51 protein-coding genes, 3 rRNA genes, 1 pseudogene and 1 riboswitch (2 of these 56 only partly in view) are annotated in these 56,800 nt (G+C 69.5%); of the genes and pseudogenes, 21 read left to right on the plus strand and 34 right to left on the minus strand.

Annotated features, from left to right (window positions below):
* Positions 1–1,184, plus strand: the 3' portion of a protein-coding gene (locus tag OG766_RS04815) for a Gfo/Idh/MocA family protein (RefSeq protein ID WP_266376024.1). Its footprint begins 79 nt before the window's first position; 1,184 of the gene's 1,263 nt are visible here — the last part of the coding sequence; its start codon lies beyond the left edge, outside the window; the stop codon is at positions 1,182–1,184.
* Positions 1,185–1,243: 59 nt separating this feature from the next.
* On the opposite strand, the gene OG766_RS04820 is transcribed toward OG766_RS04815, so the two are convergent.
* The gene (locus OG766_RS04820; protein ID WP_266376022.1) at positions 1,244–2,062 is read right to left on the minus strand and encodes a GntR family transcriptional regulator; all 819 of its coding nucleotides are present in this window, start codon (positions 2,060–2,062) and stop codon (positions 1,244–1,246) included.
* Positions 2,063–2,334: 272 nt separating this feature from the next.
* On the opposite strand from OG766_RS04820, the gene OG766_RS36705 reads away from it, so the two are divergent.
* From OG766_RS36705 to OG766_RS04835, 4 genes are all read left to right on the plus strand, one after another.
* Positions 2,335–2,547 carry an isocitrate lyase/phosphoenolpyruvate mutase family protein gene (locus OG766_RS36705; RefSeq protein WP_443045443.1) on the plus strand — a complete coding sequence of 71 codons (213 nt, stop codon included), beginning with the start codon at positions 2,335–2,337 and terminating at the stop codon, positions 2,545–2,547.
* A complete protein-coding gene (locus OG766_RS36710) occupies positions 2,523–2,762 on the plus strand; it encodes an isocitrate lyase/phosphoenolpyruvate mutase family protein (protein ID WP_443045444.1) in 240 nt (79 codons plus the stop codon). Before OG766_RS36705 ends, OG766_RS36710 begins: the two co-directional genes overlap by 25 nt.
* A 243-nt stretch (positions 2,763–3,005) precedes the next feature.
* Positions 3,006–3,632 (plus strand): DUF6230 family protein, encoded by a 627-nt coding sequence (locus OG766_RS04830; RefSeq protein WP_266376020.1) that lies wholly within the window; start codon positions 3,006–3,008, stop codon positions 3,630–3,632.
* 139 nt (positions 3,633–3,771) lie between these two features.
* Positions 3,772–4,188, plus strand: coding sequence for a DUF6114 domain-containing protein (locus tag OG766_RS04835; protein WP_266378256.1), 417 nt, complete (start codon positions 3,772–3,774; stop codon positions 4,186–4,188).
* A 35-nt stretch (positions 4,189–4,223) separates the two neighbouring features.
* On the opposite strand, the gene OG766_RS04840 is transcribed toward OG766_RS04835, so the two are convergent.
* Together OG766_RS04840 and OG766_RS04845 are read right to left on the minus strand one after the other, a co-directional pair.
* Entirely contained in the window at positions 4,224–4,553 is a 330-nt protein-coding gene (locus OG766_RS04840; protein WP_266376018.1) for a hypothetical protein, read from the minus strand.
* A 2-nt stretch (positions 4,554–4,555) separates the two neighbouring features.
* Entirely contained in the window at positions 4,556–5,215 is a 660-nt protein-coding gene (locus OG766_RS04845) for a DJ-1/PfpI family protein (protein ID WP_266376017.1), read from the minus strand.
* 382 nt (positions 5,216–5,597) lie between these two features.
* On the opposite strand from OG766_RS04845, the gene OG766_RS04850 reads away from it, so the two are divergent.
* Positions 5,598–6,104 (plus strand): Rieske (2Fe-2S) protein, encoded by a 507-nt coding sequence (locus OG766_RS04850; RefSeq protein ID WP_266376015.1) that lies wholly within the window; start codon positions 5,598–5,600, stop codon positions 6,102–6,104.
* A gap of 107 nt (positions 6,105–6,211) precedes the next feature.
* Here OG766_RS04850 and OG766_RS04855 read toward each other — a convergent pair whose 3' ends face one another.
* The gene (locus OG766_RS04855; RefSeq protein WP_266376013.1) at positions 6,212–6,862 is read right to left on the minus strand and encodes a cysteine hydrolase; all 651 of its coding nucleotides are present in this window, start codon (positions 6,860–6,862) and stop codon (positions 6,212–6,214) included.
* 127 nt (positions 6,863–6,989) lie between these two features.
* Between OG766_RS04855 and OG766_RS04860 the strand changes: the two genes are divergently transcribed.
* Entirely contained in the window at positions 6,990–7,457 is a 468-nt protein-coding gene (locus OG766_RS04860) for a pyridoxamine 5'-phosphate oxidase family protein (RefSeq protein ID WP_266376011.1), read from the plus strand.
* 90 nt (positions 7,458–7,547) lie between these two features.
* Here OG766_RS04860 and OG766_RS04865 read toward each other — a convergent pair whose 3' ends face one another.
* Positions 7,548–8,447, minus strand: a complete 900-nt coding sequence (locus OG766_RS04865; protein WP_266376009.1) for a LysR family transcriptional regulator — start codon at positions 8,445–8,447, stop codon at positions 7,548–7,550.
* 74 nt (positions 8,448–8,521) lie between these two features.
* Between OG766_RS04865 and OG766_RS04870 the strand changes: the two genes are divergently transcribed.
* Complete coding sequence (locus tag OG766_RS04870) at positions 8,522–9,538, plus strand: DMT family transporter (RefSeq protein ID WP_266376007.1); 1,017 nt, start codon at positions 8,522–8,524, stop codon at positions 9,536–9,538.
* Here OG766_RS04870 and OG766_RS04875 read toward each other — a convergent pair.
* Entirely contained in the window at positions 9,529–10,860 is a 1,332-nt protein-coding gene (locus OG766_RS04875) for an aminotransferase class I/II-fold pyridoxal phosphate-dependent enzyme (protein WP_266376005.1), read from the minus strand. The two genes, OG766_RS04870 and OG766_RS04875, sit on opposite strands and share 10 nt — an antisense overlap.
* Positions 10,861–10,896: 36 nt before the next feature.
* On the opposite strand from OG766_RS04875, the gene OG766_RS04880 reads away from it, so the two are divergent.
* Positions 10,897–11,568, plus strand: coding sequence for a pyridoxamine 5'-phosphate oxidase family protein (locus tag OG766_RS04880; protein WP_266376003.1), 672 nt, complete (start codon positions 10,897–10,899; stop codon positions 11,566–11,568).
* Positions 11,569–11,743: 175 nt separating this feature from the next.
* On the opposite strand, the gene OG766_RS04885 is transcribed toward OG766_RS04880, so the two are convergent.
* The 3 genes from OG766_RS04885 to OG766_RS04895 all read right to left on the minus strand — a co-directional run bounded on the left by OG766_RS04885 (position 11,744) and on the right by OG766_RS04895 (position 14,508).
* Positions 11,744–12,712: a DMT family transporter gene (locus OG766_RS04885; protein WP_266376002.1), complete on the minus strand. Its 969-nt coding sequence runs from the start codon at positions 12,710–12,712 to the stop codon at positions 11,744–11,746.
* A 232-nt stretch (positions 12,713–12,944) separates the two neighbouring features.
* Positions 12,945–13,937 (minus strand): EamA family transporter, encoded by a 993-nt coding sequence (locus OG766_RS04890; protein ID WP_266376001.1) that lies wholly within the window; start codon positions 13,935–13,937, stop codon positions 12,945–12,947.
* A 40-nt stretch (positions 13,938–13,977) separates the two neighbouring features.
* On the minus strand, positions 13,978–14,508 hold the full coding sequence (locus OG766_RS04895; RefSeq protein WP_266376000.1) for a Clp protease N-terminal domain-containing protein: 531 nt from the start codon (positions 14,506–14,508) through the stop codon (positions 13,978–13,980).
* A 219-nt stretch (positions 14,509–14,727) separates the two neighbouring features.
* Here OG766_RS04895 and OG766_RS04900 point away from each other — a divergent pair, with 219 nt between their 5' ends.
* On the plus strand, positions 14,728–15,156 hold the full coding sequence (locus tag OG766_RS04900; RefSeq protein ID WP_266375998.1) for a type II toxin-antitoxin system Rv0910 family toxin: 429 nt from the start codon (positions 14,728–14,730) through the stop codon (positions 15,154–15,156).
* A gap of 127 nt (positions 15,157–15,283) precedes the next feature.
* Here OG766_RS04900 and OG766_RS04905 read toward each other — a convergent pair whose 3' ends face one another.
* Entirely contained in the window at positions 15,284–15,910 is a 627-nt protein-coding gene (locus OG766_RS04905) for a PadR family transcriptional regulator (RefSeq protein WP_266375996.1), read from the minus strand.
* Between the two features lie 139 nt (positions 15,911–16,049).
* Here OG766_RS04905 and OG766_RS04910 point away from each other — a divergent pair, with 139 nt between their 5' ends.
* The gene (locus tag OG766_RS04910; protein ID WP_266375994.1) at positions 16,050–16,871 is read left to right on the plus strand and encodes a PhzF family phenazine biosynthesis protein; all 822 of its coding nucleotides are present in this window, start codon (positions 16,050–16,052) and stop codon (positions 16,869–16,871) included.
* Between the two features lie 132 nt (positions 16,872–17,003).
* Here the strand turns inward: OG766_RS04910 and OG766_RS04915 are convergent, their stop codons facing one another.
* Positions 17,004–17,807, minus strand: coding sequence for a CPBP family intramembrane glutamic endopeptidase (locus tag OG766_RS04915; protein WP_266375992.1), 804 nt, complete (start codon positions 17,805–17,807; stop codon positions 17,004–17,006).
* 84 nt (positions 17,808–17,891) lie between these two features.
* Positions 17,892–19,394, minus strand: a complete 1,503-nt coding sequence (locus tag OG766_RS04920) for a glutamate-cysteine ligase family protein (protein ID WP_328724636.1) — start codon at positions 19,392–19,394, stop codon at positions 17,892–17,894.
* Between the two features lie 479 nt (positions 19,395–19,873).
* Here OG766_RS04920 and OG766_RS04925 point away from each other — a divergent pair, with 479 nt between their 5' ends.
* Positions 19,874–20,464 carry a hypothetical protein gene (locus OG766_RS04925; protein WP_266375988.1) on the plus strand — a complete coding sequence of 197 codons (591 nt, stop codon included), beginning with the start codon at positions 19,874–19,876 and terminating at the stop codon, positions 20,462–20,464.
* A 291-nt stretch (positions 20,465–20,755) separates the two neighbouring features.
* Positions 20,756–20,953, plus strand: coding sequence for a DUF5999 family protein (locus OG766_RS04930; protein ID WP_323137256.1), 198 nt, complete (start codon positions 20,756–20,758; stop codon positions 20,951–20,953).
* A gap of 79 nt (positions 20,954–21,032) precedes the next feature.
* Here OG766_RS04930 and gcvP read toward each other — a convergent pair whose 3' ends face one another.
* The gene (gene gcvP / locus OG766_RS04935; RefSeq protein WP_266375984.1) at positions 21,033–23,915 is read right to left on the minus strand and encodes an aminomethyl-transferring glycine dehydrogenase; all 2,883 of its coding nucleotides are present in this window, start codon (positions 23,913–23,915) and stop codon (positions 21,033–21,035) included.
* A 178-nt stretch (positions 23,916–24,093) separates the two neighbouring features.
* Positions 24,094–24,189: riboswitch (glycine riboswitch) on the minus strand.
* A 62-nt stretch (positions 24,190–24,251) separates the two neighbouring features.
* On the opposite strand from gcvP, the pseudogene OG766_RS36715 reads away from it, so the two are divergent.
* Positions 24,252–24,449 (plus strand): annotated as a pseudogene (locus OG766_RS36715) (PRC-barrel domain-containing protein); the annotation flags it as partial.
* Positions 24,450–24,595: 146 nt separating this feature from the next.
* On the opposite strand, the gene OG766_RS04945 reads toward OG766_RS36715, so the two are convergent.
* The 13 genes from OG766_RS04945 to OG766_RS05005 form a co-directional block, all read right to left on the minus strand.
* Positions 24,596–26,104, minus strand: a complete 1,509-nt coding sequence (locus OG766_RS04945) for a DNA polymerase IV (protein WP_328724637.1) — start codon at positions 26,102–26,104, stop codon at positions 24,596–24,598.
* An 87-nt stretch (positions 26,105–26,191) separates the two neighbouring features.
* A complete protein-coding gene (locus OG766_RS04950; protein WP_266375980.1) occupies positions 26,192–26,740 on the minus strand; it encodes a MerR family transcriptional regulator in 549 nt (182 codons plus the stop codon).
* Positions 26,741–26,970: 230 nt separating this feature from the next.
* Positions 26,971–27,444, minus strand: coding sequence for a bifunctional nuclease family protein (locus tag OG766_RS04955; protein ID WP_026281837.1), 474 nt, complete (start codon positions 27,442–27,444; stop codon positions 26,971–26,973).
* A 75-nt stretch (positions 27,445–27,519) separates the two neighbouring features.
* Positions 27,520–28,257: a transcriptional regulator FtsR gene (ftsR, locus tag OG766_RS04960; RefSeq protein ID WP_266375978.1), complete on the minus strand. Its 738-nt coding sequence runs from the start codon at positions 28,255–28,257 to the stop codon at positions 27,520–27,522.
* A gap of 15 nt (positions 28,258–28,272) precedes the next feature.
* Positions 28,273–29,205 carry an FHA domain-containing protein gene (locus OG766_RS04965; RefSeq protein ID WP_266378253.1) on the minus strand — a complete coding sequence of 311 codons (933 nt, stop codon included), beginning with the start codon at positions 29,203–29,205 and terminating at the stop codon, positions 28,273–28,275.
* Between the two features lie 81 nt (positions 29,206–29,286).
* A complete protein-coding gene (locus OG766_RS04970) occupies positions 29,287–30,228 on the minus strand; it encodes a DUF881 domain-containing protein (protein ID WP_328724638.1) in 942 nt (313 codons plus the stop codon).
* 5 nt (positions 30,229–30,233) lie between these two features.
* On the minus strand, positions 30,234–30,566 hold the full coding sequence (locus OG766_RS04975; protein WP_242332811.1) for a small basic family protein: 333 nt from the start codon (positions 30,564–30,566) through the stop codon (positions 30,234–30,236).
* Positions 30,563–31,492 carry a DUF881 domain-containing protein gene (locus tag OG766_RS04980; protein ID WP_266375974.1) on the minus strand — a complete coding sequence of 310 codons (930 nt, stop codon included), beginning with the start codon at positions 31,490–31,492 and terminating at the stop codon, positions 30,563–30,565. The genes OG766_RS04975 and OG766_RS04980 overlap by 4 nt, the downstream gene beginning before the upstream one ends.
* Before the next feature lie 109 nt (positions 31,493–31,601).
* Complete coding sequence (locus OG766_RS04985) at positions 31,602–34,097, minus strand: mannose-1-phosphate guanyltransferase (RefSeq protein WP_266375972.1); 2,496 nt, start codon at positions 34,095–34,097, stop codon at positions 31,602–31,604.
* A 114-nt stretch (positions 34,098–34,211) separates the two neighbouring features.
* Positions 34,212–34,820 carry a CDP-alcohol phosphatidyltransferase family protein gene (locus tag OG766_RS04990; protein WP_266375970.1) on the minus strand — a complete coding sequence of 203 codons (609 nt, stop codon included), beginning with the start codon at positions 34,818–34,820 and terminating at the stop codon, positions 34,212–34,214.
* 150 nt (positions 34,821–34,970) lie between these two features.
* A 5S ribosomal RNA gene (rrf, locus tag OG766_RS04995) occupies positions 34,971–35,087 on the minus strand.
* 86 nt (positions 35,088–35,173) lie between these two features.
* Positions 35,174–38,298: ribosomal RNA gene (locus OG766_RS05000) — 23S ribosomal RNA — on the minus strand.
* 309 nt (positions 38,299–38,607) lie between these two features.
* Positions 38,608–40,133, minus strand: a 16S ribosomal RNA gene (locus OG766_RS05005).
* Together the 16S, 23S and 5S rRNA genes form the textbook arrangement of a ribosomal RNA operon.
* Before the next feature lie 683 nt (positions 40,134–40,816).
* On the opposite strand from OG766_RS05005, the gene OG766_RS05010 reads away from it, so the two are divergent.
* Positions 40,817–41,266 (plus strand): PTS sugar transporter subunit IIA, encoded by a 450-nt coding sequence (locus tag OG766_RS05010; RefSeq protein WP_266375969.1) that lies wholly within the window; start codon positions 40,817–40,819, stop codon positions 41,264–41,266.
* Between the two features lie 97 nt (positions 41,267–41,363).
* On the plus strand, positions 41,364–43,034 hold the full coding sequence (gene ptsP / locus OG766_RS05015) for a phosphoenolpyruvate--protein phosphotransferase (protein ID WP_266375967.1): 1,671 nt from the start codon (positions 41,364–41,366) through the stop codon (positions 43,032–43,034).
* A gap of 68 nt (positions 43,035–43,102) precedes the next feature.
* Here ptsP and OG766_RS05020 read toward each other — a convergent pair whose 3' ends face one another.
* Both OG766_RS05020 and OG766_RS05025 read right to left on the minus strand, forming a co-directional pair.
* Positions 43,103–43,996: a hypothetical protein gene (locus OG766_RS05020; RefSeq protein ID WP_266375965.1), complete on the minus strand. Its 894-nt coding sequence runs from the start codon at positions 43,994–43,996 to the stop codon at positions 43,103–43,105.
* A gap of 96 nt (positions 43,997–44,092) precedes the next feature.
* Positions 44,093–46,069, minus strand: coding sequence for an acetoacetate--CoA ligase (locus OG766_RS05025; protein ID WP_266375963.1), 1,977 nt, complete (start codon positions 46,067–46,069; stop codon positions 44,093–44,095).
* Positions 46,070–46,317: 248 nt separating this feature from the next.
* Between OG766_RS05025 and OG766_RS05030 the strand changes: the two genes are divergently transcribed.
* Positions 46,318–48,681, plus strand: a complete 2,364-nt coding sequence (locus tag OG766_RS05030; RefSeq protein ID WP_328724639.1) for a glycoside hydrolase family 31 protein — start codon at positions 46,318–46,320, stop codon at positions 48,679–48,681.
* Here the strand turns inward: OG766_RS05030 and OG766_RS05035 are convergent.
* Together OG766_RS05035 and OG766_RS05040 are read right to left on the minus strand one after the other, a co-directional pair.
* A complete protein-coding gene (locus tag OG766_RS05035) occupies positions 48,672–49,172 on the minus strand; it encodes an NUDIX domain-containing protein (protein ID WP_266378250.1) in 501 nt (166 codons plus the stop codon). The two genes, OG766_RS05030 and OG766_RS05035, sit on opposite strands and share 10 nt — an antisense overlap.
* Positions 49,173–49,342: 170 nt before the next feature.
* Complete coding sequence (locus OG766_RS05040) at positions 49,343–50,146, minus strand: M15 family metallopeptidase (protein ID WP_328724640.1); 804 nt, start codon at positions 50,144–50,146, stop codon at positions 49,343–49,345.
* Between the two features lie 203 nt (positions 50,147–50,349).
* Between OG766_RS05040 and OG766_RS05045 the strand changes: the two genes are divergently transcribed.
* The 4 genes from OG766_RS05045 to glpK all read left to right on the plus strand — a co-directional run bounded on the left by OG766_RS05045 (position 50,350) and on the right by glpK (position 54,621).
* Positions 50,350–50,811, plus strand: a complete 462-nt coding sequence (locus OG766_RS05045; RefSeq protein ID WP_266375957.1) for a Zn-ribbon domain-containing OB-fold protein — start codon at positions 50,350–50,352, stop codon at positions 50,809–50,811.
* Between the two features lie 26 nt (positions 50,812–50,837).
* On the plus strand, positions 50,838–52,013 hold the full coding sequence (locus OG766_RS05050) for a lipid-transfer protein (RefSeq protein WP_443045593.1): 1,176 nt from the start codon (positions 50,838–50,840) through the stop codon (positions 52,011–52,013).
* 283 nt (positions 52,014–52,296) lie between these two features.
* Positions 52,297–53,058: an MIP/aquaporin family protein gene (locus OG766_RS05055; RefSeq protein ID WP_328724642.1), complete on the plus strand. Its 762-nt coding sequence runs from the start codon at positions 52,297–52,299 to the stop codon at positions 53,056–53,058.
* Positions 53,059–53,100: 42 nt separating this feature from the next.
* Positions 53,101–54,621, plus strand: a complete 1,521-nt coding sequence (glpK, locus tag OG766_RS05060) for a glycerol kinase GlpK (protein WP_266375954.1) — start codon at positions 53,101–53,103, stop codon at positions 54,619–54,621.
* Positions 54,622–54,752: 131 nt separating this feature from the next.
* Here glpK and OG766_RS05065 read toward each other — a convergent pair whose 3' ends face one another.
* The 4 genes in view from OG766_RS05065 to OG766_RS05080 are tightly spaced (at most 10 nt apart) and all read right to left on the minus strand, a layout consistent with a single transcriptional unit that may run on beyond the window.
* Positions 54,753–55,358: a GTP-binding protein gene (locus OG766_RS05065; RefSeq protein ID WP_328724643.1), complete on the minus strand. Its 606-nt coding sequence runs from the start codon at positions 55,356–55,358 to the stop codon at positions 54,753–54,755.
* Positions 55,339–55,743 carry a DUF742 domain-containing protein gene (locus tag OG766_RS05070; RefSeq protein WP_266375952.1) on the minus strand — a complete coding sequence of 135 codons (405 nt, stop codon included), beginning with the start codon at positions 55,741–55,743 and terminating at the stop codon, positions 55,339–55,341. Before OG766_RS05070 ends, OG766_RS05065 begins: the two co-directional genes overlap by 20 nt.
* 10 nt (positions 55,744–55,753) lie before the next feature.
* Positions 55,754–56,188, minus strand: coding sequence for a roadblock/LC7 domain-containing protein (locus OG766_RS05075; RefSeq protein ID WP_266375950.1), 435 nt, complete (start codon positions 56,186–56,188; stop codon positions 55,754–55,756).
* Positions 56,185–56,800, minus strand: partial view of a sensor histidine kinase gene (locus tag OG766_RS05080; RefSeq protein WP_328724644.1) — the 3' end only. 2,306 nt of this gene lie beyond the right edge of the window; 616 of the gene's 2,922 nt are visible here — the last part of the coding sequence; the start codon falls outside the window, past its right edge; the stop codon is at positions 56,185–56,187. The genes OG766_RS05075 and OG766_RS05080 overlap by 4 nt, the downstream gene beginning before the upstream one ends.

Here is a 56,800-nt window from a genome sequence, read left to right on the forward strand (position 1 = left end):
CCGGCCGCGCACGGGTCGTGGCCGTGGCCGAGCCGGTACGCGTACGGCGCGAGCGGTTCGCCGCCGAGCACGGCCTCGCCGCCGCCGACACCATGACGGACTGGCGCCGGGCGGCGGAGCGGGGCCGGATCGCGGACGCGGTCCTGCTCTGCACTCTGGACCGCGACCATCTGGAGCCCGCACTGGCGTTCGCCGCGCAGGGCTACGACATCATGCTGGAGAAGCCGATGGCCTTGGACGAGGCGTCCTGCCGCGCCATCGTCGCCGCCGTCGAGAAGGCCGGAGTGATCCTGGCCGTCGGCCACGTCCTGCGCTACACCCCGTACACCAGGGCCCTGAAGGGCGTCCTCGACGAGGGCCGGATCGGAGACGTCGTCAGTGTCCAGCACCTGGAACCGGTCGGGCACTGGCACCAGGCGCATTCGTACGTCCGCGGCAACTGGCGGCGTACGGACGAGGCCACGTCGATGCTGATGGCGAAGTCCTGCCACGACCTGGACTGGCTGCAGTACATCGTCGGGGAGCCGCCGGCCCGCGTCTCCAGCTTCGGCCGCCTCACGCACTTCACACCCGCCAACCGCCCTCGGGACGCCGCCGACCGCTGCGTGGAGTGCCCCGTACGCGGCGGGTGCGCCTTCGACGCGGTACGGCTCTACGGCGACCGGCTCACCGCCGGCGACCACGGCTGGCCGCTGTCCGTCGTGCTCGACACCTTCACCGAGCAGGCCCTGGACGACGCCCTGCGCACCGGCCCGTACGGCCGCTGCGTGTACGCCTGCGACAACGACGTCGTCGACCACCAGGTCGTCGCCATGGAGTTCGCCGGTGGTGCCACCGCCACCTTCACCATGACCGGCTTCACGGAGATGGCCGACCGCCGCACCCAGATCTTCGGCACCCGCGGCGAGATCCGCGGCGACGGCCGCATGCTGCGCATCCACGACTTCCGCACAGGCACCACCGAGGAGATCGACACCGTCCCCACCGGGGACATGTCCGCCGCCGGCGGTCACGGCGGCGGCGACGAGGGCCTGATGGACGCCTTCGTCGCGGCGGTCGCCGCCCAGGACCCCTCGCTCGTCCTGTCCGGTCCGCGGGAGTCACTGCTCAGTCACCTGTCCGTCCTCGGCGCGGAGCACGCGCGTCACACAGGCACCGTCGTCGACGTGGCCCTCACCTCCTGAGCCCAGGCCGCGCCTGAGTTCAGCCCTCCACTGCGAGCACAGCGTGCTCGTCCGCGGCATCAGCAGGGCGGTCCTGCCTGCACGCAGTGGGTGCTGGCGACGGGATCGGTGTAGTCGAGGGTGATCTGCTGCCAGGCGTGGTGGAACGTCAGGTCGGTGACGGCGAGCAGGCGGCCCCGCTGGTCACGCAGGTACCGGCGCACGGTCAGCTCAGGGCTGGTCGCGGAGCCCGGCCGCGTGTCGTGACGGGTGAGCGTGATCGTCTCCCTGACGGCCGGACGGAATCCGGCACGGACGGTCCACTGATGGAACAGCCGCAGATCGGGGTCGGTCACCGGCAGCCGGGGCATGTAGCGGGAGAGTTCCGGAACCTCCATCACGGCCATGGGCGTGAAGCGGGTGACGGCCTCGTGCATCGGCTCGCCCGAGACGGTGACGGCCCGCTGATGGTGCACCAGAGCCGGCCGGACGGGCGCGATGCCGAGCACACCGGCCATGGCCGCGGACACCGGTGCGCTGAACAGACGCCCCTGGATCAGACAGTCGGCGACATCGACGGGGAAGACCGGCACGGCCTGCTCCGCCTCCGTGAACGCCGCGCGGGCGACATGGGACGCGGCGGAGTCCGCTCCGGACGCGGCGACGGCCCCGGCCACGTACGTGCCCCGGCGGTCCGTCACCACGAGCCCTTTGTCCCGCAGGCGTTGAAGCGCGGCTCTGACGGTGTACCTGTTCACGCTGAACCGGGCGGTGAGTATCCGCTCGGGAGGCAGCTTGGTGTGCGAGGGCATACGGCCTGCCGCGATCTCACCCTCAAGGTGTGCGGAGATGCGCAGATAGGCCGGAACGGCATCACGCTGACGGCGCGATGGGGACACGAGAATTCACCTCACGGAATGTGACGGTCCGAGCGCAGTGCGGCATCAAGCTAGCATTGGTCTACACCTCTAAGCCAAGCCGGGACCCGGCCATCCCACAAGCTGAAACAAGCCGTCATCACTGCGGTAACCCTGTCCGGTGGGGCGTCGGGGCTCGTGGTGCAATACCGCTCATGGCGACACTTCTTGACAAGGCACGGATGTTCCGCGCTCTGCATGTGCCGGGCAGTCCGCTGATCCTTCCCAACGCGTAGGACGCGGCGTCCGCGCGCGTGGTGGCCCAGGCAGGTGCTCGCGCGCTCGCGACCACCAGCGCCGGCGTCGCGTGGTCACTCGGGTACGGCGACGGCGACCATCTCAGCCGCGACCAGGCACTGCGCGCGATCTCCAGGATCACGGCCGCGGTCGATGCACCGGTCACCGCCGACGTCGAGCGCGGCTACGCGACCTCAGGACACTCGTGGACTCCGCGCCCCTGCCGGTGAACGTCCTGACCGGCCCCGGTGCGCTGCCCGCGTCCGAGCTCGCCGGGACGGGAGTCGCCCGCATCAGCGCGGGGTCCTCCATCGCCGAGGCGGCGTACGGACTGGTCCGGCGCGCCGCCCGCGAACTGCTGTCCCAGGGCACGACGGACACGCTGCAGGGTGGATTCGACTACGCCACCCTCAACACCCTCCTCCTGGCCGAACCCGCACGCTGAGACGCCGGCAGGCCCACACATGCACGGCCCGAGGCTCCCGCGCGGCCTCGGGCCGGTGAGGATGTGCCGGTCACCCGCTTGCGTCTGCTGACGTGCCGACAGCTTCTCCGCACAGCAGGCTCGTGTGCAGCACCGGGGATCACCTCTCGCGATCGGCACGGTCCGCGCCTGACCTGACAGGCGAGCCTGCCCGAGGGCGCAGGGCTCGGCTGTACGGCTGACGACTTACGAGAGAGGAACGGGATGTCGCACAACAGCGGCAGGACCCGCTGGAGGCGCTTCGCACTCGTCATGGTGCCGAGCCTGCTGGTCACCGCGGCCCTTGGTCTCACCATGGCGCAGGGGGCTCTTGCCGCGTCGTTCCTCATCTCCGGCCAGAAGTTCAAGCTCTCCGCCGACAGGCTGGCCGCCCGGGGACTCAGCATCTACGGCATGGTGGACAGGACCAGGAAGGGTGACCTCGTGCCCGTCGTGGTCACTGGGGCCAAGCACGTGAAGATCGACGGACTCTGCCAGTCCGTGGTGGTCCCGGTTCCCGTCCTCGGCCCCTACACGCTCAGGCTCACGGCCGCGGAGCAGGGCGGCCAGGCGGTGGCGAAGGACTTCTATGTCGACGCGACGACCCTCGAAGCCGATCAGGCATCGCTCTCCGACCTCGACATCGGCATCGCGGCGGGCTCGCTCACGGAGGGGGAGATCAACCGAGGCGATCGTAAGTCGCCCTTCTTCAACCCCGACGGCATCGCCCAGCAGGCCGAGGAGGTCGTCCTCACCGACGTGCAGTACCGGGCCGTCGCGGTCTCGGCCGCCACCCTCAGCGCCCCCGACCTCGAGCTGAGGCTCAAGCAGGGCCTTCACGAGTGTTTCTGACCTCGTCCACCGGTGCCGGGGCGGACGCTCCGTACCCACTCGCCGTAGGTCCCGCCCGTCCCGCTCCACCACAGGGAAGTCCCGCGTGATCAAGGAACCGTCCGGCGCCCGCCCGCAATCGTCCGGCGCCCTCCCGGAACTGCGCCGCAGATGCGCCGAAGCCCTCCGGGGATTCAGGACCTGGAGAGGGGAACGCCCCTTCTGGGCGGGCCTCTTCACCCACGCGGCCGGGGTGCCCATCCTCTACTTCGCCTACGTGAACCTCAGCCTGGCAGGCATTCCTCTGGCGCTCTCCACCTCGGCCGGGGCAGGGTCCCTGATCATCGGGGTCCTGCTCATCGTCCTGGGCCTCACCCTCTGGTTCCACCAGGAGGTACGTGTCTTCGCCGGGGCGGCGGCCCTCCTGCTCGCCCTCGTCTCCTTCCCCGTCGCCAACCTCGGGGGGCTTCTGCTCGGACTGCTCTCCGGACTCATCGGCGGATCCCTGGCCTGCGCCTGGACCCCGCCGAGCACCGCCGCCCAGCCGCAGCCCACGGCACGTCCCGAAACCTCCTGAGTCGCTCCGCGGTGGGAGTCCGGCTCCACGGTGGGTCACACCGGCGGGTCCGTCGTGGGACGGTGTCCGGTGACGGTGGAGGAGGGCAGGCGGCCGGCCGTCGCCTTGCCGGTCATCCGGTCGCCGTCGACGGTGACGTCGAAGGTCAGGTTCAGCCGCATCGGCTTGGTGACCGACTGAGCCCAGGTCAGGCGCTCGCCCTCCTGGGTGAGGGCGGTGAGGGCGGTCTCCAGGCCGTGCCGCTCGTCGCGCGCGACACCCGACAGTGCGCCCTGCTCGGCGGTCAGGACGAGGACGACGCGCTGCTTGCCGATGGGCGTGGCGATGACCAGGTTCCAGGTGCCCTCGACGGGGTTCGGGGCCATGCTCAGACCTCCACCGTCAGCTCGGCTCCGGTCCCGCGCCACACCGTGCCACGGCGTTCGTAGGCGATGAGTTTCTCCACCGCGTGGGCCACGCGCGGGCCGAGCTCGCGCTCGAGCAGGTAGAGCGCCACGTCCAGGCCCGAGGTCACGCTCGCGCCGGTCACCAGGTCGCCGTCGTCGACCACGCGGGCGTCCACCGCGACGGTTCCGGTGGCCGCGAGCAGGTCCCTGCCCATGTGGTGGGTCGTGGCGGGGCGGCCCTCGATGAGTCCGGCCATCGCCAGCACGAGCGAGCCGCCGCAGACGGTGGCCACGGTCAGCCCCGGCCGGTCCAGGGACTCCTTGAGCAGGGCGGGCAGCGGGGTGTCGAGCGTGCGGGCGAGGACGGCGGGGATGCTGTCGTCGGCCGGCTCGTTCCCGTCGGGCAGCCTCCCGAGCGCGCCGGGCACCACCACCAGGTCCGCGTGCTGCGGTCTCAGCGCGGCCGTGGCGCGCAAGGACAGTCCGCCGAGTCCGCTGGGCACCTGGCGCGGACCCTCGGCGGAGACGAACTCCGCCTCTATCCCGTTCCGGGTGACCATTCCGCTCGCGGACAGCACCTCGTACGGTGCGACGGCGTCCAACGGGTCGAACCCGTCGAACAGAACCACCTGGGCGATCATGTCGATCCTTCCTCCTGGCTTGTGGCGACCAGCGGTCGGTGAATCGACGGTAGCCAGGCCCCCGCGATCATGAACATAGGCCGGGTTGCCATGGGTCAAATGATTCTCGCCAACCCGTTTGACCGGGCATGATGCCCGCATTACCTGGTCGGATAGGCCGGCCGGAACCATGCGCTCGGGGCTGTCGGGATCCGCTGGTCAGCAGCCCGCAGCCGGGGCGTCCATGACGTACGTACGGTGATCGTCGGCCTGGCCGACGCCGGGGAACGAGGCGATTACTTTGTGGCTTTCCGGCGTGGCCGTTGAACGTGGTGGCGCCGGGTCCCGTAGAACAACACGAGCGGCCCAGGACGGGGGCCGACTGTGGAAAGAGGGAGCCGGCATGACGGGAACGCAGGGACCGGCGCGCGCCGTGGCGCGCCGCACCGTCTTCACGGCGGCGGGCGGCGCCGGACTGGCCGCGGCGCTGACGGCGTGCGGTGGATCGGACAGCTCGGGCAGCGTGGCCGAGACGCCGGCGGACGGCGGTACGACAGGCGGTACGACAGGCGGGTCCACCGGTGGGTCGACCGGTGGGAGCACCGGCGGAACGACGGGCGGCGCCGGCGGCAAGGTCCTCGGCAGCACCGCGGACATCCCGGAGGGTGGCGGCAAGGTCTTCGGCGATGTCGTGGTGACCCAGCCGAAGGCCGGTGAGTTCAAGGCGTTCTCGTCGAGGTGCACCCATCAGGGCTGCGCGGTCAAGGACGTCTCCGACGGCATGATCAACTGCGCTTGTCACAACAGCATGTTCGACGCGACGGACGGCAGCGTGAAGGGCGGACCGGCGACGTCGCCGCTGCCGGCCGCGTCGATCGTCGTGGAGGGCGACTCGATCAAGCTCGCTTGATCGAGTCGGTCCGCGCCCGACCGCGTCGGACCGGGCCGGAACGTACGGCATAGGACCGGATCGGACCGGAGCCGACCGGGTCGGACCGGAGCGAGCACCCGGCCTCTTCACGACCTCGCGGCTCGGCGCGGGCCCTTCCAGCACGCGAGCACGTCGTCCGTGGCGGTGATGGTGGCGACGAGAGCGAGCGTGTTCCTGATCATCGCGGGGGTGTACTCGGGGGGCACCCCCGCGATGGCGTCCGCGGGGACGACCGCGGTGTAACCGAGGTTGACGGCGTCGAAGACGGCGTTCGGTATCGCCACATTGGCCGAGACACCCGTGATGACCAGGGTGCGGCAGCCCAGATTGCGCAGGAGCGCGTCGACGTCCGTGCCCGCGATCGGCGACAGGCCGTGCATTCTGCGGACGACGATGTCCTCGTCCGCGACCTCGATCGGCTCGGCGATACGGACCGCCTTGCTGCCGGAGTGCTGCTGCACGGGCAGCCGCGCGGCCGCCCTGAAGAGGCGGGCGTTGTGGTTGGCACCGCGTCCGTCGGGGCGGCGCTCCGCCACCGCGTGCATGACCTGCACACCGGCCTCGTGGGCGACGGCGACGAGCCGCCCCACATTCTCCAGCGCCCCGGACGACCGTGCCTGCGCGGCGAGTTCCGGCAGGGCGCTGTCCCTGCCCACGACACCCTGCTGGCACTCGACGGTCAGCAGGACCGTGCCGGCCGGGTCGAGCTGCTGCATCAGCTGTTCGTACGAGGGCATCGCTGCGCCCCTCTCGTCGATGCGTGTCACGGGGTGACCGGGCGCGCGACGCTAACCGCCATTGCGCCACGAGGGAAGAGCCCTCATGCTTTCTGACACCTAGTCATCTAACGGGAAGGGGCCTCGGATGGCCGTCACTCAGCGCCGGGGCCGCCGGATCATGATGGCGCCGGAGGAACTGGACACGTTCCTCGCCGAGCAGCGCACCTGCCGGGTGGCGACGGTGTCGGCCGACGGGCGGCCCCATGTCAGCGCCCTCTGGTTCGTCTGGGACGGAACGTCCCTGTGGCTCTACTCGATCACCCGCAGCCGCCGCTGGGCGGAACTGCGCCGCGATCCGCGGATCGCGGTGGTGGTGGACGCCGGCGAGGACTACGGCGAGCTGCGTGGCGTGGAGCTCTCCGGCACGGCGGTCTTCGTCGGCGAGTCCCCGCGGACCGGCGAGCCCTGCCCGGAACTCGAGGCGCCCGAGCGTCTGTTCGCCGGCAAGAACTTCGGCCTGGACACGATGCCGCACGACGGCCGCCACGCATGGGTCCGGCTGACGCCGGACGCGATCGCGTCGTGGGACTTCCGCAAACTCGGCAACTCCTGAACCCGGCTGAACCCGGCTACTGTCCAAGCGCGCCGGTCCGGGGGCGCCGACGCACGAGCGCCGTTACGGGCCGCCGACGCCCAGAGCGCGTCAGGCGGACGCCGCCGCGACCCGCAGCGCGCCCACCGCCGCGCGGATCGACGGCCGCCTGTCGGCATCGGTGCGCCAGATCGCGTAGATGTGCCGGAGCGTCTTCTGCCGTACGGGGACGAGCCTGACGCCGTCCGGCACCGGCCCCCGCCCCAGTCGCGGCGTCACACAGACGCCGAATCCCGCCGCGATCAGGGCCAGCTGGGTGTGGTGCTCGCCCGCCATGTGGGCGATGCGCGGCTCGATCCCCTTCGCGCGCAGGGTGAACATCAGCCACTCGTAGCAGAATTCGCCCTCGGGCCAGGACACCCACTCGTCGTTCGCGAAGTCCTCGAGGTCCACCTCCGCGCGGCCCGCGAGCGGGTGGTCCGCCGGCATCGCCACATCGGCCGCGTCGTCCATGAGCTGTTCCCGCGCCAGCCCGCCCGGCACCGGCAGCCGCTTGTTGCTCCAGTCCAGCGCGACCGCGAGATCGAGGTCACCCCGGATGACGTGGCGTACGGCGTGCTCGGGCTCCAGCTCGCTGGTGCGCACGCGCAGTTCGGGATGGTCGGTCCGCAGGGCCGCGAGCGCCGCGGGGAAGAGACCGCGCGCGGCCGTCGGGAACGCCCCGACCCGCACCTCGCCGACGACCTGTCCGCGCTGCGCCTCGATATCGGCCTGGGCCAGCTCCACCTGGGAAAGGATGCGCGCGGCATGGTCGGCGAGCAGTCGTCCGGCGTCGGTGAGCCGCACTCCGCGCCCGTACTTGGCCAGCAGCTGCTGGCCCACCTCACGCTCCAGCTTCGCCATCTGCTGGGACACGGCCGAGGTCGTGACATGCAGCCCGTCCGCCGCGGCGCTGACCGAACCGTGCCGGGCCAGCGCGTCGAGGGTCCGCAGGCGCTCCAGGTTCAACATGTAAGCAATGCTAAGCGAATCCTTCAAAGAAGTCTCGCTTGTTCTACGAGAATACGGGCTCCAGAGTGGACGGCATGAGCACCGTCACGCCGCCGTCGCCCAGGCCCGCTTCCACCCCGAGTCCCCCTCCTGCTTCCACCCCCACCGCCGCGCCGCCCCCCACCGCCCGCAAGCCCGCCCTCGACTGGCGCATCAGGTTCGCCGTGCTCGCCCTGATCTGGGGCTTCAGCTTTCTGCTCATCAAGGTCGGAACGGAGGGCTACGCACCCTTCCAGGTGACCCTCGGCCGGCTGCTCTTCGGTACGGCGGTGCTCGCCGCGGCCATGGCGGTCAAGCGCGAGCGACTGCCGCGCGGAGCGCGCACCTGGGCGCATCTCACCGTCGCCGCCTTCTTCCTCAACGCGCTTCCGTTCTCGCTCTTCGCCTACGCCGAGCTGACGATCCCCTCGACCCTGGCCGGGATCTGCAACGCCACGTCCCCGCTCTGGGGCATGGCGCTGTCCCTCGTGGCACTGTCCGAGGACCGGCCCACCCGTCGCCGCGTGGCCGGCCTCGGGATCGGGTTCATCGGCGTGCTCACCGTGCTGGGCGCCTGGCAGGGCTTCTCCGGGCTCGATGTCGGGGGTACCGCGTTGGCACTGCTCGCGTCGCTGAGCTACCCGGTCGGCTGGATCTACGTCCGCCGTACGCTCGCGGGCTCCCCCCACTCGAACCTGTCGCTGACCGGGGCCCAGTTGCTGCTCGCCACGCTCCAACTGGCGGTGGTGACCCCGGTGTTCACCACGCTGCCGAGTGCGTTCCCGGTGGTTCCGCTGCTCGCCATGGTCGCCCTCGGCGCGCTGGGGACGGGTTTCGCGATGCTTCTGCAGTACGGGCTGGTCGCCGAGGTCGGGCCCACGACCGCGACGATGGTCACGTACTTCATCCCGGTCATCGCCACGGCAGCCGGCGTGACACTGCTCGGCGAGCAGCTCGGCTGGAACACCCCGGTCGGCGCCCTGGTCGTACTGGCGGGCGCCGCGCTCACCCAGAGCAGGCCGAGGGCGAGGACGAGTCTCGCGCGGGCGGATCGCCCCGACGGTCAGCCGTAACTGCGCGGGCGCACCGGGCCGGCCGCCGAGGCCACCGCTTCGGCGAGCCGGCCGATGTCGTCCGCGGTCAGGCCGGACACCGTGAGGCGCACGCCCGGCGGCGAGGAGATTCTGAAGCGCGCCCCGGGAGCGACCGCCCATCCCGCGTGCAGCAGGCGTGCCACCGTTCCGGTCTCGTCCGCCACGTGCACCCACACGTTCATCCCGCTACGGCCCCGCGCCTCGACGCCTCGCCCGGCCAACGCCCGCAGCAGCGCGTCCCGCCGCTCGCCGTAGGCACGCGCCACCGCCGCGGGGTCGACGGCGCCCGACGTCCACAGCTCCACGACGGCCCGCTGGGTGAGCCGGCTGACCCAGCCCGGACCGAGGCTCTGCCGCCCCTGGACCCGGTCGACGGTGACCTCGTCCCCGGTGAGCACGGCGAGCCGCAGATCCGGTCCGTACGCCTTGGCCACGGAGCGTACGAGCACCCAGTGGTCCGTGACCCCGGCGAGGGGGTGCAGCGGCTGGTCCACGATCGCGTGGCCGTGGTCGTCCTCGATCAGCAGGGTCCGCGGATACCGGGCGAGCACGTCGCGCAGCTCTCGCGCTCGCGCACGGGAAATGACGGCGCCGGTGGGATTCTGCGCGCGGTCGGTGACGATCAGGGCCCTGGCTCCGCGGCCGAGCACCCGGTCCACCTCCTCGGGGCGCGGTCCGTCGTCGTCGAGGGCGACGGGTACGGGCCGCAGTCCGAGGGCGGGGATCAGGTCCAGCAGGCTCCCCCAGCCCGGGTCCTCGACGGCGACGGCGTCACCGGGCCTGAGGTGGGCGCCGAGCACCCGCTCGATGGCGTCGAGCGATCCGGAGGTGACGGCGATCGGCCCGTCGGGCACCCCGTCCGCGTCCAGCCCGGCGCGGGCGAGCCGCGCCAGCTCCGGGTCCACGGGCGCCTGCCCGTAGAGCACGGGCCGGTCGTCGTGGTGCCGTGCCGCAGCCGCGAAGGCGTGGTGCAGCGGGGGCAGCAGAGCGGTGTCCGGGTTGCCCTCGGAGATCTGCCGCACGCCCGGCGGGGCATCGATCCGCAGCGAGCCGCGGGCCGTGCTGGCCGGCCGCTCCCGCACCCGGCTGCCCCTGCGCCCGGACGTCTCGATCACCCCACGGTCGCGCAGGGTCCGGTACGCGGCCGCGACGGTGTTCGGATTGACACCCAGCTCGCTCGCCAACTCCCTCATGGGCGGCAGCAGTTGGCCCGGGGCGAGGTCCCCGGCCCCGATTCCGCGCTCGACGCTCGCGGCAATCTCCGATGCGCGACGACCCGTGATTCGATACTCTCCTAGCACAAAACACATTATGCACTAGTGCAATGGAGATCAGCAATGGCCCCGCTGCAGGAGAACCCCTCCTACCGGACGACCGAACGGACCGTCCCCACGCGTTCGCGCGACCGCGCCTCCTACGACCGCGACCTGGTGCACTCGATACTCGACGAGGCGTACGTCTGCCATCTCGGCTTCGTCCGCGACGGGGCACCGGTCGTGCTGCCCACCCTCTACGGGCGGGTCGGCGACACGCTGTACGTGCACGGATCGACCGGCTCCCGGCCGCTGCGCATGGCCGGCCAGGCAGACCCGGGACTCGACGTCTGTCTGACGGTCACCCATGTCGACGGGCTGGTTCTGGCACGCTCCGCCTTCCATCACTCGATCAACTACCGCTCTGTCGTGGTCCACGGCACCGCCCGCCAGGTGACCGACCCCGAGGAGAAGCGCTCGGCGCTCGACGCCCTGGTGGACCATGTGGTGCCCGGCCGCTCGCGCGACTCCCGCCCGGCCGACGCCAAGGAACTGGCCGCGACGGCCGTGCTCCGCCTCGACTTGGACGAGGTCTCCGCGAAGGTCCGCACGGGCGGACCGAGCGACGATCCCGAGGACCTGTCCCTGCCGTACTGGACGGGCGTGGTCCCGCTGGTCCACGGCCACGGCACCCCGGTTCCCGCGGACGACCTGGACCCGTCGGTGGCACTGCCCGAGTACCTCTCGGCTCCGTAGGGCGCGTTCGCGACACGGGCGAGCGAGCGAACGGGCGGGCCGGCGCGGTCGCACCGGCCCGCCCGCCGCTGTTGGGCCAGGTCAGGTCAGGTCAGGTCAGGTCAGGTCAGGTCAGGTCAGGTCAGGTCAGGTCAGGTCAGGTCAGGTCAGGCAGATCGGATCAGGTCGAGCCGGGTCAGGTCAGCGCGTGCGCCGCTCTGCGCCGGTTCGCCGCCAGCCGGGCCTCCTGCCAGGCCAGGCCGACGACCGCGGCGAGCAGTACCACCGTTCCCGCCACGGTCGCGGCGGTCAGCCGCTCGTTCAGCGCGGTCACCGCGAGCACCGCCGCGCTGACCGGCTCCAGCAGCATGATCACCGACACCGTCGCGGCCCGGACGACCGCCGCACCCGCGAAGTACAGCGCGTACGCGAGCGCCGTGGGAACGGCGGCGACGTACACCAACAGCCACAGCACCCGCGCCGGTTCCGCGGTGTGCGGCAGCAGCCCTTCCATGAGCGCGAGCGGCAGCAGCCCGACCGCTCCGACCACGAACGTCCACATGGTCGTGGACAGCGCGTCGGCACCGCGTCCGTCCCGTCCCAGCCACCGGGTGAGCAGGGTGATGGCCGCGTAGCCCGCGGCCGACAGAACGGCCAGCGCCACGCCGGCCGGCCGCACCGTGCCGCCCTCACCGCCGAGCACCAGCACGACCAGGCCCGTGAGCGCGCCGAGGACCGCGGCGATCCCGCCACCGCCGAGTCGCTCCCCCATCGTGAGCCTGGCGCCGAGGGCGATCAGGACGGGTCCCGCACCCAGGGTGACGACGGTGCCGACCGCGAGGCCGGTCTGGTCGACCGCGGCGAAGTAGGCGCTCTGAAACACGGTCAGCCCGATGCCGGTGCCGAGGATGCGCAGCAGTCGGCGACGGCGTGGCTCGGACGGTGTCGCCGGGGTGCGCTCGCGCAGCGCGAGCGCACCGGCCAGCAGCAGCATTCCGCCGAGGCAGCGCCAGAACGACAGGGCGAGCGGGCCCAGATCACTGACCTCGAAGACCAGCGAGGCGGCCGCCCCCGCGGTCCCCCAGGCCACACCGGCCACGACGAGATAGATAAGGCTGCGTCCGACGGGCAGGCCGGAAGCGACAGCCGAAGAAGCGTTCGACACGTGAAGACTCCACTGAGTGTCCGGGGCGTTCCCCGGTGGCCCTCCCACTGAGGGTGTGGGGCATCCCCACGACGGGCCGTTGAAGACAGGGCAGTTGGCCGCTGGGCTCCGCACGCGGGCAGCGACGAAACGTCCGGGGGACACGACACCCCGGATCCGGTCTTCGTCAGCGGAGAGCCGCCCGCGCTATGCGGCGGGCGGCGGAAGTACGGTCAAACGCATGATCAACACCCTAGGCCGTGGCCCGTCCGGCCGACAAGTCACTGTCGTCCACCGCCGGAACCGGCCCGGGGCCGCCTGCCACCGGCCCCGATGCCGCCTTGGGGGTGGAGGACTGGGCGATGAAGGCACCCACCAGGACCACCGCACCGCCGAAGATCTGCGGCGCGGACAGGTGCTCGCCCAGGAGCACCCAGGCCAGCACGGTCGCTATGACCGCCTCCAGACATGCGACCACCCCCGCCACCTGCGGTGAGAGCCTGCGTACGGAGACGACACCGGTCACGTAGGCGACGACCGTGGCGATCAGCACGATCCAGCCCAGCAGCAGAGCCGCCGGAACCGCTGCCCCGCTCATCGCGGCGGTGCCGCCGAGCAACTCCCAGTCCATCTCCCACGGACGCGCGACGGCGGTCAGCACCAGGGCGCCGATGAGCAGCCCGTACGCGATCACGCCGAGCGGGTCCGGGGCGTCGTCACCGGTGCCACCCTGGTCGGACAGGACGAAGTAGCCGACCTGGCAGCAGGCCGCCCCCAGGGCCAGCAGCAGTCCGATCACGTCGAAGCTCACTCCCGACCAGACCTCGACCACGCAGGCGAGACCGCCGACGGCGAGGACCACACCGGCCGCGGCGGCCCGGGTGACCGGTCGGCGCTGGACGAAGCGGACCCAGGCGAGGACCAGCGCGGGAGCCAGGTACTCGATCAGCAGGGCGACCCCGACGGGGATACGGGAGATCGCGGCGAAGTAGCAGGCCTGAACACCGGCGACGGCCAGCAGCCCGAAGCCGGCGAGCAGCGCCGGCTTGCGTATCAGCAGGTCGCGGTGGCGCCAGGCGAGCGGAAGCATGACGAGGGCGGCACCTGCCACCCGGAGCCACACCACATGCAGCGGGTCGAGTCCCGCCTCGATGAGCGGCTTGGCCGCCACACCTGAACCACCGAATGCGAACGCCGAGGCCAGGGCGAGTCCCAGGCCGGCGCTCCTTCCCTGAGACGCGTGCATCGGCACATCATGGCAGCCCGCGTCAGGAGCGTCACATCCGTCACACCTGTTGAGACAGCTCGCCGATGCGGCCCGCCAGCCGCGCGGTGTCGACTCCCGCGTGCTCCAGCACGTCGACCGCCCGGCAGTCACGGTCCGCGGCGAGGGCGGCGAGCAGATCGAGACCGGCGGCGCGTGTCTCCCCGCGGCGCCCGGCCCGCGCCAGCGCGTCCTCCATGGCGGCCGCCGCCGACGGCGACCAGCCCGCCTGATCGGGGTCACCGGCCACGGGGAGCGTCCCGGAGTCCTCGACCGTCGCCTGCCACCGCAGCCCGTATCCGATGCTGCGCTGCACGAGATAGCCGAGCACCCGCGCGAGCTGACCGGCGCCGGCGAAGGCCATGCGCACTTCCGGGTCGGACTCGATCAGCGAGTGCAGCAGGTGGGCCGTGTCGATCTGGCGGTCACCGTCCCGCAGCGCGCGCCGACGCGCACCCGCGACGGCCGAAGCCAGTTCCTCGGTGAGTCCGGCGTCGGTCCCGGCGCGGGTGGGTACGGGCTGCTGGGGTACCCGCGGGACAGGGAATTGCACGCTTCCACCTCATCAGTCCCGCTCGGCAGGAACATCGCCACGCGGGAGCATCTGGGCATCCCGCAGAAGTTGGGCACGCAAGTCCCCACCTCCTCCTCATGGAGGAGACCCATCGAGATCTGACACTTCATCAGTATTGAATGTTCGAGGTCACACGGCTACGTTCCGCGACACCGGAACCGGATCGGCACCGGAACCCGATGAAGAAGGGGTGGTCGTATGGCCGAGGTCAGCGCGGAGGCACGCATCGAGGCGCCCGCCGGAAAGGTGTGGGCCCAGCTGACGGACTTCGCTTCGTACGGCCAGTGGAACGCCACCCACACCAGCTTCCCGCAGGGCGGCCCGGAGACGCTCGAGGCCGGTGCGACGTTCGCCGAGAACATGAAGCTGATGGGCTTTCCCGCAGAGGTGAACTGGACCGTGGAGGAACTGGAGCCGGAGCGGGTCTTCGCCATCAAGGGCAAGGGGCCGATGGGCGTCCTCGTCGGCAACCGCTACACACTCACCCCGGACGGCGACGCCACCACGGTCCGGATCGACGGGGAGTTCACGGGCGCGGCCGTCTCACTGATGGCGGGCAAGCTCAAGGATTCGGCGACCGCCGCCCTGAACGAGTCCCTGCGCAAGCTGGGCGGACTGGTCGGCTGACCTCCGGACACGAGCGAAGGGCCCCGCTCGGTGCGGGGCCCTTCGCCGTGGCGGCCGCCGGTGCGCCGGCGACCGGTGCTCGTGGGTCTCGTCGGTCAATGCATGCCTGCCGGTCAATGCCTGTCGGTCAGTGCTCGTCGGCCAGGATCAGATACAGCTTCTTACGGGCCTCGTTGATCACCGAGATCGCCTTCTGGCGCTGCTCGGGCGTGCCGGTCTTCCAGACCTGGCCGAACGCCTCCATGAGCCCGAATCCCGCCTGCCGTATCTCGTTCATGGCATCCCAGTCGATACCCCGGCCGGCTTCCTCCCACGGGGCGTCCGGAACCGAGTCGGCCTCGGCGCGACCGGTGTCGGTGAGCGTGAACAGCTTCTTGCCGCCGTCGCTCTCACTGGTGATCAGGCCCTCGTCCTCCAGCAGCTGGAGCGTGGGATAGACCGAGCCCGGGCTGGGCTTCCAGGCCCCACCGCTGCGCTCGCCGATCTCCTGGATCATCTCGTAACCGTGCATCGGACGGTCCTTCAGCAGGGCCAGGATCGAGGCCCGCACATCACCGCGGCGCGCCCTTCCCCGGCCTCGGCCGCGTCCGCCGCCACCGCCGGCCCACGGGGGTCCGCCGAATCCCGGCCCGAACGGGCCGAAGGCGGCTCGGCGCCCCTCGTACTCACCACGGCCTTCACCCCGACCGTGATGACCGGGTCCGCAGTTGCCCTGCCCCGGCCCGGGTCCATGCCCGTGTCCATGTGAACGCATCGCTACGCTCCCTCCATCGTTGATCTGTCGCGATGGCTCAACGATATATCGGAACAGGTCGCTCGGCAACCATCGATCGGTCCAGTGCCTGGAGATTGGCCTTGGCCTGCGGCTTCCCGGCCCCCCTACGGTCGGCGGCATGCGGATTCGAATCGTCGACGCGTTCACCGACCGGCCCTTCGCGGGCAACCCCGCCGGAGTGCTGCTTCTCGACACCGGCGCCTTCCCCGACGACGGCTGGCTCCAGAGCGTGGCGACGGAGATGAACCTCTCCGAGACGGCGTTCGCCCACCGGCTGCCCGCCGACGGCGGGGCGGACTGGGCACTGCGCTGGTTCACCCCGGCCACCGAGGTGGACATGTGCGGGCATGCCACCCTCGCCACGGCGCACGTCCTGCGCGACACGGGCGCCGCGACCGGCACGGTGCGCTTCGCGGCGCGCTGCGGGATCCTCGCCGCGACGACGCACGACGACGGCACGATCACCCTGGACTTCCCGGTGTCGTCGCTGACCCGGGTGGAGGCTCCGGACGGTGTCGCCGAAGCGCTGGGAGCGGCTCCGCTGTCGGTACGTGACACCGCCGAGCACATCGGTGACCTGCTGGTGGAACTGGCCGACGAGGCGACCGTGCGCGGCCTGGCGCCCGACATCCGGGCGCTGGCCGCCCACTCGAAGCGCGGCATCATCGTCACCGCCGCGGCCTCGGCCCCGGAAAGCGGCTACGACTACGTGTCGCGCTGCTTCTTCCCGAACGTCGGCATCGACGAGGACCCCGTCACCGGCAGCGCGCACACCGCGCTCGCCCCGTTCTGGTCGGCCCGCCTGGGCAGCCCGGAGCTGACCGGACTGCAGGCTTCCGCCCGCTCGGGGCTGGTCAGGACGACGCTGCGGGGCGATCGCGTCCTGCTCACCGGGCGCGCGGTGACGGTCGTCGACGGAGAGCTGCTCAGCAAGCCCTGAGGCGCGTGGGTCGGAGCCGGTGCCTCACGCCACGGAGCGGTCCCGGTCCGTGCATCACCGTCACCGGGGTGCCGGTGCATCACCGTCACCGGGGTGCGGCTCGCGGGTCGAGCCCGCCGGTCGCCTCCCGGCTCACCCGGTGGGCAGCCAGCTCACGTTCCCGGCCAGCAGCCCATAACCGACGAAGGCCACGATGTCGAGGAGAGCGTGCGCGGCCACGAGCGGGCCCACCCGGCCCCACCGCCGGTACAGGAGCACGAAGACCACGCCCATCACCATGTTGCCGACGAAGCCGCCGATCCCCTGGTAGAGGTGGTAGGAGCCGCGCAGCACCGAACTGGCGGCGAGGGCCGCCATCGGGCTCCAGCCCAACTGGTCCAGCCGGCGCAGCAGATACCCGACGACGATGACTTCTTCCACCACGGAGTTCTGCACCGCGGAGAGGATCAGCACCGGGTACTTCCACCACACCTCGGGAAGCGCCTCGGGCACCACCGTCAGGTTGCCCCCGGCGGCCCTGACCGCGAGATAGAACGCCAGCCCCGCGCTGCCGATCCCGGCGGCGACCAGCACGCCCCGCCCCAGGTCGGACCATGGGCGGGCCCGGTCGAACCCGATGGCCTTCAGCCCGCCGACGCCCTCGCGCAGCAGCAGGTGGGCGACGAGCGCGACCGGCACCAGGGCCGTCGCGATCCCGAACAGCTGCCAGGCGAGGTCGAGCCAGGGCCGGCCCGGGGCGTACGAGCTGTTGAGCGTGGCCGCCTGGTCCTTGAGGCCGCCCGGCCTCGTCAGCGACCCGATGAAGCTGATCAGCGACGAGAGCGCACTGGCGCCCAGGGAGAGCGCCAGCACCAGCAGGGTCTCGGACCGCAGGGTCCTGCGCGACAAGCCCCCCTCGGGGAGCCATCCGGACACGTGTCCCGCCTCCGCCTGCACAACCGCCTCCTGTTGCCTCGTCCGCCGTCACAGCTTGCCCGACGGCGGCGCGGAGGTCGAAGGCAGGGCCGATCCGGACGGGCGTCAGCGCGCCGGCGCGGACGGCCAGGTGTGCACGGGTTCGCCCAGATGCATCAGTTCGCTGTAGCGGCGTGTGACGGCGGCCAGCGCGGCCTCCCGGTCCATGCCCGACTCCAGCGCCCGGTGAAAGGCGTCCACCTGCCAGGACGCTCCGTTCACCCTGCGTCGGCACCGTCCTTCGATGGCGCCGAGGTAGAAGTCCCGGTCCGCGGGCTCGACGTTCCATGCGTCGAGCCCGGCGGCGGCGAGCGGCAGCAGCTCGTCCCGTACCAGCTTGACGGCGGGTACGCGGGTGAGGCCGCCGCCGCGGCCCGGGCGGGGCCACTGAAGTTCGGCGTCGATGCCGTGACGGCACGCGGTCTCGAAGTTCGCGGCGGCGGTCTCGAAGGGCATCCGGGTCCACAGCGGTCGTGACTCCTCCGCGAGCGCCCGCACGAGTCCGTAGTAGAAGGCCGCGTTGGCCACCACGTCGGTGACGGTCGGCCCGGCCGGGAGCACCCGGTTCTCCACCCGCAGATGCGGCACTCCGTCGGCGAGCCCGTACACGGGCCGGTTCCAGCGGTAGACGGTGCCGTTGTGCAGGACGAGTTCCTGCAGCCTCGGTACGCCGCCGTCGTCGAGCACGCGCAGCGGTTCCTCGTCGTCGCACATCGGCAGCAGCGCCGGGAAGTACCGCAGGTTCTCCTCGAAGAGCTCGTACGCGGAGTCGACCCAGCGTTCGCCGAACCAGGTCCTCGGGCGCACCCCCTGTGCCTGGAGTTCGGGCGGCCGGGTGTCGGTGGCCTGCTGGAACAGCGGCGGCCGGGACTCGCGCCACAGCTCCCTGCCGAACAGGAACGGAGAGTTCGCGCCGACGGCGATCTGCACCGCCGCGATGGCCTGCGCGGCGTTCCAGACCTGGGCGAACCGGCCGGGTGTCACCTGGAGGTGCAACTGCACCGACGTACAGGCCGCCTCGGGCGCGATGGAGGTCGAGGTGCAGTTGAGGCGCTCCACCCCGTCGATGTCGAGGATGAAGTCCTCACCGCGGGCCGCGACGATCTGATCGTTCAGCAGGGCGTAGCGGTCGACCTCCGAGAGATTCGCGGAGACCAGGTCATTGCTGGAGAGGGTCGGCAGTATTCCGATCATCACGATGCCGGCGTCGACCTCCGCGGCTTTGCGGTGGGCATATCCAAGACCGGTGCGGAGCTCCTCCGCCAGCCGGTCGAGGACCCGGCCGCCCAGCCGGTGGGGAGCTATGTTGACCTCCAGGTTGAACATTCCGAGCTCGGTCTGGAAATCACGGCTGGCAATGCGGTCGAGCACCTGAGCATTCATCATCCTCGGCAGCCCGTCGGGGCCCGCGAGATTCAGCTCTATCTCCAGCCCCATCAGATTCTTGGGTCGATCGAACCTCTTCTCCGCCAGGAGCCTCCCCAGTCCCGCCAGACACTGCTGGAGCTTTCTCCGGTACCGTTGCCGATCGGACAGGTCGAACCCGCCTGCCACGACCTTCTCCCCCATCGAAGCGTCCCTCCTCGAGTGGGCAGCCCCCGGCCCAGCCGCTGATGTCACGGACGATAATGCCCAGACCCGGTGATCCATAACGCCTCGCACGCGACGGCGGACCGCCGGCACGAACCTCCATTCGTGCGGCACATTCCGTAGGCACGGCGCAGTACGCAGTTTCCACTTTCCAGTGAGTGGTGAAAAACTCCGACGAGATTCGGCCGTCCGCCCGTGGGGTAACAGCCCAGGTGACGGCGGTGCGTTCGCAGAGAATCTTGAGGAACTCCCCGTGGCAAAGGCCGGATTCGGCCTTGACTGCAATGCCGGAGACAGGTAGCCGAAACGTTGAGTGAACACGCGTCGTATAAACTCTGCGTACGGGCCGGAGAGTTGGCGCCCGGCCATGGAATTTCGGCCCCCTCTGGCCCACGCTGACAGTGCCGTCCGCACCTCCCTTCGCATCACCCTGTCTCTTGAGTGAGAGGCGACCCACCATGCCGCTGCACGCTCCTCCGGCTCCCGCACCCGCTTTGCGCAGCGTCCTCGCAGCACTCGGTTCCCCCGCCGCAGTCCGCGAGGCCCGCACCCCCGCCCTCCGTTCCGCCCAGGGAGCGGTGAGTGCCGAACTCCCGCTTCCCGTCCATGTGCTGGACCAGGTGGTTCCGCACGCCAATCGCAGGCCACGCACCCGGCTGGCGGGCTGGCGCTTCCTGATCCGTGGCGATGAACGTGCCATCGCCGCCGCGGACACCATGCTGACCCCGGACGGCTGGGCCTTCTCGCACTTCTTCGAAGGCCCGTACATCACGTCGACCGAACGAGCACTCCAACAGGCGGAGGCCCTTCCGGGGAACTATCAGCCACGTCTGCTCTCCGTACCGGAGCTGTACATGCTCACCCTGTGGCTGCACGGAGACTGCGAGGCCGACGCGGCCAAGGGCAGGCCCGCGCCCGCCGACCTGCTGGTGCCCCTGGCCCCCGCCCCGCCCGGCATCGCCGCGCACCGGGCGCACCGGGTCGCCGATCTGCTGCCGGTGCTGACGCTGCGCGTCACCCCCGCGCCACTCCTCGGCTCGCCCGCCTGACCGCCGGAGCATGGTGCCCATGCCCCGTGACCCCAGGTCTCGGGGCATGGGCATGCCCCGTCCGGACTAGCCCGCTCCGGCTACCTGGAACCACCCGAAGGGACGGTGCAGTTGAGCTGAACCGTCCGCGCGGGTGACACGTCATTAAGTGGTAGGACGAGCTGCCGTGAAATACCTGCGGATTGACTCCCGTGGGGCAACACTGGGACCGGACGACAGATACGGGGGGCGGCAATGAGCACCGCACCGAGCCGCAGGACACTCACCACATCGCAGCGAAAGAACCCACCCATGTGCCAGCACCAGCCACCATGCCCGACCGCCGCCTCCGCCGACCGGGAGGCCGCGCGCCTCGTGGCGCACCATCCGGAGCAGGGCTGGAGCCTGCTGTGCAACGGCGTCCTGCTCTTCGAGGACACGGGTGAGCTGCTTCCGGACGGTCGGATCATCGCCCCGCACCGGCCGCTGCGCGTGGTCACGGCCGCCTGAGTCAGTACGGACGAAAGGGCCGGCTCGGAGAACTCCGAACCGGCCCTGACGCATGTCCGGGGGTGCCCCGGCGGGCGCCTCAGCCGTCGTACTCGTCCAGCGGCGGGCAGGAGCAGACCAGGTTGCGGTCGCCGAAGGCGCCGTCGATGCGGCGCACCGGCGGCCAGTACTTGTCCGAGGGCTGGACGCCGGCCGGGAAGACGGCCTCCTCACGGCTGTACGCGTGCTCCCACTCGCCGCCGAGCGCGGCAGCGGTGTGCGGCGCGCCGCGCAGCGGGTTGTCCTCGGCGGGCCACTCGCCCGAGGCGACCTTCTCGATCTCGGCACGGATCGCGATCATCGCATCGCAGAACCGGTCGATCTCGGTCAGGTCCTCGCTCTCGGTGGGCTCGATCATCAGCGTGCCGGCCACCGGGAACGACATCGTCGGCGCGTGGAAGCCGTAGTCGATCAGGCGCTTGGCGATGTCGTCGACGCTGACGCCGGTCGCCTTCGACAGCGGCCGCAGGTCCACGATGCACTCGTGCGCCACGAGCCCGGCCGGGCCGGTGTAGAGCACCGGGTAGTGCGGCTCCAGGCGCTTGGCGATGTAGTTCGCCGCGAGCACCGCGACCTGGGTGGCGCGCGTGAGGCCCTCGCCGCCCATCAGCCGGACGTACGCCCAGGAGATCGGCAGGATGCCGGCGGAGCCCCACGGGGCGGCCGAGATCGGGCCGACTCCGGTCTCCGGGCCCGCGGTGGGCTGGAGCGGGTGGTTCGGCAGGTAGGGGGCGAGGTGCTCGCGAACGCCGACCGGGCCGACGCCGGGGCCGCCGCCGCCGTGCGGGATGCAGAACGTCTTGTGCAGGTTGAGGTGCGAGACGTCGCCGCCGAACTTGCCCGGCTTGGCGAGCCCCACCAGCGCGTTGAGGTTGGCGCCGTCGACGTACACCTGGCCGCCGGCCTCGTGGACCTGGGCGCAGATGTCCGCGACGTGCTCCTCGAACACACCGTGCGTGGACGGGTACGTGATCATGAGGACGGACAGCTCGTCACGGTACTGCTCGATCTTGGCGCGCAGGTCCGCGATGTCGATCTCGCCGTCGTCCGCGGTCTTCACGACGACGACCTTCATGCCCGCCATGACGGCGCTGGCGGCGTTGGTGCCGTGCGCGGAGGACGGGATGAGGCAGACGGTGCGCTGCTCGTCACCGTTGGCGCGGTGGTACGCGCGCACCGCGAGCAGACCCGCGAGCTCGCCCTGCGAACCGGCGTTCGGCTGGATGGACACCTTGTCGTAGCCGGTGACCTCGGCGAGACGCTCCTCCAGCTCACGGATCAGGGTCAGATAGCCCTGGGCCTGCCCGACGGGAGCGAAGGGGTGGATCTGGCCGAACTCGGGCCAGGTGACCGGCTCCATCTCGGTCGTCGCGTTCAGCTTCATGGTGCAGGAGCCGAGCGGGATCATGCCGCGGTCCAGCGCGTAGTCGCGGTCGGCGAGCTTGCGCAGGTAGCGGAGCATCGCGGTCTCGGAGCGGTGCGCGTGGAAGACCGGGTGGGTGAGGATGTCGTCGTTGCGCAGCAGCGCGGCCGGGAGGGTGTCGACGGCCGTGGCGTCGAGCGCCTCGATGTCGCCGTCGACGCCGAAGGCGGACCAGACGGCGGTCAGCTGGGCGCGCAGGGTGGTCTCGTCGCAGGAGATCGAGACATGGTCGGCGTCCACGAGATGCAGGTTGACACCGCTCTCACGGGCGGCGTCGACGATGCCGGCGGCCTTGCCGGGAACCCGGACGGTCAGCGTGTCGAAGTAGGCGCCGTGCACCGGCTCGACGCCCCCGGCGCGCAGGCCCTCGGCGAGGATCGTGGCGTAGCGGTGGGTGCGGCGCGCGATCGCCTTCAGGCCCTCGGGACCGTGGTAGACCGCGTACATGCCGGCCATCACGGCGAGCAGCACCTGCGCGGTGCAGATGTTGCTGGTGGCCTTCTCGCGGCGGATGTGCTGCTCACGGGTCTGCAGGGCGAGACGGTAGGCCCTGTTGCCGTCGGCGTCGACGGAGACGCCGACGAGGCGGCCGGGGAGGCTGCGGGCGTGCTTGTCTTGGACCGCCATGTAGCCGGCGTGCGGTCCGCCGAAGCCCATGGGGACGCCGAAGCGCTGCGTGGTGCCGACGGCGATGTCCGCACCGAGCGCGCCGGGCGAGGTCAGCAGGGTCAGCGCGAGCAGGTCGGCGGCGACGGTGACGATCGCGCCGAGCTCATGGGCCTGGTCGATGACCGGCTTGATGTCGCGGACGGCGCCCGAGGCACCCGGGTACTGGAGCAGCACGCCGAAGACGCCGCGCTCGGCGATCCCGGCGGGGATGCCGTCGCTGAGATCGGCGACGACGACCTCGACGCCGGTCGGCTCGGCGCGGGTCTCGATCACGGCGATGGTCTGCGGCAGCGCGTCGGCGTCGACCAGGAAGACGCCCTTGACCTTGCCGACCCGGCGGGACAGGGACATGGCCTCGGCGGCCGCGGTGCCCTCGTCGAGCAGGGAGGCGCCGGAGGTGGGCAGCCCGGTCAGATCGGCGACCATCGTCTGGAAGTTGAGCAGGGCCTCGAGGCGGCCCTGGGAGATCTCCGGCTGGTACGGCGTGTACGCCGTGTACCAGGCGGGGTTCTCCATGACGTTCCGCAGGATGACCGGCGGCGTGAACGTGCCGTAGTAGCCGAGGCCGATCATCGGGGCGAGGACCTTGTTGCGGTCGGCGAGGGTGCGCAGCTCGGCGAGGACCTCGGCCTCGGTGCGGGCTTCGGGGAGCCCCAGGGCCTCGGCGTTCTTGATCACGTCCGGTACGGCGGCGGCGGTCAGCTCGTCCAGCGAGCCGTAGCCGACCTGCGCGAGCATCTTCGCCTGGGCCTCGATGTCGGGCCCGATGTGGCGCTGCTCGAAGGGGGTGCCTCGCTCCAGCTGGGAGAGCGGAATGCGGTTGGCGGTCATTGCGGAGGCCTCCTGGTCGTTACGACCTTCGAGGGGCACCACGGCGCGGGTGCCCGGACGGCCTCCCCCTCTGTCATCTCAACCTGAGAGCTTCACCGGATCGCCCCGCGGGCGGTCCGGCTTTCACCGTCGGTGAGAGCGGATGCCGTCCGACGCCCGCCCTGCTTTCCAGAGTGACCTCGTCCGTGCGGTACAGGGGCCTGAGAGATTCCGGGGAGGATTTGCTCCTTCGGCGGCTCCGGCCTTCGCCGGTGCGCTCTCCCGCACGGGGTCAGCAGCCGCTGCCAGCGTACCAGCGACGTCTCGTCCGGGACCGTCGAGTGGCCGACGCCCCAGATGTGCACTTTCGTAGTATTCAGTAATCCGTTGCGACCTGTTGGAGGGACCGTGCAGACCGAAATCGATCCGCGCAGCCTGATCGGCCGCAAGGCCTTCGACCGCAACGGCGCCAAGATCGGGACCGTGGACGAGGTGTATCTCGACGACGCGACGGGCGTTCCGGAATGGGCTGCGGTGCGCACCGGGCTGTTCAGCCGTGACGCGTTCGTTCCGCTGGAGCCCAGCGAGCTGGAGGGGGACGGCCTCCACATACCCTTCGAGCGCGCCCTGATCAAGGACGCACCCGACTTCGGTGTCGGCCGGCATCTCTCCCCCGATCAGGAACTGCAGCTGTACCACCACTACGGTCTGGACCTGCCCGCTCCGCCGGAGAAGCCGACCTCCCCTCCCTCGGCCTCCGACGACGCCGCCGGGAAGCCGGGCCCCGCCACGGGACCGGCGGGCGACCGCGACTTCGGCCGGCTTGCCGGGCACGACGACTGATCCGGCGGCTGCCGCACCAGCGGCAGCGGCTCCGACGGCTCCAGATCGGGGTCGTCCACGGCGAACGTCCGCACCCGCCCCGGCATCACGGACCACGGTTCCTCGAAGCGGACGGTGACACGTCCCAGCCCACTGCCCTGGACCCATCCCGCACCGTGCTCCGCGTGCCGCACGTCCTGGCCCGCGGACCAGCGCCGCTCGGCCGGGGCCGGCGTCTCCTGGTGCTCCTGCGGCTCCTCGCCCGCCGGCTCCCGCGCCGGACCTGTGTCCGCCTCGTCGTCCCGGCTCTCCCCCGCCGCGGCCTGAGCGAACAGATCCTCCTGCGTGTAGTCGGCGAGCCCGCTCACCCCCACGCCCAGCAGCCGGACTCCGCCCGTGGTGTCCACCGCCTCCAGCAGCCGGGCCGCGGCCTCCCGCACGACCGCGGGGTCGTCGGTGGGCCCGCGCAGCGTCTCCGACCGCGTCAGGGTCGTGAAGTCGAACCGCCGCACCTTCAGCACGATCGTCCGCCCCGAGTGCCCGGACCCGCGCAACCGTCGCACACAGCGGTCCGCGAGACGCTCGACCTCCGTCCTGATCCGCACGCGGTCGTGCAGATCAACGTCGAACGTGTCCTCGACGGACACCGATTTGGCGTCCCGCTCGGCGACCACGGGCCGGTCGTCGTATCCCATCGCCATCCGGTGGATCGCGGCCCCGTGCGACTTCCCCAGGAACCGTACGAGCTCGTCCTCGCCGGCCTCCGCCAGCTCGGCGACCGTGGTCATGCCCGCCCGCCGCAGATGCTCACCGGTCGCCGGCCCCACCCCGGGCAGGGTCCGGACCGGCATCGGGCCGAGCAGTTCCCGCTCGGTGCCCGGCTCGATCAGCACCAGCCCGTCGGGTTTGGCCTGCTCGGAGCCGATCTTCGCCAGCATCTTCGATCCGGCCAGGCCCACCGAACCGGTCAGCCGCGTGGCCTCGAGAATGTCCCTGCGCAGCCGCTCACCGGCCTCACGCGCCGAGTGCGCGTCATGGGCCGTGCCGCCCGCCTCCAGGTCCACGAAGGCCTCGTCCAGGCTCAGCGGCTCGACCAGGGGCGACAGCCGGCCCAGCAGCTCCATCACCTGGTCGCTGACCGATCTGTAGAGCGAGAACCGCGGGACCAGATACGCGGCGTTCGGACACAGACGGCGCGCCTGCGCCATGGGCATCGCGGAGTGCACACCGAACCGTCTCGCCTCGTACGACGCGGTGGCCACCACTCCGCGCACACCCAAGCCGCCGACGACGACCGGCTTCCCGCGCAGGCTGGGCTTCGCCGCCTGCTCCGCGGCGGCGAAGAACGCATCCATGTCCAGATGCAGGATGGTGGGCGCGGATCTCACAGCTCTGATGCTGCCCTACGGCACTGACATTCGGCCGTACGAGCGTGCGAGTCGGACCCGCGGCCGCTCTCCGGTGTCGGTGCGCGGTCAGCCGGCCCGCTCACGGCGGCGCCGCGCGAGCTCATCACCCGGATCGTGGCCGACCAGCGTCTCTCCCGTGTCGATGCGCTCGCCGTGCAGCTGCGACAGCGCTGCCTCGACATCCCGCCACACCACACCGACGGCGATCCCGAAGACGCCCTGCCCGCCCTGGAGCAGGTCGACGACCTCGTCGGGCGACGAGCACTCGTACACCGTCGCGCCGTCGCTCATCAGCGTCATGCGCTCCAGGTCCTCGAAGCCGCGGGCCCTCAGGTGCTGGACCGCCGCCCGGATGTTCTGCAGCGCGACTCCCGTGTCCAGGAAGCGCTTCACGATCTTGAGGACGACAACGTCCCGGAAGCTGTAGAGCCGCTGGGTGCCCGATCCGTACGCCGGCCGCACGCTGGGTTCGACCAGACCGGTACGAGCCCAGTAGTCGAGCTGCCGGTAGGTGATGCCCGCCGCCGCGCACGCCGTCGGTCCCCGGTAGCCGATGGTCTCGATCGTCGGGTCGGCCGTCGCACTTCCGTCGAGCGGATACGGCACGCCCTCCATCGGAGTGCGTCCGAGAGGACCCGCTGCAGTACCGTCGCCGCTGCTTCTCACGCCGACCTCCGTCCTTGACCTGCCCTCTCGACGGTAGGGAGTCGCCAAGGGTGCGTCAACGATCGCCACACTCGGCACGCCGAGTGATAATCACCCTGAGAGTGGTTTCCCGTTCCCATTTCCGGGGAAAGGCTGCTCGAATCTGCCCGTGTGCGCCGGTTTACGTCGCGGGTACCTGGTCACTGGCTGCTGGAGCCGAAATCCTCGGGCGAGATCTGATCGAGGAACTCGCGGAACTTCTCCACCTCGTCCTCCTGCTCGTCCGGGATCGCGATGCCCGCGTCGTCGAGCACCCCGTCACTGCCGTAGATCGGCGTGCCGGTGCGCAGCGCGAGCGCTATGGCGTCGGAGGGCCGGGCGCTCACCTCGACCCCACTGGCGAAGACCAGCTCGGCGTAGAACACCCCCTCACGCAGATCCGTGATCCGGACCTCGGTGAGTTCCTGGCCGACGGCCTCCAGCACGTCCTTGAACAGGTCGTGGGTCAGTGGCCTGGCGGGGGCCATGCCCTGCTGCGCGAAGGCGATCGCGGTCGCCTCCCCCGGTCCGATCCAGATGGGGAGGTAGCGGTCGCCTCCCACTTCACGCAGGAGCACGATCGGCTGGTTCGAGGGCATTTCCACCCGGACACCCACAACGTCGAGCTCGTTCACACAGCAACCCTAGGACGTGCTCGGCAGGTTTGGGTAGTCGGGCTCCCCCGAGGTCGGTGCGAGCCCGGGGCAGGCTCAGGGCAGTCGTACACCCAGTGCCGTCTGCACCAGGGCCGCGTGGAGCCGTACCGAGAGCGCCGCGAGCTCCTTCGTGGTCGCCTCGGCATGGGCTCTGGTCTGCGGATTGCGATGCCGGCGCAGCGGGGCGACCACTTGTTCGACCAGCCCCGCCTCGCGGTCCGCGGCCGCCTTCATCGCACGCAGATGCCTCGGCTCCAGACCGAATCTGCCCAGATCGGCGATCAGTTTGGCCACGGTCACGGACTCGGCGTCGTAACCCTCGTCCGCCGCCGGAGTGATGAGCCCGTAGGACTCCCATTCGTCGAGCTCCTCCTCGGTCACCTCGGCGGCGGCGAGCAGCTCGGCCCGGCCGACGCGGGCGGCGGTGGGCCGCTCCGGCTGGAGCTCCCCTGCCGCGGCAGCCTCCCCCGGCGCGCCCTGGGGCGGCAGCGAAGGCTCCTCACCACGTCCCAGGGCGTCGAGATGCTCACGGATGACCTTCAGAGGAAGATAGTGATCCCGCTGCATGCGGAGGACCTGAGCGAGCCGCTCGACATCCTCCGGGCTGAATTTACGGTAGCCCGAGGGGGTGCGCTGCGGCTCGACCAGTCCCTCGGCCTCCAGGAAACGGATCTTGGAGATCGTGACCTCGGGAAACTCGTCACGCAGCTGGGCCAGCACCGAGCCGATGCTGACCAGCCGGTTGCCACCGGCGGTGCCGTGACCGGCACCGCCCGTCGGAGTTCGCAGCATGGACTTCCCTGAGGGTCACACGCCCCGCTGGTTCGCGTAGAAGACCAGCCGGTACTTGCCGATCTGAACTTCGTCACCGTTCGCCACGACGACCGAGTCGATGGGCTCGCGGTTGACGTACGTGCCGTTGAGGCTGCCGACATCCGTGACGGTGAACGTGCCGTCGGCTCCCCTGCGGAACTCCACATGGCGACGGGACACGGTGAAGTCGTCGAGGAAGATGTCGCTCTGGGGGTGACGGCCTGCCGTCGTCAGCTCGCTGTCCAGGAGGAAGCGGCTGCCCGAGTTCGGTCCGCGACGCACCACGAGGAGTGCCGAGCCGAGCGGCAGCGCCTCGACGGCCGCCTGGGCCTCGGGCGAGAGCGAGGGAATGGGCGTCTGGCCCGTGGCCTCCGCCTCATAGGCCTCGATCCCGGAGATGGAGATCGTCGAGGTCGTCTCCGAAGCGCGCTCCGCAGGCGCTCCGGACCGCAGCGGCGCGCCGCAGTTGGAGCAGAAGCGGCTGGTTTCGGCGTTGCGATTGCCGCATCGCGTACACACCGGCATGGACGGATCCTCCTGCCGCGGCTGCCCCGCGGTGGCATGGGATGCATACGGGTCGGGCGTAAACCCTCCACCCGCACTTGAGGTTGACGGTTCCCCGAAACCTATGCGGCCGGGACCGGCAGGGTCAACAGCAGACGCGCCCTGACCGCCGGGAATGTCGCCCCCGGCGACCTCGTCCCGGAAGAGCGGGCGCTCGCCGCTCTGCTCCGCCTCCTGGCCATGGCGCGGTGCGCGATGGCGGGCGGTGCCGCTGTCATCGCGTGCGCTCTTGCCGAACAACTTCCCAAACAACTTCACGGGCGATTCCCCTTGACCGAAATAGACCCGCCCGTGGGGCAGGAACCCTGAACGAACACACTTGCCGACCCGGACACCCTCACAACGTCCGTACCCTCCGGACAGTTTCCACCACGCAGCACGCTTACGATGCGCCGACCCCCCGCAACCCTTTGTCCATGTCCGGCCTCCCCCTCACGCCCCGCCTCACCGGGAGGACGACCGAGCGTAGTCAGGCCGTTCCACAGGTCGCAAGGCGTCCACGACGATCTTCTGAGACCGCGCCACCGTGGCGGTGGCCTGCTCCTTCTCCAGGGACTGCACCACGCCCCCGGGAATGTTGAGCGCCGGCTCGAGGTCCTGAGGCTTGCCGATCACCTTGAACCGGTACGGGGCAGTGATCTTCTTCCCGTCCACCTCGATGTCGCCGTCACCGCCGGAGAAGTACGAGTCCGCGACGACCCGGGCACCGTTGACCTGGATCGCCTCGGCACCCGCGGCGCGCAGCTCCTGGATCGCGTCGAGCAGCATGTCCGACTCGACGGCACCCGCGCCATCGTCGATGGTCAGCGTGATACCGGGGCCCTCGGCCGCCACCGTACCGGCAAGGATGCCCAGCTGGCGCTCCTTTTCCTGTGTCTGCTTCCGCGCCTCTTCGGCCTGGTCCGAGCTGGTCTCCAGTTCTGTGCGCTGATCTTCGAGACGCTGCTTCTCATCTTCCAGACGCGCGGTGCGGTCATCGAGTTCATCGAGGATGCGCACGAGATCTTCCTGACGTGCCCCGCGCAACGCGCTGTTGTCGCTCGTGGAGCGGACCTGGATGGCCAGACCGAGACCGAGGACGAACAGCAGGAGCGCGACGATGAGTTGGGCGCGGGAGAAGCGGGGCGGCCAGAGTCCCGCGACCAGCCGTTGCCGGCCTGTCAGCTGCGGCCCTTCGGCGGATGGTGCCGTCTCGGCGGTGGCCGTCTCCGCGGCCTGCGTCGCCGCGGCCTGCGTCGCCGCGGCCTGCGTCGCCGGGGCCTGCGTCGCCGGGGACTGTGCCGCCGGGGCGTCCCGCTCCGCGGGCTCCGCAGCCGCGGACTGGTTCGGCAGGGGCTGCGCCTGGTGGTCGACCGGCTTCAGAGGAGTCGTGTCGTTGTCGCTCATCGGCCTCACGCCCGGAACACGTGGCGGCGGATGGCTGCCGCGTTGGAGAAGATCCGGATGCCGAGCACGACCACCACACCCGTGGACAGCTGGGCTCCGACGCCCAGCTTGTCGCCGAGGAAGACGATCAGCGCGGCGACCACGACGTTCGACAGGAACGAGACGACGAAGACCTTGTCGACGAAGATTCCGTCGAGCATGGCCCGCAGACCGCCGAAGACCGCGTCGAGGGCCGCGACGACGGCGATCGGCAGGTAGGGCTCGACCACCGCCGGAACTTCGGGGCGCAGCAACAATCCCGCCACGACTCCCACGACGAGGCCCAGTACGGCGATCACGATGTGCCCTTCCCTGTGTCTGCCGTGCCCTGCCCGGTGCGCGCTGCGGCACCGGCGGTCCTCGGCTCTGCGGTACGTACGATCAGGCTCGGCGCGGCAGGCAGGCGCACCTCTTCCTGGGCGGCGATGCTGGTGCGGAAGCCGAAGTTCTCCTGCAGCGCATGGAGGTACTGGCCGTCCACACCGTCCTGGAAGCGGGTGCTGAGCTTCTTCCCGTCCCCCACAGCGAGCACCGTGTAAGGCGGCACCAGCGGCCTGTTGTCGACGAGTATGGCGTCGCCGGCCGCACGGATCGCGGACAGCGCGGTCAGCCGCTGTCCGTTGATCGAGACGGCCTCCGCACCCGCTTCCCAGAGCCCGTTGACGACGCGCTGCATGTCGCGGTCGCGGACCCGCCCCGTGTCGGAGAAGCCGCTGTTCTCACGCGGACCGCCGCCGGCCGACTCACTGTCCTTGGCGTCGTCGACGACGAGCTTGACGCCCTGCCCGGTCACCTCGGTGGCGCCGGAGAGCAGGGCGACCAGGTCGCCCTGGCTGCCACCGTGCTTCTCCAGGGCCTTGCGCTGCCGCTCGCCGACCTCGTCACGGAGACGGTCGACGCTCTTCTCCAACTCGTCGGCCGCCGACGTCTCCGCGTCGATGCGGTCGATCAGCTCCTCGCGCTCCTTCGCCACCACGGGTGCCGATATCCGCGCCTGCGCGGCACCGAGCGTCACGACGAGTGCCGCCAGCACCAGTCCTGCCCCGAGCCACAGCCGGGCCCGCAGCGTCTTCGGCAGCGGCCCTCCCTCGGCCTGCCTGCGGGCCGCGGCCTCCGCGTATCCGTCGTCGAGGCTGTGGTCCATGACATTGTTCAGCAGCGACATGGACGCATCTGGACGCGGCGGCGGTGAGGCGGTGCTCCGGACGGGGGGCTGCTGCGGCATGCCGCACATCGTCGCACGCCGCAAGCGCTACCGCCGAATGGCCCCAGGGGTACGCCGGAGGACGGGCCCATCCGCCCTCCGGCGCACCGCTGTCAGGTCACCGATCTGCTCACTGACCTGCGCTGTCCACCACAGCCGACCACTCGTCGAGGAGCGCCTGGGCGGACGCGTCGTCCGGGCCCTCGGCCCACAGATGGGTGACGGCCTCGGCCGGGGCGGGCAGCACCATCACCCACCGGCCGTCCGCCTCGACCACGCGCACACCGTCCGTCGTGTCCACGGAGCGGTCTCCCGCCGCCTCGACCACCCTGCGCATCACGAGGCCCTTCACGGCCCATGGCGTCGCCATGTCCCGGCGCAGCACATGCGCCCGCGGAATCCGGGCGTCGATCTGGCTCAGCGTGAGCTGGGTGCGGGCCACCAGCCCGATGAGCCGCACGAACGCCGCCGTCCCGTCGAAGACGCTGCTGAACTCGGGCACGATGAACCCGCCACGGCCGTCTCCGCCGAAGATGGTGGACTCCTCCCGGCCGACCCGGGTCAGGTCGTCGGGCGAGGTGGTCGTCCACTCCACCTGTGTGCCGTGGTACGCGGCGACCTGCTCGGCGATCCGTGTCGTCGTCACCGGCAGGGCGACCCGCCCACTGCGGCGCTCGGCGGCCACGAGGTCGAGCATGACGAGCAGTGCCCTGTCGTCCTCGATGATCCGGCCCCGCTCGTCGACGAGTGACAGCCGTTCACCGACGGTGTCGAAGCGCACGCCGAACGCGGCCCGTGCGGACGCCACGATCTCACCGAGCCGCACCAGACCGGACCGCCGCTGATCGACCGTCTCGGTGGGGCGCGACTCGTCGAGCCCGGGATTGATCGTCAGCGCGTCCACGCCGAGCTTGCCGAGGAGGCTCGGCAGAACGAGCCCGGCGCTGCCGTTCGACGCGTCGACGACGACCTTGAGCCCCGCATCGGCGATCCCCGTCGTATCGACGTTGCGCAGCAGCGAACCCGTATACGAGTCGTAGACGCTGGCCGGGAAGTACAGGTCACCGATCTCGCCGGGGAACGCCCGCCGGTACTCCTGCCGCGCATAGACGCGATCCAGCTTCCGCTGTCCGGCCTGCGACAGGTCGGCTCCGCGCTCGTCGAAGAACATGATGTCGACGGAGTCCGGCACACCGGGCGACGTACGGATCATGATGCCGCCGGCGCTTCCGCGGCCGGTCTGCTGACGGGCGACGGGCAGCGGCACGTTCTCCAGGTCGCGCACGTCGATGGCGCTGGTCTGCAGCGCGGAGATCACGGCCCGTTTGAGCGCCCTCGCACCTCGCGAGTGGTCACGTGCCGTGGTGACGGTCGCGCCCTTCTTGAGCGTGGTGGCGTACGCCCCCGCGAGGCGCACGGCCAGCTCGGGCGTGATCTCGACGTTGATGATCCCGGAAACGCCTCGGGCACCGAAGAGATGCGCCTGACCGCGCGACTCCCAGATCACCGATGTGTTGACGAAGGCGCCGGCCTCGATGGTCTTGAACGGGTAGACGCGCACATTGCCCTGGACGATCGATTCCTCGCCGATCAGGCACTCGTCGCCGATGACGGCGCCGTCCTCGATCCGTGCGGCCCGCATGATGTCGGTGTTCTTACCGATCACGCAGCCGCGCAGATTGCTGTGCTGCCCGATGTACACGTTGTCGTGAATGACGGCACGGTGCAGAAATGCGCCGCTCTTCACGACCACGTTCGACCCGACGACGGTGTGCTCGCGAATTTCGACATCGGCTTCGACTTTTGCGTAGTCCCCGATGTAGAGCGGCCCGCGCAGCACAGCGTCCGGATGGACCTCGGCGCCTTCCGCCACCCATACGCCGGGCGAGATCTCGAAGCCGTCGAGTTCGACGTCGACCTTGCCTTCGAGGACGTCCGCCTGGGCCTTCACATAGCTCTCGTGGGTGCCCACGTCCTCCCAGTAGCCCTCGGCGATGTAGCCGTAGATCGGCTTGCCTTCCTTCATGAGCTGCGGGAAGACATCACCGGACCAGTCCACCGGCACATCGGCCTCGACATAGTCGAAGACCTCGGGCTCCATGACGTAGATGCCGGTGTTCACGGTGTCCGAGAAGACCTGGCCCCAGGTCGGCTTTTCGAGGAACCGCTCGACCTGCCCGTGCTCGTCCACGATGGTGATGCCGAATTCGAGAGGATTCGGCACCCGGGTGAGGCACACCGTGACCAGTGCGCCCTTTTCCTTGTGGAACGAGATGAGATCGGTCAGGTCGAAGTCGGTGAGAGCGTCCCCGGAGATGACGAGAAACGCGTCGTCCTTCAGCGCCTCTTCGGCATTCTTCACGCTCCCCGCGGTGCCGAGTGGCTTCTCCTCGTTGGCATAAGTGAGCTCCATTCCCAGCTCTTCGCCGTCACCGAAATAGTTCTTGACGAGGGAGGCCAGGAACTGGACGGTTACGACCGTCTCAGTGAGCCCATGCCGCTTCAGCAAGCGCAGCACATGCTCCATGATCGGCCTATTGGCCACCGGCAGGAGTGGCTTGGGCATGCTCGAGGTCATGGGGCGAAGTCGCGTACCTTCGCCGCCAGCCATCACGACGGCCTTCATGTCGGAAGCGTCCTCCTTGAAGAGACGACGGTCCAGCCGACTTCACCCGTCCGGGCAGGTCCTTCTCCATGTCACGTCGGACCGGCGGACTCTGCACAGCTCTGTGCAAACGGCTCAATCGGCCACGGCATCAGCCTTGACGAGTCGGCGGACCTGAACCACGTAGAGGATCCCTGCCCACCAATACAGAGTTGTACCCCATCCTGCGAACGCCCATCCGAAGACTTCGGCAAGTGACGCAAGCCACGTGTTTCCGTCACTGAGCAGCAGGAGCGGGAACGCATACATCAAGTTGAAGGTAGCGGCCTTGCCCAGGAAGTTCACCTGGGGAGGCGGATAGCCGTGCCGGCGGAGGATTCCCACCATCACCAGGAGCATCAACTCCCGTGCCAAAAGGGCCAGGGTCAGCCAGAGTGGCAGGATCTCGCGCCAGGTCAGGCCCACCAGGGTGGAAAGGATGTAAAGCCGGTCGGCGGCAGGGTCGAGGATCCGTCCCAGGCTGCTGATCTGGTTCCAGCGGCGGGCCAGCTTCCCGTCCAGATAGTCGCTGACCCCGCTCAGCGCCAGCACCAGCAGTGCCCATCCGTCGGCCTTCGGGCCGCCGAACTCGGGCAGCAGGATCAGCCACAGGAACAGCGGTACGCCAAGTAGGCGAGCCATGCTGAGGATGTTGGGGATGGTGAGTACCCGGTCGGTCTGAACACGGGTCTCCTGGACCTCCACCCGGGGGCCTCCTGTGCCGAACGTACCAACGATGCCCCATGACCTTACCCTCAGGCGGATACGGGGTATACACAGGGGTCGTCGCCCATGGGCCCTGGAACGCAGAAAAGCCCCGGACCAGTACCTGGTCCGGGGCTTTCCCCACAATTTGTTCGGCGGTGTCCTACTCTCCCACAGGGTCCCCCCTGCAGTACCATCGGCGCTGAAAGGCTTAGCTTCCGGGTTCGGAATGTAACCGGGCGTTTCCCTAACGCTATGACCACCGAAACTCTATGAAGATGTGAACTGGCCGACCACGGGGTGGTCTCGGCGTGTTCGTTACTTCAGAACTAACACAGTGGACGCGAGCAACTGAGGACAAGCCCTCGGCCTATTAGTACCGGTCAACTCCACCCATTACTGGGCTTCCATATCCGGCCTATCAACCCAGTCGTCTACTGGGAGCCTTACCCTCTCTAGGAGGTGGGAGTCCTCATCTCGAAGCAGGCTTCCCGCTTAGATGCTTTCAGCGGTTATCCCTCCCGAACGTAGCCAACCAGCCATGCCCTTGGCAGGACAACTGGCACACCAGAGGTTCGTCCGTCCCGGTCCTCTCGTACTAGGGACAGCCCTTCTCAAGACTCCTACGCGCACAGCGGATAGGGACCGAACTGTCTCACGACGTTCTAAACCCAGCTCGCGTACCGCTTTAATGGGCGAACAGCCCAACCCTTGGGACCGACTCCAGCCCCAGGATGCGACGAGCCGACATCGAGGTGCCAAACCATCCCGTCGATATGGACTCTTGGGGAAGATCAGCCTGTTATCCCCGGGGTACCTTTTATCCGTTGAGCGACGGCGCTTCCACAAGCCACCGCCGGATCACTAGTCCCGACTTTCGTCCCTGCTCGACCCGTCGGTCTCACAGTCAAGCTCCCTTGTGCACTTACACTCAACACCTGATTACCAACCAGGCTGAGGGAACCTTTGGGCGCCTCCGTTACTCTTTAGGAGGCAACCGCCCCAGTTAAACTACCCATCAGACACTGTCCCTGATCCGGATCACGGACCCAGGTTAGACATCCAGCACGACCAGAGTGGTATTTCAACGACGACTCCACCCATACTGGCGTATGAGTTTCACAGTCTCCCACCTATCCTACACAAGCCGAACCGAACACCAATATCAAACTGTAGTAAAGGTCCCGGGGTCTTTCCGTCCTGCTGCGCGAAACGAGCATCTTTACTCGTAGTGCAATTTCACCGGGCCTATGGTTGAGACAGTCGAGAAGTCGTTACGCCATTCGTGCAGGTCGGAACTTACCCGACAAGGAATTTCGCTACCTTAGGATGGTTATAGTTACCACCGCCGTTTACTGGCGCTTAAGTTCTCAGCTTCGCCCCACCGAAATGGAGCTAACCGGTCCCCTTAACGTTCCAGCACCGGGCAGGCGTCAGTCCGTATACATCGCCTTACGGCTTCGCACGGACCTGTGTTTTTAGTAAACAGTCGCTTCTCGCTGGTCTCTGCGGCCACCCCCAGCTCAGAGTGCAAGACTCATCACCGGACATGGCCCCCCTTCTCCCGAAGTTACGGGGGCATTTTGCCGAGTTCCTTAACCATAGTTCACCCGAACGCCTCGGTATTCTCTACCTGACCACCTGAGTCGGTTTAGGGTACGGGCCGCCATGAAACTCGCTAGAGGCTTTTCTCGACAGCATAGGATCATCCACTTCACCACAATCGGCTCGGCATCAGGTCTCAGACTATGTGCACGACGGATTTGCCTACCGTGCGTCCTACACCCTTACCCCGGGACAACCACCGCCCGGGCTGGACTACCTTCCTGCGTCACCCCATCACTTACCTACTACAGATCTGGACCGGCGGCTCCACCACTCCCCCTCACTCCGAAGAGATCAGGGGCGGCTTCACGGCCTTAGCATCGTCTGATTCGATATTGGGCGTTTCAAAGCGGGTACCGGAATATCAACCGGTTGTCCATCGACTACGCCTGTCGGCCTCGCCTTAGGTCCCGACTTACCCTGGGCAGATCAGCTTGACCCAGGAACCCTTAGTCAATCGGCGCACACGTTTCCCACGTGTGTATCGCTACTCATGCCTGCATTCTCACTCGTGAACCGTCCACAACTCGCTTCCGCGGCTGCTTCACCCGGCACACGACGCTCCCCTACCCATCACAGCGGGCGTTGGCCCTCATGCTGCAATGACACGACTTCGGCGGTACGCTTGAGCCCCGCTACATTGTCGGCGCGGAATCACTTGACCAGTGAGCTATTACGCACTCTTTCAAGGGTGGCTGCTTCTAAGCCAACCTCCTGGTTGTCTCTGCGACTCCACATCCTTTCCCACTTAGCGTACGCTTAGGGGCCTTAGTCGATGCTCTGGGCTGTTTCCCTCTCGACCATGGAGCTTATCCCCCACAGTCTCACTGCCGCGCTCTCACTTACCGGCATTCGGAGTTTGGCTAAGGTCAGTAACCCGGTAGGGCCCATCGCCTATCCAGTGCTCTACCTCCGGCAAGAAACACACGACGCTGCACCTAAATGCATTTCGGGGAGAACCAGCTATCACGGAGTTTGATTGGCCTTTCACCCCTAACCACAGGTCATCCCCCAGGTTTTCAACCCTGGTGGGTTCGGTCCTCCACGAAGTCTTACCTCCGCTTCAACCTGCCCATGGCTAGATCACTCCGCTTCGGGTCTAGAGCGTGCAACTCAATCGCCCTGTTCGGACTCGCTTTCGCTACGGCTTCCCCACACGGGTTAACCTCGCTACACACCGCTAACTCGCAGGCTCATTCTTCAAAAGGCACGCAGTCACGACGCACCGAGCAAGCTCGATGCGCGACGCTCCCACGGCTTGTAGGCACACGGTTTCAGGTACTATTTCACTCCGCTCCCGCGGTACTTTTCACCATTCCCTCACGGTACTATCCGCTATCGGTCACCAGGGAATATTTAGGCTTAGCGGGTGGTCCCGCCAGATTCACACGGGATTTCTCGGGCCCCGTGCTACTTGGGAATAACTCAAACGAGCCGTTGATGTTTCAGCTACGGGGGTCTTACCCTCTACGCCGGACCTTTCGCATGTCCTTCGCCTACATCAACGGTTTCTGACTCGTCTCATCGCCGGCAGACGATGAAAGAGATATCCCACAACCCCGCATGCGCAACCCCTGCCGGGTCTCACACACATACGGTTTGGCCTCATCCGGTTTCGCTCGCCACTACTCCCGGAATCACGGTTGTTTTCTCTTCCTGAGGGTACTGAGATGTTTCACTTCCCCTCGTTCCCTCCACACTGCCTATGTGTTCAGCAGCGGGTGACAGCCCATGACGACTGCCGGGTTTCCCCATTCGGAAACCCCCGGATCAAAGCCTGGTTGACGGCTCCCCGGGGACTATCGTGGCCTCCCACGTCCTTCATCGGTTCCTGGTGCCAAGGCATCCACCGTGCGCCCTTAAAAACTTGGCCACAGATGCTCGCGTCCACTGTGCAGTTCTCAAGCAACGACCAGCCACCCACCACCCCGCCCTTCTAGGACGAGTTCACTGGGGCCGGCATCGCGAAGGGCGAGCTCACGCTCGCACCCTCAGACACCCAACAGCGCGCCCGGCACAACCAGTCGAGACTCTGCGTTCCACGCCGAAGCAGTACTAACAGTCCTCATCCTGATCGTGCCGAATAATCAACGTTCCACCCTTGAGCAAACCACCGTCGGACATTCGCCGACGTAGTGGCTCTGGACCCCCGGGCAAGCCCGGCGGCCTAGAAGCTCCTTAGAAAGGAGGTGATCCAGCCGCACCTTCCGGTACGGCTACCTTGTTACGACTTCGTCCCAATCGCCAGTCCCACCTTCGACAGCTCCCTCCCACAAGGGGTTGGGCCACCGGCTTCGGGTGTTACCGACTTTCGTGACGTGACGGGCGGTGTGTACAAGGCCCGGGAACGTATTCACCGCAGCAATGCTGATCTGCGATTACTAGCAACTCCGACTTCATGGGGTCGAGTTGCAGACCCCAATCCGAACTGAGACCGGCTTTTTGAGATTCGCTCCGCCTCGCGGCATCGCAGCTCTTTGTACCGGCCATTGTAGCACGTGTGCAGCCCAAGACATAAGGGGCATGATGACTTGACGTCGTCCCCACCTTCCTCCGAGTTGACCCCGGCGGTCTCCTGTGAGTCCCCATCACCCCGAAGGGCATGCTGGCAACACAGGACAAGGGTTGCGCTCGTTGCGGGACTTAACCCAACATCTCACGACACGAGCTGACGACAGCCATGCACCACCTGTACACCGACCACAAGGGGGCGACCATCTCTGGCCGTTTCCGGTGTATGTCAAGCCTTGGTAAGGTTCTTCGCGTTGCGTCGAATTAAGCCACATGCTCCGCTGCTTGTGCGGGCCCCCGTCAATTCCTTTGAGTTTTAGCCTTGCGGCCGTACTCCCCAGGCGGGGAACTTAATGCGTTAGCTGCGGCACCGACGACGTGGAATGTCGCCAACACCTAGTTCCCAACGTTTACGGCGTGGACTACCAGGGTATCTAATCCTGTTCGCTCCCCACGCTTTCGCTCCTCAGCGTCAGTAATGGCCCAGAGATCCGCCTTCGCCACCGGTGTTCCTCCTGATATCTGCGCATTTCACCGCTACACCAGGAATTCCGATCTCCCCTACCACACTCTAGCCTGCCCGTATCGAATGCAGACCCGGGGTTAAGCCCCGGGCTTTCACATCCGACGTGACAAGCCGCCTACGAGCTCTTTACGCCCAATAATTCCGGACAACGCTTGCGCCCTACGTATTACCGCGGCTGCTGGCACGTAGTTAGCCGGCGCTTCTTCTGCAGGTACCGTCACTTTCGCTTCTTCCCTGCTGAAAGAGGTTTACAACCCGAAGGCCGTCATCCCTCACGCGGCGTCGCTGCATCAGGCTTTCGCCCATTGTGCAATATTCCCCACTGCTGCCTCCCGTAGGAGTCTGGGCCGTGTCTCAGTCCCAGTGTGGCCGGTCGCCCTCTCAGGCCGGCTACCCGTCGTCGCCTTGGTGGGCCATCACCCCACCAACAAGCTGATAGGCCGCGGGCTCATCCTTCACCGCCGGAGCTTTCAACCCTCTCCCATGCGGAAGAGAGTGGTATCCGGTATTAGACCCCGTTTCCAGGGCTTGTCCCAGAGTGAAGGGCAGATTGCCCACGTGTTACTCACCCGTTCGCCACTAATCCACCCCGAAGGGCTTCATCGTTCGACTTGCATGTGTTAAGCACGCCGCCAGCGTTCGTCCTGAGCCAGGATCAAACTCTCCGTGAATGCTTCCCGGTAATCCGGGTGAACACCACGAGAGCGGTGCGACCAAGAGGAATGGTCCCGGTCGCACACAGCGTCCTCGCTGTGTCGCCTACCCGCCACATGGGCCGGTAGGACTTTTCAAAGGAACCTCATCTCCACGATGGGAGACGGGGTATCAACTAATCTGGCGTTGATTTTTGGCACGCTGTTGAGTTCTCAAGGAACGGACGCTTCCTTCGTACTCACCCGCAGAACATTCTCTGGGGCTTTCCTCCGGGCGCTTCCCTTCGTGTTTCCAGCTTAGCAGATCCGATTTCCGTTTCTGCCACCCGCTGGAGCGGGCTGCCGGGCCGTTCTACCGCTTTCGCGATTTCCCTTTCCGGGCTTCGGAACTCTATCAGCCTTTTTCCGTCCGTCTGACCAACCACGTCTGCGGGCATGCAGAGGTGTAGACCAGTTACGATGTCGGGGCTTGATAGGTGCTGCCGACCCATGACGCGTAGTCGCGTCGTGGCCAGGCAGGGGTACGACAGTACATGTCGCCGGTAGACGAGGCAAATCGTTTCCGGAGCCCTCCAGGTCCGCCCAACTGGTAGCTCTCGCACGGAACCTGGACTTCCTATGACATACGCTTCTGAACAGTACGCCGTCCAGGACAGGCAGTGACGGCGACAGTTGAATCTCCACCCCCTGGGAGGCCCCCCATGACAACCGTGACGTCGCCTGTGGCCGGCCGTGCCATCGGGCTTGCCGCTGTGCCCGATCCGGTGTTCTCCGGTGCGATGGTCGGCCCCGGTACCGCGATCGATCCCGTACGTGAACCGTCCGAGGCCGTGTCTCCCGTGGATGGCATCGTTGTCTCCCTGCACCCGCACGCTTTCGTCGTCGTCGACTCCGAGGGGCACGGAGTGCTGACCCACCTCGGCATCGACACGGTGCAGCTCAATGGGGAGGGCTTCGAGCTCCTCATCAACAAGGGCGACACCGTGACCCGTGGCCAGGCCGTCGTGCGCTGGAACCCCGTCGCCGTCGAGGCGGCCGGCAAGTCCCCAATCTGCCCCGTCGTGGCGCTCGAGGCCTCGGCCGACGCACTGGCCGGTGTCCGTGAGGACGGCGACGTGAAGTCCGGCGACGAGCTGTTCAGCTGGCAGTGACCGCTCCGTCGTAGAGACGGGTTCGCCGTCGTGGAGACGGGCCAGTGGTAGATCCATCGCGGCGGCTGGGACCGCCGCACAATCGGAGACGGGTGAAATGGAGACAACGCTGCGAGGCGTCGGCGTGAGCCACGGGGTGGCGATCGGCGAGGTTCGGCACATGGGCACGGCGGTTCTGGAACCGCCGGCCAAGCAGATCCCGGTGGAGGACGCCGAGCGCGAGCAGGGGCGCGCCAGGCACGCCGTCGACGCTGTGGCCGCCGATCTTGTCGCGCGCGGCAATCTGGCCGGCGGCGAGGCTCAGCACGTGCTCGAGGCGCAGGCCATGATGGCCCAGGACCCGGAGCTCATGGCGGATGTCGACCGGCGCATCGCCGTCGGCAGCACGGCCGAGCGCGCCGTGTACGACGCCTTCGCCGCGTACCGGGCTCTGCTGGCGGGTGCCGGTGAGTACCTGGCCGGGCGTGTGGCCGACCTCGACGACGTACGGAACCGGATCGTGGCGCGCCTGCTGGGTGTGCCGATGCCGGGTGTGCCGGACAGCGACGAGCCCTACGTACTGATCGCGCGGGACCTCGCTCCCGCGGACACGGCGCTGCTCGACCCGACGCTGGTGCTCGGCTTCGTCACCGAGGAGGGCGGGCCGACCAGCCACAGCGCAATTCTGGCGCGGGCCCTCGGGGTCCCGGCCGTCGTGGCGCTGCCGGGCGCCTGTGAGCTGGCCGAGGGCACGGTCGTCGCGGTGGACGGCAGTACGGGTGAGATCTTCGTGGAGCCGAGCGGCGAGCGGCGAGCGAAGCTGACCGAGGCGGCCGCGGCGCGGAAGGCCGCGCTCGCGGCGTCCACCGGTCCGGGTGCGACGTCCGACGGGCACAAGGTGCCCCTGCTGGCGAACGTCGGCGGTCCTGCGGACGTCCCGGCGGCGGTGGCCGCCGGGGCCGAGGGGGTCGGTCTGTTCCGCACCGAGTTCCTCTTCCTCGACGACAGCAAGCAGGCGCCGTCGGAGGCCAAGCAGGTCGAGGCCTACCGGAAGGTGCTGGAGGCGTTCCCCGAGGGCCGGGTGGTCGTGCGGGTGCTGGACGCGGGTGCGGACAAGCCGCTCGACTTCCTGACGCCCGCGGACGAGCCGAACCCGGCGCTGGGTGTGCGCGGGCTGCGCACTCTGCTCGACCATCCCGACGTTCTGCGGACGCAGCTGACCGCGCTGGCCAAGGCTGCCGAGGGACTGCCCGTCTACCTCGAGGTCATGGCGCCGATGGTTGCGGACCGCACGGACGCGAAGGCGTTCGCGGACGCGTGCCGTGCGGCGGGGCTGAACGCGAAGTTCGGCGCGATGGTCGAGATTCCGTCCGCCGCGCTGCGGGCGCGCTCGGTGCTGCAGGAGGTGGAGTTCCTGTCGCTGGGCACGAACGACCTGGCGCAGTACACCTTCGCGGCCGACCGGCAGGTGGGTGCGGTGTCGCGGCTGCAGGACCCGTGGCAGCCCGCGCTGCTCGACCTCGTGGCGCTGTCCGCGGATGCGGCCAAGGCCGAGGGCAAGAGCTGTGGTGTCTGTGGTGAGGCGGCGTCGGATCCGCTGCTGGCCTGTGTGCTGACCGGTCTGGGGGTCACCTCTCTCTCGATGGGCGCGGCGTCGATTCCGTATGTGCGGGCGACGCTGGCGAAGTACACGCTGGCTCAGTGCGAGCGTGCGGCCGCCGCGGCGCGTGCCGCGGACACCGCCGAGGAGGCGCGGCTCGCCGCGCAGGCGGTGTTGTCCGGGGAGTGACCTGACGGCCGGTGTGTGGAGGGGCTTCCCGCCTGTGCGGCGGGGAGCCCCTTTTCCGTTCCCCAGGGTCAGTCGCCGAGGTCGAAGCCCGCGCAGTACTGGACGCCGGGCTCCGGGGAGAGTGGCTCTCCGGTGTCCGCGTCCGTGCAGTAGGCGCTGAAGACCTCGCCCTCGGTGAGCGGGACGAGACGGCCGTGGTGGAGTCGCCAGCCGTGGAGCCGGTCGGGGGCGTCGGGCGCGGACGTCCTGAGCACGACGCCTCCGGGGCTGCCGAGAGCGATGCCGACGGCGAGGACCGTGGCGAATTCGGCGCCTTCGGTGGGGTCGAGCTCGGCCGGTGCGCTGGCGTCGCGTGTGGTGGTGTGGAGGACCGCCAGGAGTTGGTCCTCCGTGGCGGGGACGCTGCACACGAGGTGGTGGGTCCCCGGGCCCGCGCCGGCGAGAAGAGCGAGCAGCAGCTGTGAGGCGCGCTCGAACGCGGAGCGGCCGAGGTCCTCGCCGCAGTCCGTGCAGCCGCCGAGGTCACCGAGCAGGCCGGTGGCGTACTGCCATGTGGCGTGGCGGACGGAGAGGTTGACGAGCAGCGGAACGAGGTCGTCGATCGGCTGGCCGGTGTAGGCGACGGCGGCGCCGGCCGCCGCGACCTCCGCGGTGTAGCGGCCGCGGCTGGCGGAGGAGTCCGGGTCGAGTCCGCGCTCCGTGCAGAAGGCGGCGAAGTCCTCCGGGTCGAACAGGGCTACCGCGGTGTGCCCTCCCTGTTCGGACAGTCCTCTGAGCAGGCCCTCGACGTGGTGGAGATAGTCGGGATGGTCGTCGAAGGCGAAGCTCCGGTATCGGCGCATGGCCGCGAAGTCGTGGTCGTCGGCCAGGAGGCCGACGGTGGACGCCACGTCACGGCGCAGTGCTCGCCGCATGGACTGCCGCTTGGTCCTGGTGCGCGTCTTGTTCCTGGTGTGGGTCATGAATCCCCCTGGTCCCCGTGAGCGCTGTTGATCAGTGCTCACTCACCGTAACCGTGAGCACTGACAACGTGACGTCGCGGGGTCCGTCGGCGGGGATCAGCCTCGGTTGCGGGCCAGGTCCTCGTAGAAGTGCAGCAGGTCGAGGTTGTCGACCGAGCCGGGGTTGACGGCCTTGGCGAGGGCGGTGCCCTGGAGGAGGCGCTTGACCGGGACCTCGATGCGCTTGCCGGTGAGGGTGTGGGGGATGCCAGGGACCTCGATGATGTCGTCCGGGACGTGGCGTGGGGAGAGCTGTTCGCGGATGGTCTGCTTGATGCGGGCGCGCAGGGCCTCGTCGAGGACGGCGTCGGGTGCGAGGTGGACGAAGAGCGGCATCCAGTAGCCGCCGTCCGGTTCTTCGAGGCCGATGACGAGGGATTCGCGGATCTCGGGCAGCCGTTCCACGGCTTCGTAGATGTCGGCGGAACCCATGCGTACGCCCTGGCGGTTCAGGGTGGAGTCGGAGCGGCCGTGGATGACGACGGAGCCGTGGTCGGTGATGGTGATCCAGTCGCCGTGGCGCCAGACGCCGGGGAACATCTCGAAGTAGCTGTCGTGGTAGCGGCTGCCGTCGGGGTCGTTCCAGAAGTGGATCGGCATGGACGGCATGGGGTTGGTGACGACGAGTTCGCCGACCTCGCCGATCACGGGCTTGCCGTGCGGGTCCCAGGCCTGGAGGTCGGTGCCGAGGCAGGCCGCCTGGAGTTCGCCGATGTGGACGGGGAGGGTGGGGACGGCGCCGGCGAAGCAGCTGCAGACGTCCGTTCCGCCGCTGACGGAGGCGATCCACAGGTCCTCGCGGACCTCGTCGTGGAGCCAGCGGAAGCCGTCGGGCGGGAGCGGGGAGCCGGTGGTGGCGACGCACTGGACGCGGGAGAGGTCGTGGTCGCGGCCTGGGTGGACGCCGGCCTTGCGGCAGGCCATGACGTAGGCGGCGGAGGTGCCGAAGAGGGTGGCTCCGGTGCGTTCGGCGATGGCCCACTGGGCGCCGGTGTCGGGGTGACCGGGGCTGCCGTCGTACAGGATGACGGTGGTGCCGGTGAGCAGGCCGGAGACGAGGAAGTTCCACATCATCCAGCCGGTGGAGGTGTACCAGAAGAAGCGGTCGCCTGCGCCGAGGTCGCAGTGCAGGCCGAGCTGCTTGAAGTGTTCGAGGAGGATGCCGCCCTGGGACTGGACGATCGCCTTGGGGAGGCCGGTCGTCCCGGAGGAGTAGAGGACCCAGAGGGGGTGGTCGAAGGGGACCTGCTCGTAGACGGGCTCGGTGTCGGCGGAGGTCAGTTCGGACCAGTCGAGGGCGCCTTCGGGGGCCGGGGTGCCGAGCAGCGGGATGTGGACGACGGCACGGAGGGTGGGCAGTTCGCGGCGGAGCTCGGCGACGGTGTCGGTCCGGTCGTGTTCCTTGCCGCCGTAGCGGTATCCGTCGACGGTGAAGAGGACGACGGGTTCGACCTGCTGGAAGCGGTCGAGGACGCTGCGGGCGCCGAAGTCTGGGGCGCAGGAGGTCCATACGGCGCCGACGGCGGCGGTGGCGAGGAGGGCGGTCACGGCCTGCGGGATGTTGGGCAGGTAGCCGCTGACGCGGTCGCCGGGGCGTACGCCGAGGGCGCGCAGCCGCGCGGCGAGCGAGCCGACCTGGCGGCGCAGCTCGGTCCAGCTGATGGAGGCCGGGTCATGTGTTTCGTCCACATGGATGAGGGCCGGTTCGTGGGCGCGGGCGGGGTCATCGGCGGTGCGCAGGGCGTGCTCGGCATAGTTGAGCGTGGCGCCGGGGAACCACTGGGCGCCGGGCATGGTGCGGTCGGCGAGGACGCGCTCGTACGGGGTGGAGAACCGTACGTCGAACCAGTCGGCGACCGCCTGCCAGAAGGTGTCCAGCTCGCCGACGGACCAGCGGTGCAGCGCGGGGTAGCCGCCTTCGGCCGGGGCGCCGTACCGTTCGGCGGCCCAGGCCTGGAAGCGGGTGATCCGGGCGGCGGCGATGCGGTCGGCGTCCGGCTGCCAGAGGGGGGCAGGGTTCACTGCTGAGGTCATGGGGCGGCTCCCGGGCGGCGGTGTGGCTCTGCGCGTGGTCGGCAGGTGGTCGGCACGTGGTCTACGTGTGGTCCCCGCGCGGGGCGTGGGTGTGCTTTCGCGCGGCTGACAGGGACGATGCCATGTGATCGTCTTCCGCACCAGGGCTCGCCACCCATGGCGAACCGGCTGATTGTGTGCTCCCACCACGGGTGAACGGCAGTTGAACGATCCCCGCCAAGCCCCTGGTGGATGGCAGGCTGAGCAGCATGGACGGTCGTGAGCTGGTGCGTTCGGTAAGGGTCTTCGGGACGGTGCAGGGGCTGCGCGCCGCGCGTTCGGCGTGGCGCCGGAGACGTACGGACGCATGGGGCCTGCAGCCGCGAGGCGCGGAACGTGCGCGGGTGCCGGGCGCGGTGACCGGGGCCGAGCCGCTGCCGGGGGGAGGAATCGTCCGGTTCGCCCGTTCCGAGCTCCGGGTGCGGGTCACGGCCGCCGGCGTCGTCTTCTGGGGTTGGGACGGTGCGGAGCCCGAGCCGTCGTACGCCCTGGAGGGCGCGCCACCGGAGGCAGATCCCCGCGCCGAGCTGGAGCCCGACAAGGACGGCGGCTGGCGCATCGTGTCCGAACGGGTCACGGTGGCGGTGTCCCGGTACGGCGGGGTCGAGATCCGGACACCGGGCGGGGTCGTGCTCCGCAAGGATCTGCCGCCGCGTTGGTGGGAACCTGCTGACGGCGGGCCGTCGCGCTGGCTGCAGCGCAGCGAAGTCGCCGCGGACGCCCGCTTCTTCGGGCTCGGCGGCAGAGCGTCGGGACCGCGGCTGAGGGACGGCACGTACCGGCTGTGGAACACCGATCCGCGCGGACATTTCGGGCCGGGCGACGATCCGCTGTACATCACGATGCCGGTGCAACTGGTGGTCGCGGACGCCGGTACCCATCTGGCGTTCCTCGACAACTCGTGGGAGGGGCAGGTCACCCTGCGCGAGGGCGAGGAGGGTGCGGGCTCGGGCCACGACCGGCCGGGTACGAGTGAGGTCCGGATGGGAGGCGGGCCGCTGCGCTGCTGGGTGGTCGTGGGCACGCCGGCGCGTGTACTGCGCGGCTGGACGGCGCTCACGGGCGCTCCCGCACTCCCCCCGTCGTGGGCGCTGGGCCCGCAGCACGCGCGCTGGGGCTTCGGCAGTGAGAAGGAGGTCCGCCGGGTGGTGGCGGGCTACCGGGAACGAGGGCTTCCGCTTTCGGCGGTGCATCTGGACATCGACCACTACGACGAGCACCGGGTGTTCACCGTCGACCGTGAGCGTTTCCCGGACCTGCCCGGGCTCGCGAAGGAGCTGCGGGCGGACGGGGTGCGGCTGGTGTCGATCGTCGATCCCGCGGTGAAGGCGGAGCCCGGGTATGCCGTGTACGACGGTGGCGCCGCGACCGGTGCGTTCGTACGCGACGGGCGCGGCCGGGCGGTGCGCGGGGTGGTGTGGCCCGGCGAGTGTGTGTATCCGGACTTCACCGACGAGGCGGTCCGTGCCTGGTGGGGCGAGCTGTACGAGGAGCGGCTCGCCCAGGGCTTCGCCGGCGTGTGGCACGACATGAACGAGCCGGTGTCGTTCGCTCCGTTCGGCGACATGACGCTGCCCCGTTCCGCCCGGCACGCGCTGGAGGGCCGGGGAGGCGATCACCGCGAGGCCCACAACGTGTACGCGCTCGGGATGGCCCGGGCCGGCTACGAAGGGCTGCGGCGGCTCCGGCCCGGGGAGCGCCCGTTCCTGTTCTCCCGGTCCGGCTGGGCGGGGATGCAGCGGTACGGCGGGACCTGGTCCGGTGATGTGGCGACGGGCTGGCCGGGGCTGCGGGCGTCGCTGTCACTGGTGCTGGGGCTCGGCCTGTGCGGGGTGCCGTACTCGGGTCCCGATGTGGGCGGTTTCGACGGCAGACCTTCGCCGGAGCTGTTCCTGCGGTGGTTCCAGCTGGGTGCGTATCTGCCCCTGTTCCGTACGCATGCGGCGATCGACGCGGGGCGCAGGGAGCCGTGGGAGTTCGGGCCGCAGGTCCTCGGTCACGCCAAGGCGGCGCTGCTCGAACGGGAAAGGCTGCGCCCGTACTTCGTGACCCTGGCGCGGCTGGCGCACCTCACCGGGGCACCGTATGTGCGGCCGTTGTGGTGGGGGGCGCCCCGCGACCGGGCGCTGCGTGACTGCGAGGACGCCTTCCTGCTGGGTGACGCGCTGCTGGTGGCTCCGGTGCTGGAGCCCGGCGCGGACCGGCGGGCGGTGCGGCTGCCGCGGGGGCTCTGGTACGACACCGTGTCCGGCCGGGCGTACGAGGGGCCGGGGCAGGTGCTGCTGGACGCGCCGCTGTCGCGGATACCGGTGCTGGCGCGGGCGGGTGCGGTGGTTCCCGTACGCGGTGAGGACGGCGGCACCGAGCTGGAGGTGTGGGCGCCCGCGCCGGGGCGTACCGGAACGGGTGTGGTCGTCGAGGACTCGGCCGGGGTGTCGCCGCGCCCGGCGGTGGAGCGGTACGCGTCGCGGCTGGTGGACGGCCGGGTGGTGGTGGAGCGGGTGTCCGGCGCCGGTGCGGTGCGGGTGGAACGTCCGCTGCGGGTACGGGGCGAAGGCGGTGCTCAGGCGTAGCGGCCCGCGAACCAGTTCCGTACCGCCGTCGTGTGCAGGGGGAACGCCAGCTCCGCGGGTTCGTGGAGGACGTGCCAGCCCTCGGTCTCGTCGGTGGGGGCGGACGGCGGCAGTTCGGCCGCCGTCCGCAGCGGGAGCAGGCCGAAGAGGAGCAGATGTCCGCCGGGCGAGCTGAGGGCGTCGGCCAGCCGGACGTCCGCGTGCGCGGCCTCGATGCCGGTCTCCTCCCTCAGCTCCCGTACGACCGCGTGCTTCCAGTCCTCGGTCTGGTCGATGAACCCACCGGGCAGGGCGATCCCGCCGAGCTGCGGCTCGATGGTGCGGGTGATGACGACCAGTCCGGTGCCGTGCGTGGTGGTGACGGGCAGGAGTGCGACGGCGACGGGAAGCGGGTTGCGGTACGCGATGTCGCCACAGGCGGGGCAGCTGCGGGGCCAGGCGGTGGCGCCGGGGTAACGGGCACCGCAACTGGAGCAGTGGGAGTCCCTCACGGGGGTCCGGGGCGTGGACACGCGAACTGCTCCTCCTGCTCCGGCTGTTGCAGCGGTTCCCGCTGCTGCGGCGCTTGCCGGATCGGCAGCATCGGCGGAATCGGGCACGGGCTCGCGGGGCTCGGTCACACGCGGACTGTACGCGACGGCGGGCCCCGCGGCCCGTACGGTCAGGTCAGCGACCTGACCGACACCGGGAAGTCGAAGTAGGTGTCGGGGAACAGCTCCGGTTTGTGGGTGAAGTGCCACCACTCCTCGGGCAGGTTGACGAATCCCACGTCGGCGAGGGTGTTCTTGAGCAGTTGCCGGTTGGCGCGCTGCGTGCCCCGGATGCGTGGGTCCTCGGTGTGCGACAGGGTGTCGAAGCAGTCGAACCCGGTACCCATGTCCGCCGAGTTGTCCGGGAAGCGCTCCGACTGCGGGGCGTAGCAGGGGACGAGGGTTTCGCCGGGGACGTAGGGCCGGGTCTTCTTCGCCGGGAGGCGGACGACGGTGAGGTCGACGGTGCTGCCGCGGCTGTGGCCGGACTTCTCCGCGATATAGCCGTCCGCGAAGAGTCTCGACTTGTCGACGTGTGGATAGAACTCCGGCTTCATCCGCTCGTCGCCGAGGTCCTTGGCCCAGCGCACGAAGTGGTCGACGGCGCGCTGCGGGCGGTAGCAGTCGTAGACCTTGAGCGAGTAGCCCTGGAGCAGCAGCTTTCGCTGCGCCTCGTGGAGGGCCCGGGCGGCCGGGCGGGTGAGGATGCAGAGCGGCTGGCGGTAGCCGTCGATCCGTTCGCCCACGAAGTTGTGCGCGGTCGTGTAGCGCATCTCCTGGATGATCGTCGGATCCACGGCACGCAGTGCGACGAACTCCTCGGGAGCCTTGGGTTCGGAGGCGGCCCGGGCGGCGGGCGGGGCGGTGGCGGTGCCCGCGAGCAGGGCCACGGTGGTGAGGGTCAGGGCGGACAATGCGGTGGCGAGTCGTCTCATGCGCATCATGCGCACCGTCTACCAGGAACGGGCCGCCGGGACCACCCCCGTGGATCCCGGCCACCCGTTCATTCGTTCCGGACGCCGAACGGGCCTGTTCGGTTCTCGTTCCGGACGGGGGGTCGTCGTCGTTCGCGGGACCGTGGCACACTGGCCCCGTACCTGACGGATCGTCAGCTGACGCCGGAATCCCGGGAGTGGCCTTGGCGCGTACGCGTACACCAGTGGTGGCCGGCTGGTTCACCGAGCTCACCGAGGACGGCGACGGGCGGGAGTTCCGGCTGCTCGGCACGCGCTGCCCCGCCTGTTCCGCGGTGTTCTTCCCGCGTGAGGACTCCTTCTGCCGCAACCCCACCTGTGCGGGCGGCGAGCCGGAGGAGGTCCCGCTGTCGAAGCGCGGCCGTGTGTGGTCGTACACGGACGGCCGCTACCGGCCGCCGCCGCCGTACGTCTCCGACCCAGAGGCGGAATGGGAGCCCTACACGCTGGTCGCCGTCGAGCTCGCGGCAGAGGGGATGGTGGTCCTCGGGCAGGCGGCCCCCGGCGTGACCGTCGCGGACCTGAGCGTCGGCATGGAGGTCGAAGTGGTCCCCGGAATCCTTCACGAGGACGCCGAGACCGTCTGGACGACGTGGCACTGGAGCCCGGTGGAGGCGGACCGGTGAGCGACATCGCGGTGCTCGGGGCGGGCATGCACCCGTGGGGCAAGTGGGGCCGGAACTTCGTCGAGTACGGGACCGCCGCGGCACGTGCCGCGCTCGCCGATGCGGGCATCCGCTGGCAGGACGTCCAGTCGGTGGTGGGGGCCGACACGGTCCGCTGCGGCTACCCGGGCTATGTCGCGGGGGCCACCTTCGCGCAGGCCCTGGGCTGGCAGGGGGCGCGCGTCACCAGTGTGTACGCCGCCTGCGCGTCCGGGGCGCAGGCCGTGAACACGGCGAGGGCCCAGATCCTCGCGGGCATGGCCGATGTGGTGCTGGTGGTGGGCGCGGACTCCGCGCCGAAGGGGTTCTTCGCCCCTGCGGGCGGGGACCGTCCGGACGATCCGGACTGGCTGCGCTTCCGAGTGCTGGGAGCCACGAACCCGGCCTACTTCGCGCTGTACGCCCGCCGCCGCATGGCCCTGCACGGCGACACGGTGGAGGACTTCGCGCAGGTCAAGGTGAAGAACGCGGCGGCCGGGGCGCTCAATCCGTACGCCCGCTACCGCACGACGGTGACCGCCGAGCAGGTCGCCGCCTCGGCCGTCGTCGCCGATCCGCTGCGGCTCCTCGACATCTGCGCCACGTCGGACGGTGGCGCCGCTCTGGTGCTGTCGAGCATGGAGTACGCCCGTCGGCACGGCGTGCCCGATCCGGTCCGTGTCCGAGCCGTCTCGACCGTGACCCCCACCTACCCGAGGACCGTGCTCGACCTCCCCGACATCGCCACGGACTCGGCGGTCGCCACGGACTCGGCGGTCGCCATGGACCCGTCGCCGCCTGGTTTCCGGGCGGCGATCGCGCACGCCGCCTACGAGGAGGCCGGACTCGGGCCCGAGGACCTGGCGCTCGCCGAGGTGTACGACCTGTCCACGGCACTGGAGCTGGAGTGGTACGAGGACCTCGGGCTGTGCGGCGTCGGTGAGGGCGCGAAGCTGGTGCGGGAGGGCGCGACGGCGCTCGGTGGCCGGCTGCCGGTCAACGCGAGCGGTGGGCTGGCCTCGTTCGGCGAGGCCGTCCCCGCACAGGCCATCGCCCAGGTGTGCGAGCTGACCTGGCAGTTGCGCGGCAACGCAGGGGAACGCCAGGTCGCCGGGGCCCGGGCCGGAATCACCGCGAACCAGGGGCTCTTCGGCCATGGCTCGGCGGTCGTCGCCGTCCGGTGACCGATCGCCGGCCCGGGGGTGACCGACCGCCCGGCCCGGGTTGGCGTTCCCCTGTGACGAGTCCGGCACGTGCCGTGAACTGGGCGTGCTGTCGGCGACCTTGACGGGGCAGTAACCCAAGGGAAAACTGCCTCTTCGTCCGCGCCGGTGCCTTCGGCATCACCGCGGTCCGGCACGCTCACCACGCTCGTCACGGACGCCGAGCACGGCATGGGGCATCCCTGTGATCCGCCCTGCCATCGGCTCCGTAGCCATGGGAACCACACCCAGCCCAGGAGCCGCCATGAGCAACGCAGACATCTTCCTCGGTGAGGTCATCGGGACAGCGATACTGATCCTTTTCGGCGCGGGTGTGTGCGCCGCGGTCACCCTGCACCACTCCAAGGCGAAGGCGTCCGGGTGGATCGTCATCGCCTTCGGCTGGGGTTTCGGCGTGCTGGCGGGCGCGTACACCGCGGCGCCGCTCTCCGGCGGCCATCTCAATCCGGCCGTGACCGTGGGCATCGCGGTCGACACCGGCGAGTGGGGCAAGGTGCCCCTGTACATCGCGGCCCAGCTGGTCGGGGCGGCACTCGGCGCCGTACTGGCCTGGCTGGCCTACTACGCGCAGTTCCAGGCGAACGCCGACCTCACGCACGCCCAGCCGACGCTCGGAATCTTCTCGACCGCCCCGGAGATCCGCAAGCCGGTCGCGAACCTGGTCACCGAGATCGTCGCGACCATCGGTCTGGTGCTGCCGATCCTCGCCTTCGGCCGGAACGCCGGCATCGGAATCGGCCCGATCCCCGGCGAGGCCGCCGGAATCTATGGCTCCGGGATCTCGGTCCTGCTGGTGTCGCTGCTCGTCGTCGGCATCGGCCTGTCGCTCGGCGGGCCGACCGGATACGCCATCAACCGGGCCCGCGACCTGGGGCCACGCCTCGTCCACACGCTTCTGCCGATCCCCAACAAGGGGACGTCCGACTGGGGTTATGCCTGGATTCCCGTGACCGGACCCCTCGTCGGCGGACTCCTCTCGGGCATCGTCTTCAACGCAGTGTTCTGACCATGAAACCGGGGGCCCGGCCCCCAGACCCAAAGGGACGTCATGACGGACACCTCCCAGAAGTACGTCGCCGCCATCGACCAGGGCACCACGTCCAGCCGCTGCATCATCTTCGACCAGGACGGCGCGATCGTCGCCGTCGACCAGCGGGAGCACCGTCAGATCTTCCCCAGGCCCGGCTGGGTGGAGCACGACGCCACCGAGATCTGGTCCAAGGTCCAGGCGGTGGTCGCGGGAGCGCTCGCCAAGGCAGGGCTGCGGGCCGCACAGCTGAGCGCGCTCGGCATCACCAACCAGCGCGAGACGACGGTGCTGTGGGACCGGGCGACCGGAAAGCCCGTGCACAACGCGATCGTCTGGCAGGACACCCGGACAGCGGCGCTGTGCACGGAACTCGGCGGCACGGACGGGCAGGACCGATTCCGCGAGACGACCGGACTGCCGCTCGCCAGCTACTTCTCCGGTCCCAAGGCGGCCTGGCTGCTGGACCATGTGCCGGGGCTGCGGGGGCGGGCCGAGCGCGGGGAGATCGCGTTCGGCACCATCGACTCCTGGCTGATCTGGAATCTGACCGGCGGCACGGAGGGCGGCGTCCACGTCACGGACGTCACCAACGCCTCCCGCACCATGCTGATGAACCTGGAGACCCTGCAGTGGGACTCCTCGATCCTCGCCGCGATGAACGTGCCGGAGGCGGTCCTCCCGGAGATCAGGTCCTCGGCCGAGGTGTACGGGACGGCCGTCGGCCAGCTCGAAGGCGTACCGGTCGCCTCCGCACTCGGCGACCAGCAGGCCGCGATCTTCGGCCAGGCCTGCTACGACACGGGCACGGCGAAGAACACGTACGGCACGGGGAGTTTCCTCCTGCTCAACACGGGAAGCCGGCCGGTCCCGTCCAAGAGCGGTCTCATCACGACCCTCGGCTACAAGATCGGCGACTCGGACCCGGTCTACTGCCTCGAAGGCTCCATCGCGATCACCGGCGCCCTGGTGCAGTGGTTCCGCGACCAGTTGGGGATCATCCGCAGCGCCGACGAGATCGAGACACTCGCGGCGAGCGTCGACGACAACGGTGGCGCGTACATCGTCCCGGCGTTCTCCGGTCTCTACGCGCCCTACTGGCGCGCCGACGCCCGCGGCGTCATCACGGGTCTGACGAGATACGTCACCAAGGCCCATCTGGCGCGGGCGGTGCTGGAGGCCACGAGCTGGCAGACGCGTGAGGTGGTCGACGCGATGTACCAGGACTCGGGGGTGCCGATCACCACGCTGAAGGTCGACGGCGGGATGACCGCGAACCAGCTGCTCATGCAGCATCAGGCGGATGTGCTGGGCGTACCGGTGATCCGGCCGAAGGTGTCCGAGACGACCTGTCTCGGTGCGGCGTACGCGGCCGGCCTCGCCACCGGTGTCTGGGGCGGGCTGGACGAGTTGAAGGCCCACTGGCAGCGAGATGTGGAGTGGTCGCCCCGCATGGCCGCGGACGTCCGCGAGCGGGAGTACGACAACTGGCGCAGGGCGGTGGAGCGGAGCTTCGGCTGGCACAAGGAGGACGGTGCGTGAACCGCCCGGACGGCGGGTCCAACCGGCGGGACGGTGCGTGAACGCCGTTCGAAGGCCGTTTCGTACGGCCCCATGAACCACGGCCCGTACCCCTGTCGGTGGGGGTACGGGTCGTGTCGTCCGTCCGCCCGTCAGGTGGTCGCGGGCTCGCGTTCCCTGGTGGAGCGCACCAGGGCGTTCTCCACGACCGCCACCAGCACGGCCTTGACCGACTCCCGGTCCCGCGCGTCGCACATCATCAGCGGCACCTCGGGGTCGAGGTCGAGGGCGGCCCGTACGGTGTCCGTGGGGAACCGGTCGGCGTCCTCGAAGCAGTTGACCCCCACGGTGAACGGGATCCCGCGGCGTTCGAAGTAGTCGATGGCCGCGAAGGAGTCCTCCAGGCGGCGGGTGTCGGCGAGGACGACCGCGCCGAGCGCACCCTGCGCCAGCTCGTCCCAGAGGAACCAGAAGCGGCCCTGGCCCGGGGTGCCGAAGAGATAGAGGACGAGGTCCTCGCGCAGCGTGATCCGGCCGAAGTCCATGGCGACCGTGGTGGTGTTCTTGGACTCGACGCCTTCGAGGTCGTCCACGGGCCGGCCGGCCTCGCTCAGGGTCTCCTCGGTGCGCAGCGGTTTGATCTCGCTCACCGCGCCCACGAGGGTGGTCTTGCCCACCCCGAAGCCACCGGCGACAAGGATCTTCAGTGTCACCGGCTCCACCGGCGTCTCCTTGCGGCTAGAGCGCCCGAAGACCATTGATCACCTCGCGGAGAATACTCACGTCCGGCAGTTCGGCCGGCGGAACGGGACGGGTTACGTGGACCAGTTCCTCGTCGACGAGATCGCCCACGAGGACCCGCACCACCCCGACGGGGAGGTCCAGGCCCGCCGCGAGCTCGGCGATCGACTGGGGTGTGGTGCTGCAGCGTTCGACGATGTCGACGTGCTCCGGCGAGAGCGTCTGGTCCCGTCCGGGGTCGTCGGCGGCCGGTTCCGGCACGACCAGCGCGATCAGGTCCAGCCGGTGCCGCGCGCTGCTGCTCGTCCGGCCGCGGGTCATGGCGTACGGACGGACCACCGGTCCGGCTTCGTCGTCGAACCAGTGGTGCGATTGCCGGACCTGCTGTCTGGCGTCAGTCATGCCGCTCCACTCACCCTCCGGCGGCCAGTCCGGTGCGTGGTGCCGTGGCGAGGTGGGCGCCGACGCGCTTGACCATCAGCGTCATCTCGTACGCGACCAGGCCGACGTCGGAGTCGGCGTCGGACAGGACGGCGAGACAACTGCCGTCGCCCGCCGCGGTGACGAAGAGGAAGGCGTCGTCGAGCTCGACGACGGTCTGCCGCACCCGTCCCGCGTCGAAGTGGCGGCCCACGCCCTTGGCGAGGCTGTGGAACCCGGAGGCGACGGCGGCGAGATGCTCGCCGTCCTCGCGGGTGAGGTCCTTGGACGTACCGGTGGCGAGACCGTCGCTGGAGAGCACGAGGGCCTTGCGGATGGACCCGACCCGCTGGACCAGTTCGTCGAGGAGCCAGTTGAGCTCGCCAGTCGTGGTCGCGTCGGGTGCAGCGGCGTTCGGTGCGGTCATCGACCGTTCCCCTCCGGTGTCGTTCCTGGTGCTGTCTCGCCGGGGCCGGTGGCGTCCTCGGCGTTCTGACGGCGTCCGCGCTGCCATCCGCGTTGCAGCGAGGCCATGCGGTCGCGTACTTCTTCTGCGTCTCGTTCGACGTCCTGGACCTCGGCGGTGGCCGCGGCGCGCGTTTCGGCGGACCGCCCGGCGGAGGTCTCGCGCAGTTGCGGGGCGAGGCTGGCCTGACGGACGCGGCGGGGCAGTCCGCCCAGCGTCTGCCCGGCGGAGCCGCTCCCGGCGGCGGCACCGGCCCCGGCGCGGGTGCCGGAACCGGCCGCGGAGCCGGACCCGGCACCGGTGGCGGGCGCGGGACCTGCGTCGGCGCGCCAGGCCGGGGCGTCGCCGGGGCGCCCGGGGGCGTCGGCGACGGGCGGCCGGGTGCCCCTGAGCGGCACGGGGCCGGCGGCGGGACGGGGCACCGGGGTGTCGGGCGTATCCGAGGCGGGGGTCGCGCCGTCCGGCGTGTCCGCCGTCGGGGACGGGTGCGAGCGGCCCCGCTCGTCCACCCGGCGGCCGTGGTCGGCGATCAGGGTCGGCGGCTTGCGCCGCGGCAGCGGAATCGGGCCCGTG

The sequence above is a fragment of the Streptomyces sp. NBC_00259 genome (assembly GCF_036181745.1).
Taxonomy (GTDB): Bacteria; Actinomycetota; Actinomycetes; order Streptomycetales; family Streptomycetaceae; genus Streptomyces; species Streptomyces pratisoli.

Bases quoted from the DNA above. Each gene is read 5' to 3' on its own strand.
- OG766_RS05040 (WP_328724640.1), bottom strand. From the start codon at position 50,146: ATGAGACGACTCGCCACCGCATTGTCCGCCCTGACCCTCACCACCGTG.
- OG766_RS04900 (WP_266375998.1), top strand. From the start codon at position 14,728: ATGGCCGAGGTCAGCGCGGAGGCACGCATCGAGGCGCCCGCCGGAAAG.
- OG766_RS04930 (WP_323137256.1), top strand. From the start codon at position 20,756: ATGTGCCAGCACCAGCCACCATGCCCGACCGCCGCCTCCGCCGACCGG.
- OG766_RS04860 (WP_266376011.1), top strand. From the start codon at position 6,990: ATGGCCGTCACTCAGCGCCGGGGCCGCCGGATCATGATGGCGCCGGAG.
- ftsR (WP_266375978.1), bottom strand. From the start codon at position 28,257: ATGCTGCGAACTCCGACGGGCGGTGCCGGTCACGGCACCGCCGGTGGC.
- OG766_RS04870 (WP_266376007.1), top strand. From the start codon at position 8,522: ATGAGCACCGTCACGCCGCCGTCGCCCAGGCCCGCTTCCACCCCGAGT.
- glpK (WP_266375954.1), top strand. From the start codon at position 53,101: ATGACGGACACCTCCCAGAAGTACGTCGCCGCCATCGACCAGGGCACC.
- OG766_RS04985 (WP_266375972.1), bottom strand. From the start codon at position 34,097: ATGAAGGCCGTCGTGATGGCTGGCGGCGAAGGTACGCGACTTCGCCCC.
- OG766_RS05010 (WP_266375969.1), top strand. From the start codon at position 40,817: ATGACAACCGTGACGTCGCCTGTGGCCGGCCGTGCCATCGGGCTTGCC.
- OG766_RS04850 (WP_266376015.1), top strand. From the start codon at position 5,598: ATGACGGGAACGCAGGGACCGGCGCGCGCCGTGGCGCGCCGCACCGTC.
- OG766_RS04970 (WP_328724638.1), bottom strand. From the start codon at position 30,228: ATGAGCGACAACGACACGACTCCTCTGAAGCCGGTCGACCACCAGGCG.
- OG766_RS05020 (WP_266375965.1), bottom strand. From the start codon at position 43,996: ATGACCCACACCAGGAACAAGACGCGCACCAGGACCAAGCGGCAGTCC.
- OG766_RS05055 (WP_328724642.1), top strand. From the start codon at position 52,297: ATGAGCAACGCAGACATCTTCCTCGGTGAGGTCATCGGGACAGCGATA.
- OG766_RS04855 (WP_266376013.1), bottom strand. From the start codon at position 6,862: ATGCCCTCGTACGAACAGCTGATGCAGCAGCTCGACCCGGCCGGCACG.
- OG766_RS05030 (WP_328724639.1), top strand. From the start codon at position 46,318: ATGGACGGTCGTGAGCTGGTGCGTTCGGTAAGGGTCTTCGGGACGGTG.
- OG766_RS04880 (WP_266376003.1), top strand. From the start codon at position 10,897: ATGGCCCCGCTGCAGGAGAACCCCTCCTACCGGACGACCGAACGGACC.
- OG766_RS04830 (WP_266376020.1), top strand. From the start codon at position 3,006: ATGTCGCACAACAGCGGCAGGACCCGCTGGAGGCGCTTCGCACTCGTC.
- OG766_RS04865 (WP_266376009.1), bottom strand. From the start codon at position 8,447: ATGTTGAACCTGGAGCGCCTGCGGACCCTCGACGCGCTGGCCCGGCAC.
- OG766_RS04905 (WP_266375996.1), bottom strand. From the start codon at position 15,910: ATGCGTTCACATGGACACGGGCATGGACCCGGGCCGGGGCAGGGCAAC.
- OG766_RS05070 (WP_266375952.1), bottom strand. From the start codon at position 55,743: ATGACTGACGCCAGACAGCAGGTCCGGCAATCGCACCACTGGTTCGAC.
- OG766_RS04910 (WP_266375994.1), top strand. From the start codon at position 16,050: ATGCGGATTCGAATCGTCGACGCGTTCACCGACCGGCCCTTCGCGGGC.
- OG766_RS05065 (WP_328724643.1), bottom strand. From the start codon at position 55,358: ATGGTCTTCGGGCGCTCTAGCCGCAAGGAGACGCCGGTGGAGCCGGTG.
- gcvP (WP_266375984.1), bottom strand. From the start codon at position 23,915: ATGACCGCCAACCGCATTCCGCTCTCCCAGCTGGAGCGAGGCACCCCC.
- OG766_RS05075 (WP_266375950.1), bottom strand. From the start codon at position 56,188: ATGACCGCACCGAACGCCGCTGCACCCGACGCGACCACGACTGGCGAG.
- OG766_RS04950 (WP_266375980.1), bottom strand. From the start codon at position 26,740: ATGGAGGGCGTGCCGTATCCGCTCGACGGAAGTGCGACGGCCGACCCG.
- OG766_RS05025 (WP_266375963.1), bottom strand. From the start codon at position 46,069: ATGACCTCAGCAGTGAACCCTGCCCCCCTCTGGCAGCCGGACGCCGAC.
- OG766_RS05050 (WP_443045593.1), top strand. From the start codon at position 50,838: ATGCACCCGTGGGGCAAGTGGGGCCGGAACTTCGTCGAGTACGGGACC.
- OG766_RS04920 (WP_328724636.1), bottom strand. From the start codon at position 19,394: ATGGGGGAGAAGGTCGTGGCAGGCGGGTTCGACCTGTCCGATCGGCAA.
- OG766_RS04925 (WP_266375988.1), top strand. From the start codon at position 19,874: ATGCCGCTGCACGCTCCTCCGGCTCCCGCACCCGCTTTGCGCAGCGTC.
- OG766_RS04845 (WP_266376017.1), bottom strand. From the start codon at position 5,215: ATGATCGCCCAGGTGGTTCTGTTCGACGGGTTCGACCCGTTGGACGCC.
- OG766_RS04840 (WP_266376018.1), bottom strand. From the start codon at position 4,553: ATGGCCCCGAACCCCGTCGAGGGCACCTGGAACCTGGTCATCGCCACG.
- ptsP (WP_266375967.1), top strand. From the start codon at position 41,364: ATGGAGACAACGCTGCGAGGCGTCGGCGTGAGCCACGGGGTGGCGATC.
- OG766_RS04980 (WP_266375974.1), bottom strand. From the start codon at position 31,492: ATGCCGCAGCAGCCCCCCGTCCGGAGCACCGCCTCACCGCCGCCGCGT.
- OG766_RS04890 (WP_266376001.1), bottom strand. From the start codon at position 13,937: ATGCACGCGTCTCAGGGAAGGAGCGCCGGCCTGGGACTCGCCCTGGCC.